The sequence below is a fragment of the Granulicella sp. S190 genome, assembly GCF_009766095.1.
Lineage (GTDB): Bacteria > Acidobacteriota > Terriglobia > Terriglobales > Acidobacteriaceae > Edaphobacter.
Window position 1 is genome coordinate 408,219 of record NZ_LMUD01000023.1, and the last position, 57,671, is coordinate 465,889.

Consider the following 57,671-nt stretch of genomic DNA (forward strand, 5'->3'; position numbering starts at 1 on the left):
CAAGCCGGTGCAGGGTGTGTTTGCGCATAAGGTGAGGGCGAACCAGACGATTGCGGTGGGCGATACGGTGGATACGGTGGTCGATGGTGCGGTGCGGGCGGCGACGACAAGGAATCATACGGGGACGCATCTGCTGCATGCGGCGTTGCGCGAGGTGTTGGGGAAACATGTGAAACAGGCGGGGTCGTTGAATGATGCGACGCGGCTGCGGTTTGATTTTTCGCACTTCACGGGTGTGGCCGAGGAGGAGTTGCGCGAGGTCGAGGAGATTGTGAATCGGCAGGTGATGGGGAATACGAAGGTGGAGACGCTGGTGGATGTGCCGATCGATGTGGCCGTGAATGAGCTGGGCGCGATGGCGCTGTTTGGCGAGAAGTATGGCGAGAAGGTAAGGGTGGTGAAGATCGGCGACTTTTCGACGGAGCTTTGCGGTGGGATTCATACGGGGGCTACGGGCGAGATTGGTGTGATCAAGGTGGTGGGCGAGGGGTCGGTGTCTTCGGGGGTGCGACGCGTGGAGGCGGTGAGTGGAACGGGGGCGCTGCATGAGTTCAGACGTGATTTTGATGTGGCTCGTGTGGTGGGGGCGATGGTGGGCTCTACTGTTGCCGAGGGTGTGACGCCTGCGGAGGCTCTGCGTGCTCGGATTGTGGCGCAAGAAGAGGAGATGAAGAAGCTGCGGCGCGAGTTGGATGCGGTGCGGATGAAGGCGGCGAGTTCGTCTTTATCCGACGCTGGCGCGTCTGCCGTGGAGGTGAAGGGTGTGAAGGTGCTTGCGCAGCGGGTGGATGGCGTGGAGAAGGCGCAGATGCGGGAGTTGGTGGATTCGCTGCGTATCAAGTTGGGGAGTGGTGTGGTTGTGTTGGGTGCGGCTGTGGATGGGAAGGTCTCGCTGATTGTGGGTGTGACGAAGGATCTGACGGGACGGGTGCAGGCTGGTAAGATCGTCGGGCTGCTGGCGGCTCAGGTTGGAGGTAAGGGCGGAGGGCGGCCTGATCTGGCGGAGGCTGGCGGGAGCGATGTGGGTTCGTTGGATGCTGCGTTGAAGGGCGCGGCTGAGGTGGTGGGCGGACTGCTGGGCTAGGCTTGCCGGGTGGACGGAATAGGGTTCGCGCCTTCGCGCGAATGCCCACATCTCAGAGTCGAGATATGGGGCACCCGGTTTTGAGCGATAGGGTTGGGCTAGAATTCTGCTGAGGTGCGAACCGTGGTTGGATGTCGTCGCATGGATGAAAACACGCAGCTCGTTTCGAGGAGGCGACTTTGGATGTGCATGCTCCGCATGAGCCGATACACGGGGTGAAGGATTTTCTGCTTCATCTGCTGACGATTACGGTGGGTCTTCTGATTGCGGTGGGGATTGAGGGATGCGTGGAGCTGCATCGGGAGCACAAGCTGGTGAGTGAGGCTCGCGCGACGATGCGAGAGGAGATCCAGAGCAACAGTGAGTCGATGAACGGGGCGGTTGCGAATCTGGAGAAGGAAGATAAGGCTATTGCAAACAACGTCGACGTTTTGACGAAGCTGTTGCGCAACCCCAAAGATAAGCAGGTGCAGGATTCTAACATTGCCGCTGATTTCTCGATTGTGGGGTTGAAGGATACGGCGTGGAAGACGGCGCAGACGACCGGAGCGCTGACCTATATGCCGTATGCGGAGGCGCAGCGATATGCATCGGTCTATCACGAGCAGCAGAGCTTTCTAGAGATGCAGGACAAGATTCTGGAGGATGAGGCTCAGTTTGTTGGGGTGATGCGGAAGACTGATTTCGGCCACGGGGATATTACGAAGGAGCAGGCGAGCGCTGCGCTGGAGAAGTTTGGGGTGTGGCAGGCGCACCTTTCGTACCTGGTTCTTTCCGCCAAGGTGACTGCGGAAGATGACAAGGCGTTCCTTGAAGGCAGGGCAGGGCCGCAACATATGCACTACGATCTGCATTGAACGGTGAGGGCGTGACTGGCTCGATGTCGCGCAGACCGAGAGCGACAGCGGCTACTTGGCTTCGTCCTGTTCGAGAAGGGCGCGGGCTTGCTCGAGGTTGAGGGTGTTGCCGTCTATGGTGAGCTCGTATCCGCCTGCGTTTTCGGGGACGGAGAAGACGTGGTCGACGGTGTGGCCGGCGTTGCGAAGGGCTTGGACGAAGAGGTCGATGTCTACCATGGGGAGAAGTCTATCGCAGCTTGTTCTGCTGAGGCCAGAGTGGGGTGAGTGAGAACGCCATCACTAGATATGGGGGGTACCGGGGGGAGTACCGGGGATCTTTTCACGGGCGCTGCGGGGTGGGGTCTCTTAAACTTAGGCAGCAGTCTATCGATTTTTCAAAGAGACTGTTTTCAAGAGACCATGGGCCTGAGAACGACAACACGTAATTGGTGCTGGTGCGGAAGTTGCGCGGCGGTGTTGAGCTGTGTGATGGTGCAGGGGCTGTCAGCGAAGACGGCACAGCGGCGGCACGTGGAGTTGAGCCCGTGGGAGCAGGCTGAGCGGGGCCGAGAGACGTTGGAGGCGATGCCGGAGGGGACGCGGACGCGGGCGGATTTTACGCGGGCGATGGATGGGTTTCGCGCGGTGTACCACGAGGCTCCGGGAGATGAACACGCTCCCGATAGCGTGAATGCGGTGGCAGAGCTATTGATGGAGCAGGGGCGTGGACTGCACGATGCGAGGAGTCTGAAGGCGGCAGTGGGGCAGTACGAGTTTTTGCGGACGCAGTATCCGGGGAGTTCGCTGCGGGTAGGTGCGCTGCTGGCGGAGGGACAGATCTATGAGAACGACCTGCATGATGCGGTGGCTGCGCGCGAGAGATATTCGCTGCTGGTGAAGCAGTATCCGCGAAGCGAGCTGGCGGAAGAGGCGAAGGCGGGGCTGGCTTCCCTGGATCAGGGCGCGGGACATCGGGATCAGGGGGCAGGGCTTAGGGATCAGGGTACTCTGAGTTCGATTGCGTCTGTTCCGGTTCCGGTGACTGCTGCGGTTCCAGCAACAAGGGATGATGGGGCGGCTGCGGCGAATGAGGGCGTTGGTGCGAGGGGCGCAGAGGCTCGCGGGCTTGATGCGGCTTCGGGCGGAGATGTCTCCGGGGTGGGGGCGCCGATGCAAAACGCGGTGCCCATGCATGTGGCGAGGACGACGGGACGGCGAGGGCAGATGGCGCAGGTGACGGGGATTCGTCACTGGTCGACGCCGAACTATACGCGGGTAGCGATCGACCTGGGGGACGATGTGACGTATGAGGCGGCGCGGGTGCCGAATCCTGACCGCATCTACTTCGATCTGCATGGGACGCGGCTGGCACAGGAGCTTGTGGGCAAGAGCTTTGCTGTGACCGACGATGGGTTTCTTAAGAAGATTCGCGCGGCGCAGTTCTCGAACGACATGACGCGCGTGGTGCTGGATGTGAATGATGTGACGGAGTACTCGGCGTTTCTGCTTCCGAATCCTTACCGATTGATTATTGATATCCATGGCGGGAGTAAAGCAGAACCGGGGGCAGCGGCGGTAGGTGCGCCGATGCAGCGGGCGGCTGCTCCAGCGCCTTCGGTTCCGAATACGACGGCAGTGAAGTCGGGCAGCTCGTTTGAGGTGGCGGCGGTGAGTGCGCAGCCGGGCAGGGTGGAGGCGACGACACAGCCTACCTCGCAGCCGATCTCGGCGGTGGTGGGGGACAGGGCTCAGGGTTCAGGGTCCAGGGTTCAGGGGACTGATGGTTCTTCGGGAACAGGTGTCTCGCCGGTTGTGCCGACCGGGACGGCTGATGTTGCTGTGCCTGTTCCAAGTACGAGGAAGCTGAGGCGCAAGGGCGCGAAGGATCCCGATGCGGTTCCGGCGCAGGCGGCGGTGCCGATGGCGGATGGCGAGACGTCGATGGTGCGGGCGCTGGGGTTGAAGATCGGGCGGATCGTGATCGACGCAGGGCATGGCGGGCATGATTCGGGGACGCTGGGCGTGGATGGGATTGAAGAGAAGGATGTAGTGCTGGATGTAGCGTTGCGACTGGGCAAGCTGCTGCATGACCGACTGGGGTCGGAGATTATTTATACGCGGTCGGATGATACGTTTATTCCGCTGGAGACTCGGACGGCGATTGCGAATAAGGCGCAGGCGGATCTGTTTCTTTCGATCCATGCGAACTCTTCGCCGGACGCGAGCGCGCGTGGAGTGGAGACGTACTACCTGAACTTTACTTCGTCGCCGGATGCATTGGAGACTGCGGCACGTGAGAACGCGGTGTCGGATCAGTCGATTCATCAGTTGAGCGACCTGGTGAAGAAGATTGCGCTGAAGGACAAGATTGCCGAGTCTCGTGAGTTTGCCGGGGATGTGGAGGAGAGCCTGTACGGTGGGCTGCAGAGGGGTAATGCGGGTTTGAAGGATCGCGGAGTGAAGAAGGCTCCGTTTGTGGTGCTGATCGGGGCGAATATGCCTTCGATCCTGGCGGAGATTTCGTTTGTCACGAATGCGAAAGATGCGCGACAGCTGCAGGAGCCGGAGTATCGGGAGCGGGTGGCGGAGAGCCTCTATAAAGGTGTGGCGAAGTATGCGGGTGGGCTGAACGGGTCGAAGGCGCCGACGGAGCGGGCTAGCGGGAATTAGTTGTCAGTTGTCAGTGCTCAGTGCTCAGTGCTCAGTGCTCAGTGCTCAGTGCTCAGTGCTCAGTGCTCAGTGCTCAGGTCGCGGTTTGGGTTCTCAGCGTTGGTTGCCGGTGCCGGTTGACGGAGGCAGATTTTTAACTCGAAGTCTGCGGCTGACGGCTAACCACACTTACGCTGCATTGACGGATAACTGGAACGGAGAACTCCCCGCGGTGGCTCTAGGCTTACGTTCGCGTGCTGGTGTAGTCTGACCAAAGTATGGGTCTTTCTTCTCGGTTGCGAACTTCTCGGTTGCGAATGGTGCCGGCGTCTGTGCTGGGTCTGGCAATGATGGGCGCGTGGGCGGGGATGCTGGAGGGACAGACGGCGAAGGTGATGCTGGCTGAGCCTCCGATACCGCTGCTGCCGGAGTTGCTGCGGGTAGGACCGGACCATGATGCTGGCAACGGCGCTCCGTCGTGGAGCGGGGCCGACGGGCCGGTGCTGGTGGAGGACGGGATTCGCCGGTATGAGCGGGGACAGCTTCAAGGGGCGGCTGCGAACGGAAGCGTGACGGTTTACCAGTTTGACGATGCGACGGGTGCGGCTTCGGCGGCGGACTATCTGCGAAAGAGCGCGCCAACTGTGGTGCGGAGCGGCGTGTCGGTGGTGGTTGCGAGTTTGAAGGGGAGCTCGGCTGCGACGGAGGCTGCGTTGCGAACGGTGCAGGTGGGTTTGCCTAAGGTGGGCGGGACGAAGGGGATGTCTCCTCTTCTGCCGACCTACTTGCCGACGAAGGGTCTGGAGAGAGGTTCGGAGCATTACGCGCTGGGGCCGGTGGGCTACAAGGCGATGGGAGGAGTGTTGCCGGCGGAGATTATCGGCTTCGATAAGGCTGCCGAAGTGGTGACGGCGAAGTATGTGGGTAAGGGTACGCTGACGATGCTGCTATATCCGACTCCGCAGATTGCCGGCGATCACGGACGGCAGATCGAGGCAGAGATGAACCAGGAGGGTTCTGGGGCAGGGACGGTGAAGCTGAGGCGCGAGGGGCCGCTGGTGCTGTTGACGACGGGCGCGTGGAGTGCGGGTGAGGCACAGGCGCTGGTTGAAGGAGTGCACCTGCGAAGCGAGGTGACGTGGAACAAGCCTGTGCCGCCGGAGTTTCATGCTGAGATCAAGAAGACGGTGAGCCTGCTGACGAGCATTGCGGTGTTCTGTGGCGTGGGGGCCTTGGCGGCGGTGATTCTGGCGTTGTTTCTGGGCGGCGGACGGGCGGCGATCCGGGTACTACAGGGTAAGCCTGCTGCAAGCGAGCCGGAGTTCTTACGGATCGATCTGAGTGGGAGGGCTGCGCAGATTCGAGCTGATGGTTCGGGGTCTGAACACGGCAGCTAGAGGGACGAAGCGGGTATCTGCACTGAGGATGGTGCAGGGAGCGGGCTAACCGGCTGATAGGAATGCCGTTTGGGAATAGCGGGGAGCCTTAAAAGCGAATATTTGGAGAAGATGCAGTGTCCTGTTAATGGGTTGGTAACCCCCATAAGCATTGATTCTATAAGTACTTACGAAAGACAAGTTTTGACCTTGACACGTGATATCGCCAAACTTAGTATTTCGCCAGAAAGTTCTGATGGCTTTGCCTCCGTTGGAGCTATTCTCCCTAAAGAAGAGGTCACCCTGTTGCCGGGTGGCCTCTTCGCATTTCCGGCTGCTTTTTTGAGGCACTTTTCTGCCGGGATATTTGGTTACTTAAGTGGGAGAGAGATGATGAGTCGCAATGGGTGTTGCCGCGTAGTTCTCTGCCGATAGAGATAAAAAAGGAAGGCTCTTTCCAGGAAGAGGCGTTCTATGTCTCAGAGTATGGCTCACGGTTTCGATACGATGCTTCAGGTGGGCTTCGCCCTTGCTGTTCTGGTGGTGCTGGTGTGGCCCAGAGACTCGGCGAGCGGAGTTGACGGGGAGGGAGAGCGGCGGAACTCCGATGACGTGCGGTGAGTTGATTGTTGCCCTGCGGAATCGAGAGTGTTCCTGTGAGTTTGATTGAACTTGAGGTGGAGCTGGCTCGGGTGCCGGGATGGCTGAGGGGAAGATTTGGCGGATAGCCGCAGAGCCGCTAGAATAGAGCAGCAGGCCGATGTAGCTCAGTTGGTAGAGCAACTGATTCGTAATCAGTAGGTCAGCGGTTCAACTCCGCTCATCGGCTCCATTCCCCTCCATCTTCAGAAACTTCCTGGCTGACTTCGAATTGGTCGTGAGCCCTCTTTTGTGGCGTCGACTTGGACGCCTGCTAGTGGCAGCCCGTATTCCACAGGCAAGAACCGGATGTCTCTCGAGGTGGTCTCCACCCTGGCGGATGTGGATCTGATTATGTCGTCTTGTCTAGCGCGGTAAATGCCAGCCATAGCATAACGAAAGAAGCGCTGTCGATTATCCAAGATAGGGACTGGACATACCGCGTGGTTTCTTTGGCCCGGGTCAATAACTCAGTGAGTCTGCATACCTTCAAGTCATCCGATCTTAGAGGGATGTAGACGCGCAAACAACCTGCACATGCCCTGGTGGGAGCATGCGCAATCAGACATGTGCCTGAAGGTCAGGTGTAAGCCGTACTTGCAGAGGAACGTACCCTTGAGATATGGTATCGGTACCAAAACGGTTGCCGAGAATTGTGCCCTAATGTTCTAACTTCCGGCGATTCAAACTTCAAACAGACCCCGGGAGCGAACTGCACCATGAACAAAACGATCTTTTTGGCTGCGATTGCTGCATGCATCGCGGTCAATGCGCATGCACAGCAAAATGACTTCTACCTGCACGACTCTGACAGAGTCGTTTTTTATGGTGACAGCATCACCGACCAGCGCAACTACACCATGATGATCGAGACCTACGTGTTGACACGGTATCCCAATCTGCACGTTACGTTCACGAACTCGGGATGGGGTGGAGATCGCGTTACAGGTGGTGGCGGAGGAGAGATCGATCTTCGACTAAAGCGGGATGTGACTGCTTATAGCCCGAGCGTCGTCACGCTTATGCTGGGCATGAACGACGGAGGATACAAGACAGCGACGGAGGCCACGGATAAGGCTTTTTTTGATGGCTTCCGGCATATACACGAGGTGCTCAAGCGGGACGATCCTCAGGCTCGCATTACGGCGATTGAACCATCGCCCTATGACAACGTGACGCGTACGCCAGCCTTCCCGGTCGCAGATGGTGCCGCCTATAACCAAGTGCTGGTCGCCTATGGAAAATGGATCAGCACATTTGCCAAAGAGAATGATTTGACCATCGCCGATGCTAACACCGACTTCGTCCACGTGATAGAACGAGCAAACCAAACCAATCCAACTTTGGCGAAAGAGATTCTTGCTGATCACATTCATCCGTCGTTCGGGGGCGCCCTCATGATTGGAGAGGCTGTGCTGAAGGCCTGGGGGGCACGGCCTGTTGTCGCATCTGTGTCGATCCACGCAGATGGGACGCGGGTGAAGCTTGATCATGCAGAGCACGCCGCAGTTACGGATCTCGTGAATACAGGTGGAAGCATCCGCTGGACTGAGACAGACGATGCCTTGCCGCTCCCCTTTGCGCAGTGGCAGGAGATGTGGGGAGCAGGGCCTGCGGTCGGGCTAGTTATTGGAAGCTCCGATATTACCGAGGCGCTGAACCGGGAGCCGGTGCGAGTCTCTGGACTAAAGGACGGCGTGTACTCTGTTCGTATCGATGGAACGAGCATTGGTACCTTCACTAACGATCAGTTGGCGCAGGGAGTTAATCTTGCGCTCCTAAAGACGCCCATGACCGAGCAGGCGATGAGTGTCTATAAACTCACTACCGAACATGGCGATCTCCATTATGATCGCTGGCGGCATGTTGAGGTCCCATTTGCGACTCTTCCGACCGCTCCTGCTGCAATGACCTCCCTTGACGCACTTGAGGCAAGTGTCGTCGAAAAACAGCGGGCGCTCACCATCCCCACGGCACACACCTTCGAGGTGGCCCCTTTGCAGTAACGAGGACTTCGTGGATGCTGGTCTACACTTGCGGTCGAAGGAGCGTTATGCATATTTTCGGCGTTGGTCTTCGACTGCTCGTTGCATTCCTCATTGCGAACTCGGCGCTTATGGCACAGCCGAAGGCTGCGACCGCACCCATGAATCCGGCATTGGAAGCAGCGAAGTGGAGCGCCTTCTGGATCGAATGCCCAGATGCCCCGCAGAAGGATCCCGGAATCTTCTACTTCCGGAGAGAGCTCATCCTCAGCACCGTACCCGCGCATTTCTGGGTACATGTCAGTGCGGATAACCGCTTTCAGCTCCACGTAAATGGAACGTATGCAGGCGAAGGACCTGCACGCGGCGACCTCTTCCACTGGCGGTTCGAGACTTTCGATCTTGCTCCTTTTCTACATTCCGGCAAGAATGTTTTGGCTGCCGTGGTTTGGAACTTTGGCAGCCGCGCGCCAGTAGCTCAAATAAGCAACCGCACCGGGTTCCTGCTTCAAGGCGATACCGAATCGGAGGCGATCGCCAATACCGGCACAACCTGGCGAGTCAGACAAGAGCCAGGCCGCAGCCTTGACGATGGCAGTGTAATGAGGGGCTATTTTGGCGCAGGCCCAGGCGAGAGGGTCGATGGCCGCAACTTCGATTGGAGCTGGGATCAGCCTGGAGATATCAACTCCTGGCAGATGCCGAAGACCATCGGCAGGGGCGCTACTCGCGAAGCACAGGATGGGGATAACAGCTGGGGCCTTGTCGCAGACTCGCTTCCAGCGATGGAGCACCGGAAGGTCGCTGCCGGTACGATGGTTCGCGCTGAAGGATTACCGACCTCTTCCACCTTCCCGATGCAGCCACTGGAGGTTCCTGCTAACGCGCATGTGACACTTCTGCTAGACAACAGCGTGCTGCAGACGGCGTATCCGGAGCTAACTGTAACCGGGGGGAAGGATGCCGTTATCCATGTCACTTATGCTGAAGCTCTCTATGACGCTGAGGGGCACAAGGGAAACCGCAATGAGATTGCTGGCCGCCACATCGAAGGCCTAAGCGATGAGTTTATTGCCGATGGCGGCAGTGCGCGCAGCTTTCAGCCGCTGTGGTGGCGCACATGGCGTTATCTGCAGATCGATGTGACCACCAAATCAACTCCTCTACGCCTGGACAAGCTTGTTGCCTGGTTTACTGCGTATCCATTCGACACCAAGGCGAGGATTGTTGGAGATATTCCCGACCTGACGAAGGTTTGGGAGACGGGATGGCGCACGGCGCGGCTATGCGCGCATGAGACCTATATGGACGCTCCTTATTGGGAGCAGTTGCAATACGTTGGCGATACACGAATCCAGGCGCTCATCTCCTATGCCATGACGGGGGACAGCCGTCTCGCGAGACAAGCGATCACAAACATCGATGCTTCGCGAACAATGGAGGGTATAACCCAGAGCCGCTATCCTTCAGGATCACCACAGTTCATCCCGACGTTTTCGTTGCTATGGATAGATATGTTGCATGATTACTGGCTTTATGTCGATGATCTATCACTAGTCCGCGAGACCTTACCGCATACCCGTACGGTGATCGACTGGTATGCCGCGCGACTTCGGTCTGATGGTTTGGTGGGAAAGGTTAAATGGTGGGAGTTTGCCGATTGGACGAGCGGTTATGAATACGGCGTTCCACCGCAGGACGTAGACGGCGGCTCGGCACTGATCACGTTGCAGTTTATTGAGGCTCTCAAAGATGCCGGTGAGCTTGAGTCGAAGTACGGAAGCCAAGAGCGTGCGGCACATTACAAACAGATGGCGGCAAAGGCTTCCGATGCGCTCAATCGTCTGAACTGGGATGAGCATTACGGAGCCTACGCCGACACCCCAGCGAAAAAAAGCTATAGCCAGCATGCGAATATTCTTGCGGTATGGCTCGATGTTGCGCCTCGTGCGCAACAGGCGCTTATTCTGCGAAGAGTGCTCGCGTCCAACGAAACAAGCGAAGCCACACTAGGTAGCAAACCAGTGCCTCGCATGTCGCAGGTCAGCTACTATTTCCGTTTCTATCTCACCCGCGCTCTCGAGCATGCAGGGATGGCTGATCTCTATCTTGATCAACTGACTCCGTGGCGTGACATGCTGAAGCTGGGATTGAGCACGTGGGCAGAGAATCCCGAACCTGCTCGTTCAGACTGCCATGCCTGGAGCGCGAGTCCCAACTATGATCTGCTTACCGTTGTTGCTGGTATCCGGCCAGCAGCTCCTGCATTCGCGCGTGTTCGCATAGAACCGCATCTCGGCAAGCTCACGAATCTCGATGCAACGATGCCTAGTGTACATGGGGATATTCACGCGACTTACAAACTCAGCGGAGATGGCTGGTTAGCTGCGGTGACTCTGCCTAAAGGCCTCACAGGAGAGTTTCTCTGGAAAGGGAAGCTTACTTCCTTGCATGACGGGGAGCAGACTCTCCACCTCGCTAGATAGCGGGAATTCTACTCAATCACTTCACTGCTGAGCCTGGAGGCGGAAGAGCGGTATCAAGGAACTTCCATATTTCACGAAAGGCGCGGAGGGTTTGTTCGTCCGAGTAGTTCCCGTGGTCCCCTCCTGGTATTGTGACCAATTCATTCTTTACCCAGCCTGATTTAGAGCGGTTTGCAGTTTGATGGCCTGGGAGTAGGGCACCACGGAATCGTGGTGGAAGATGCCGCTTGTAACAAGGAAGCAGAAATCCAAGCAAAGTTTTAGCAATGCGATCTCATTTGAGATTAATCAGTGCTTGTATGTTGGTGGCAGCATGACCGGATGAAGTGTTCGACTTCGAAAGCATTAGTTTATAAAGGAACAATGGCACGAGCGAAACGATCCACCTTAGTCGATGTTGCCCGTGAGGCCGGCGTAGGAACCACGACTGTGTCGCGTGTGATCAACGGCGGCCATTATGTCGAAGCTAAAACGCTAGCGCGGGTTCGTGCCGTGATGACCCGCCTCGGCTATCAGCCAAATCAGGCGGCACGCGCGTTGAAAGGGGAGAGAACTAACACCCTGGGATTGATCATTCCTTCTTTGAAAGATGTGTTCTTCGCAAGCGTCGCAGATATAGCTCAAAAGATGACGCGGAAGAACAACTATGTATTGATACTTTTAGTATCTGATGATGACGCCGATCAAGAGATTGCTGAGCTCGATGTCTTCCAGAGCCACCGAGTTGATGGGCTTTTGATCGTTCCGCCGAGGAAGCAGACGCGGGAGTTCCTTGCCAGCGTGAAGAAATTGTCTGTGCCCCTGGTGGCCATTGACCGACCGCTATTGGATCCTCGCGCCTCGAGTGTTGTGGCGAACAACTACGAGGCGGCGCGGGCGGCAACTCAGCATCTGATTGAGCACGGACGAAAAAATATACTCTGCGTCGGTGGAGACCCCGAGCTTTACACGATCAAGGAACGTCTCAGGGGATACGAAGAGGTGATGCGCGCCAATGGGTTAACGCCGCGAAGCATCATGCACATCAATAGTACGGAGAATGCAAAATCTAACCTACTCCCTCTTCTTTCAGAGCGAAAGGGAAGGATCGACGCAGTATTTGCCCTCTACAATATTGCGACAGTCTTCACCTATGAGACGGTTTTGAATATGGGCCGCCAAATTCCAGACGATGTCGCGCTATTGGGTTTCGACGACTTCGATCTCTCTTCGAAGCTCCGCCCCACCATATCGGTGGTACGTCAACCTGTCGATGAACTTGGAGCTGCAGCAATTCAACTCCTCTTCAACCGACTTGCAGGGGGCACCGATGCTACATTCCATCTCCAGATTGGCACCAGTCTCGTCTTGCGCGAATCTTGTGGGTGTCCTAAGGCGCCTCTCTAATCGAAACGCTCATTCCTCGCGCCACGCTAGTCGCGATCAATCGATCGTCATCTGAAGGGTGGAGAATCTTTTGACATGAGACTTCGTCATGGGGTAGTTTTGCACTGTCGCTGTATGGAACCGATACCATCGTTGTAATGGGAGAACCGTTTGAAATCCATGATCGAGAGAGCGCCGCAGCCGCAGCTTGCCCTTCTGGGGTTCAATACTATCCATCCTGAAAGCCTCGCCGCGTCTCCTATTAGCCTGATTTGTTATAGGTACGCTTCAAGCACACTCTTGTCGAAGTCACATCACTTCTCCACAAGGAGTGATTGGTGAAATTAGCAAAACACCATGTTGGTGCGCTGGTCGATCTCGATCCTGCATGTCTGAAGTTGATTGAGGAAAACGCAGGAGCCCTACCCCCTGAACGATTATCCATCGACGAAGCCAGAGCTGAGATGCGATTTGGGCAAGACACCTTATGGACGGACTACCCGGTCTTCTGCGAGCGAATAACACATGCAGGTTGCCAGATTGATCTGATCCGATCACACAGCGCGCCTGCCATCAGTCCTGTTGTGTTTTTTTTCCACGGAGGAGGCTGGGTTATGGGCGATCGGCAGACACATGCCTACCTGATTGCCGAGCTCGCCGTGCGCTCGAAACTTGTAATTGCTTCGGTTGCTTATCCCCTGGCTCCTGAGGTCCAATTCCCTCATAACCTTGAAGCTGCCTATGCCGCCGTAAAAAAGGTTCTTTCTGCCGCGGGGGATCTTCGTTTGCAACGATCTCGCTTCGCTTTTGTCGGCGATAGCGCCGGAGGCAATCTGGCGGCTGCGCTCACTTTGAAGGCGAAGCAAGAGAGTGACCCACAGCCGGCGTTGCAAGTTCTGCTCTATCCAGTCTTATCTGCGTCTATGGATACCGAAAGCTACGAGTCATTCGGAGACACACTCAATCTAACGAGATCAACGATGAGATGGTTCTGGAATCAGTACGTCCCAGAACCATCCCATCGTTCCCATCCATTAGCTTCGCTGTGCCTTGCATCAGACGTTGATCTTGTGGGCTTGGCGCCCGCTCTCATTCTTACCAGTGAGTTTGACATACTTAGGGACGAGGGCGAAGCGTACGCGAAGCGTCTTCGCCGAGTTGGTGTCCCAGTAACCGCTTTGCGAAGTCTGGGCATGTTGCATGGGTTTCTCGTGGTTGAGAACTTGGCCAAGACTAAAACAGGCGACATGGTTTTGCAGCTCGTTGCCAATGAATTGACAAGAGCCTTAGCTTAGATGCTCACTACTTGGAGTGAATCTGGGGTGGGGCCTGAGTTCGAGCAACTGCAGCATCTTCCTTCTAGGATCTTAGAAAAATGCGAATCGCTTCCTGGCTCTTTTCCGCACTGCTCATGCTGTCCTCCCTCTCTCGAGCATCTGTTTGTACTCCGCATTTTGCACCGGAACAAAATAAAGAACTAGGTTGGCAAGGTGGAGATGCGGCTTATTCCATTCCGTTGAATGACGGGCGTAGTGTCTGGATCTTCGGCGACACCCTCTATGGGGAGCAACGAGTGGTTCACGGTACTGAGCCGCGGATGGTTCATAACAGTCTCGGTATCTCGACCTGCGATGCGAACGGAGACTGGCATCTCCAGTACGTGATAAGGCACGATGCGGAGGGACATGCCCAAAGCTATTTCTCTCCAGCGAATCCTCGCCACTGGTATTGGGCGATGGATGGTTTCGTCGCACAAGGAGATCTGTGGGTCTTACTTCTTTGCGTTGAGCCTGCAACCTCTCCTGCTCCCGCTGCCATGAACTTCAAAACATGTGGATCGGATCTCGCTCAGCTGAGTCACCTCGACCGCGGTCCCCAATCCTGGGATGTCAAGATCCACAGTCTTGTTCCCGATGGAATAGGGGCTTATCCATCAGCTACAGCCGTCGTGCATGATAACTTCGCCTACTTGTTTGCAATCTATGAGTCTGGAAAGCGTCCTCTAGTAGCAGCACGAATTCCACTGACCGGCCTTGACCAGCCTGCCTCCAATCTTCAATATCTCGCGTCGGACGGCGTTTGGAAAAAAGGTTTCATGCCGAAAAATGCTCAAAAGATTATGGAGTTGGGGAGTACTGAGCTTTCGATTCGATATCACCCAGAGCTAAAGCAGTGGAGAGCCGTCATGTTTGAACCGAGCGGATTCTCCGACAAAATCCTTATGCGAACCGCCCCTGAACTCACAGGCCCTTGGACAGACGGACAGTTTATCTATAATGTACCCGAGATGTCCCCTGGGCCCACACGAGACAAGAACACGTTTTGCTATGCAGCAAAGGAACATCCGGAGTTTGAGCAAAAAGGACAACTCCTATTTACGTATGTGTGCAACACGATGGACGTCCCTTCGCTCGCCACCAACACAAAGATCTATCTCCCGCAGGTAGTCACAATGCCTATGCCGCGATAACGATTCTTCTTGGATGCTGTCAGCGGGTAACCGCTTGCTTCTTCAAGCGAGAGAAGCCTGGTGCATAGTGTCGCCGTCTACCAGGTACAGCTTAGTGTCTGCAATCCGAACTGTGGAATGCGAAGATGTACTCCGGGGCGTCCGCCTTCAACAGTACGAATCTCAAGGTTCCGTTTACTCGTTCCATCCAGCTCGATGACGTCAACGTGCTTAGGCCTTGTTCCGAAAGTTACAACATGGTCAGCTTCAACGCTCTCCGCGTTGAAGAGACGCACTACCAGCTGCTCTTTTTCGACCAACATTGCGGAGACCTCAACGCCGGGACTATCAATCTGCATTAGCGAAAAGGAATTTTCGGTTTCGTCAGTTTTTCCATCCATCAACGCAGTGACCGGCGGCTCGCAGAATCTGCTGTTTTCGCGGGATATACCTGCTCTTTCCCAGCCGCCTCGATGTGGAACGATCGCGTAACTAATCTTCTGCTCTCCCCTAAGAGGATGCTTTCCCCACCAAAATCCTCCTTCCCATGCCCAACCTAAAACGAGACCCAAAGGATGTTCAGGTCCTTGACTGTATGCGGTCGTATGGTCTGTCATCAACGCGATACCGTAGCGTTCTTCCGCGTCCACGACGTCAACCCAATTGACTATGATGTTGTGTTTTATCTCATCCCATCGTTGGAAAAAAGTATCTGCGTTCCGGCTGCGGCACACATCAAAGGCAGCGTTCTTGTAGAGTGCGTTACTCCTAAACGACACAGGGAAGAGCGCCTGGAGCTTCCACCTGCCGTCGTTCTGAGAACGTCTTTGCTCACTGCTTCTATTCTCGGGTTTGATGTCCCAAGGGTCGCCGATCCAGGTATCCTGCTCGAAGATGAAGCCAACCTGAAAGTCGATACGTTGTTGTCCCTCCGCTATCGAAATTGTGGTGCGGTAAGGAATGCCGCCCACTTGGCCGCTGACTTCCACCGTCGCTCGCACGGGGCCACTCTCAATGATTTTTACCTGTGCTGGTGAATCAGTGCTGCTTCTCCAGCCTTGTTGTGAGATGAAGTAGCCTCTGTATTCGTTGAACGTGCGATCGGATTTAGCGTCGCAGAACTCGTAATCAAGTTGTTTTGCCCAAAGATTGGTGATCGCGCCGCCTTTTTTCGGATCGATGCGAAGACGGTAAAGATCGCTCTCCATGACAGTCGTTCCGTCGATCTCGGTTGTCACCGAGACCTTTCCCTGCAAGTCCTTTGCGGCTTGCCTATACCTAGGAGTCAACCGATAGCTTGCGTAACCTATCGACGGCATCTTCGCGCGAAAGGAGACCACCGCATCATTGATTCCGTCTGTCGAACTAGATTTATCGCCTTTCTCGGGATAGATAGAGCGCGAGCGACTAAGTTCGCCCAGGACATCCTGGGAAAAATATCGTCTTGTAATGGATAACTGGCTGGGAATAATAGATCCCGAGGCATCTGTTACCTCGATGCCAGTAGTTCCGGGGTCAGTTGCCAGGGATACTCTGACAAGATCGTCACGTTCGAAGGGTAGCGTGTTGATCGTTCGCACCCACTGGGCGCCCAGCGGGCTTTGGATAGGGTCCGCCTTGCCATGGCCTAGAGCAGAGGCTGCTCCTTGAATAATCTGTTCTGCCGATTGCTCGGCGTTGAGAGTATCCGAGGCAACTTGAAAAGCCCATGCCTGACGTCCTTGCCGTGTCGTCGCCGTGATCCATGCATCATGAGCTTGGCTCAGGAGCAAATCGTCCCACGCTTCGCGAAGCTCCTGTTCTGGCCACTGCGACGCGCCATGCATAAAGCCAATAGAAGCTACCTTCTCGGCGAGGATCAATCGGTTCTCTGCTGAACGAACCTGTTGAGCAACAGCTTGTAAGGTGGGATTGCCCCATGGAAGTGTTACAAGGATGTCTTCAATCCCGAAGTGCCAATCCTTTGCCGGCTTATCGGCGATCTTGTGGATGTACTCTTGCCATGTTGCGAATCGTACAAAGGGCTCATTCACTCTAGGCTTTGCAGGCCAGCCCAGATCCTGAAAACACATTCCTGCCGGATGAGGTATTCCATTCTCGACGCATTTCGCGGCAAACTCTGCGGTTCCAACAATAGATTCGGTCTCAAAGACCTTTTGCAATCTCTCGACCGCATATCTCGGCACGGCGGTAATCGTACTTCCGTCAGATCCTACCCAATTGACTAGATCAGCGTCGAATCCCGCTGAATAGCCACCCCATGCCGTGCTGGCGTCTCTCAAGACCGCTCCATCGAATTTGAGAGAGCGAAGGATCTGTGGCAGACAAGAAGCCCAGCAAGGTTCTTGAACCGCATAAGTCGTGACCGATGCAGACGGATATTGTTGATGAATTACCTGTAGTCCTCGCTGCAGCTGGCGAATGTTGCTCTCCCCGCCGATTGCCCATCCATACGGTTGAGCAAAGGTTCCTGCAACCATCTCAATCCGTCGATTCACGGAACGGTCAGCCAGGTAGGTTCCTAACTCTTCGAACGCCTGCGGATCCTCTCTTTTCAACGCCTCCCAAGAAGAAGGTTCGATATCCAGACTTAGCTTCCAACCTGTGAATCTTCTCATTGCGCTCAGGATGTCTCGCCAACTCCCAGGCGGCATGTGACCTTTTATCCCTCCGTGGTAGCCATCCATGTAAAAGAGAGTTGGTGTGTCTCCGGCTCCTTTTAGGAGCGACGTTCCAGCTTGCAACTTCGCGGTTGTGAGGCTGAGTGCAATCGTCTGGACAAATCTTCTTCGAGTAACCATAAGTGAAATGACGTCCCCCCACTGCTCTGACAATCAATATGTTCTGAATGGTAACGCTTCCAATAAACACCGACGTTAGCCGGAAGGAGCTTTTGCTGTCAAGGAGCTCTACAGTCGACTCTTTTTGTATTCCTGATCACAAGCCTGCTAGCTGGTCCAACCAGCTACGAAGGCAATACCTTGAGTTCTAGGCCATTGATTGCCTATCAAGCTTCAATCGCGCCACAATCTTTGATTGACAAAAGCAGATCACAGTGGATAAAGTCTTGCCTTCATGGTATCGCTACCATAAACCGTAGTCTCTGGAGACCAACGATGCGACGCTTTTCCCTCATCTTCGTATTTTTCGCAGCCGTCGCATTGTGCTACGGACAAACCAACACAGGCACAATTCTTGGAACAGTAAAAGATTCCAACGGATACCTTGTTCCTGGTGCGAAGATCACCATTCAGAATCAAGGAACAGGCCTCATGCAAAACCTGACCTCCGATTTAGGAGGAAGCTTTATATCAACCCCTCTGCCGCTTGGAAACTACAAGGTGACGGTTGCCACCAGCGGCTTTGAGGCAGAGGTAAAAGAGGGACTGACCCTCCAGGTCTCCGATCGTCTGCAACTCCCTTTCGTGCTTCATCCCGGGGACGTGAAGCAGACCGTCGTCGTCTCCCAGCAGGCACCTCTCGTCGACGCGGCCTCGACAACCCTCGGAGGCATCGTAAGTAAACAGCAGGTCGCGGATCTTCCGATCAATGGAAGGAGCGTGACGGACCTGCTCGCCTTGGTTCCTGGCGTAGAACTTCGCGGGAACTCCAATCAACTTAGTGTTGGTGGACAGGGTACTGATACGAATGAGGGCGGCCTACACTTTCTGCTGGATGGCGGTGACGCCAGCCGAGTTGACTTCGACGATGTAGGAAATACTTACGGCTCAAGCGCCGGACGCGTATCGCGCGCGAGCGTGGACGCAGTAGAGGAATTCCGGGTTTACACAGACTCCTACTCCGCCGAATATGGAAAAACACAGGGCGGCGTCGTCAACCTCATCACAAAATCAGGAACGAATCAGCTCCACGGAAGCCTGTTTGAGTATTTTAGAAACGACATATTCGATGCGCGGGATTACTTCAATCAGGAACCCAACAAGAAGCCAGCCTATCGTCTCAATCAGTTCGGAGGAACTCTAGGCGGCCCGATCGTCCACGATAAAATCTTCTTCTTTGTAGACTACGAAGGAGTCCGGCAGAGGAGCGGAAGCATCTTGAATGCTGTCGTACCCACTGCAGAGGCACGCGCTGCCGCAGTTCCCGTCATACAACAAGCCCTCTCCCAACTACCGCTGCCTAATGGCCCGATCTCGTCCTCTGATCCGCGCTTCGGACAATACATCATAGGAATCTCAAATCCCCTCACGGAGAACACTGGTATCGGTAAAATCGATTGGCAGATAACACCCTCTGATCGACTGACCGGTCGCTATAACGTCAATCAAAATCAGACGGACACGTTTACCGGCGTTGCAATTGGCCAAGTGCAGAGCGCACCTGGATTTATGCAGCTCGGAATGCTTGGCTATACGCACACCTTTACTCCTCATGTCGTGAACGAGGCAAACTTTTACTTCAACCGATTCCACGTCGATCCACGGGCGTCAAACGTAGCTTCAGTGCTGGTTGAACCGATCATCAGCTTTGGTGAAGGGGCTGGTGTCGGACCAGGACTGTTTGATCTCCACGTCGCAAACAATTCATTTACCTGGCAGGACAATCTCACATGGGTACGCGGTCGCCAGCAGATAAAAATTGGTGGAGAGGCTGTTCGCAACCAGGACAATAAAGAACTCGGCTATCAAATGACGGTGAGCTTTCTTACTTTTTCGGCAGCCCAGCAAAACCAGGCCTTCTCTGATGGCACTCTTGGTTTTCCCCGTATCGGAATAAGAAACACCTATTACAGCGCCTTCCTCCAGGACAACATTCAAGTGAGCCCGAAGCTTACCCTCAATATGGGACTTCGATATCAGTACGACACTTCTCCCACTGAAGCGCACAACCGAATCGCAAACTTCAACTTCGAAACCGGCGCCCTCGACCCTGTTGGAGGCTCTGTGCTGGACGCACCGAATCTGAACTTTGCCCCTCGATTCGGTGTTGCTTATAGCATCGGCTCCTCCGGAAACACTGTTATACGGGGCGGCTTTGGCCTCTTCTTCTCCGATCTGAATGCAGGCAATCTAGCTCAAAATATTCCTAGTAATACAGGTCTAGGGTTTAGCGCATCGGTGAATAATCTTCAGGTTCCCGGTCTTGTCGGTTTGCCATTTCCGAATCTCGGCTCTTTCAGTCTTCCGACCACAAGCTTCTCGGCAATCGTAAAAAACTATCAGGAGCCATATTCAGAAAAATGGAACCTCAACTTTCAGCAGGCAATCGGGAAGAGCGCTATGGTTCAGTTCGGCTACATCGGAGCCCGTGGACTCCATCTCATCGAGGGGTATGACGCCAACAGACTCTTTCCCGGAGGAGCGAGCCGTCCGTATCCGCAGTACGGAAGCATCAATACCAACACTACCTCTGCAATCTCGAGCTATAACGCGTTCCAGGCGCAGTTCAAGAAGCGTTGGGACAATGGTCTCACCTTCAACGCCAACTACACGCTATCTCATTCCCTCGACGATGCACCGACTGTCTTCGGTTCCTATCAGGACGATCACAACCCGATCGCCGACTATGGCAATTCTGATTTCGATGTAAGACACAATATTGAACTCGATGCCAGTTATGCCATTCCTGCGGCGTCACGTGTCCCAAAGATCATTGGCGCGGGCTGGCAATACAACACTATTGCAACACTACGCAGCGGATTCCCCTATGACGTTACGTGCGGATGCGATCCGCTCAATGTTGGTCAAGCGAGCTCTCGCGCTGATCTTGTCGCAGGCGTACCCACCAAGCCATCGAGCTTTAGCATTCCTTTCAATCAACTGAACCTCGCTGCTTTTGCCACGCCAGTCGGTCACTTTGGCACGGAAGGCCGAAACATTTTTTACGGCCCTGACGCGGTCAACTTTGATATGTCCCTTTTCAAGACGTTCAAGGTTTTCGAGAAGCAGCAGGTGATCTTTCGAGCCGAGGCATTCAACATCTTCAATCACCCCCAGTTCAGCAACCCCAACGCGGGGCTCAACAATGTCCCGCAGTTCGGCCAAACCACGAATACGATCAGTACATTAGAAGGCTTCCACACCAGTCGGCAATTTCAATTCGCGCTGCGATATTCTTTCTAGTCGCTTCTGCTCGCCGTCGAAGATATCTCAGGTCATAAGGCCGGAGATATCTTCGACGGCATAGTTTTTCCGCGGAGTTATTTGTGGATACAAACCTGTCTCATCGCGTATTACACGGTTGTCTCTCCTCAGTGCTTTATTTCCCTGGTCCAAAGCAACCTAGGTAAATCAAGTCTGGACGTAATACGTTCGATCAATCAGCAATCGGCGCAAGCACCAGCGTTGCCCTCGACGATCCACTCGAAGGTACGGAAGATATTCCCCAACCAGCGTATCCCTTACTCTCTGCGGGCTGAGAAATCGATAGACTGCAAGAGGGTCGCAACGCCACATTGAAGATATTGACGAGGGAAAAGTATGGGTTCGAAGTTGAAAGCAGGAGTCACCTCGAGTAGCAGACGCAGCTTTCTCAAAGCGACGGGTTTAGCGGCGGTCGGTTCTGCGATTGCCGCTCCCATTGCATCAAGCGCTGCAGACGATGCTGCGGACCTCCGGGTTGAGCCCTCATCAGCCGCGAGCCAAACGCCGGTCGAGATGGTGAATCTACTGCAGGGAACCGAATCGACGCCCGTCTTCTCACGAGGCAACACGTTGCCGATCGCGGCGCTGCCGTTTGGCATGGGGCACTGGACACTCGAATCAAGAGCCGACCATCCATGGATGTTCCAGCCTAAGGATCACCGAGTCCAGGGCTTCCGGTGTACTCATCAGTTGAGTCCTTGGCTCTCAGACTACGGTTACGCCGTCTTCCTGCCATTTAGTGGAGAGGCTGATCCTGCGCCGGCTGCTCGAGCCTCCTCCTATCGTCCTGAAGATGCGAAACTATCCCCGCACTCCCTTGAACTCTATCTCCTCCGATACCGGATCAGAGCCGAGTTGGTTCCAACCGAACGCTGTGCAGTTATCACCGCCACGTACGAGGATCAGGAAGATCCTGGTTTTATGTTCGATATTCCCGGCACAAGCGGGATCGTTCAACCGGATGTTGCTGACCAGAGCATTGCGTTTCAATCGCTAGCTAACTCTGGAGGCGTGCCGGAAAACTTCGCGGCATTTTATGTCTTGCGCTTCGATAAAAGATGGAAGAGCTTCGAGTTGAAAGAGCAAAAAGGGCGTCGCGTCGGGGTTGTTCGCTTCGAGGCTACGGTGAAGGCGATCGAAGTGCGGATCGCGACCTCATTTATCTCTTTCCATCAAGCAAACCGGAATCTCGATCTTGAAATAGGCCACCGTTCCGTTGTCGAGCTTCGTGAGAGTGCAGCGAAGATCTGGAATCAACATCTCACTCGTGTTGAAATCGAGGGCGGATCCGAAGATCAGAGACGAATCTTCTACTCGTGCCTGTATCGAACTTTATTATTTCCACGAATCTGGCACGAGCCAGACGACAAAGGACAGTCCCAGCACTTTAGCCCATACACTGGCAAGCTGACCCCAGGCGTTATGTACGCCGATCATGGCTATTGGGACGTCTACCGAGCTTGGTATCCTCTCATGTCGATTCTCTTTCCTGAGCGTCTTGGAGAGATTCTCCAAGCCTGGGTTAACGTCTACAAAGAAGGCGGCTGGCTTCCGCAATTTCCATGTCCGGGCTATCGGGCCTGCATGACGGGTAGCCTCATCGACTCAGTATTTGGCGATGCGGCGGCCAAAGGCATCCGTGGCTTCGATCTTCAAAGCGCCTATGAAGGGCTAAGGAAACATGCAACCACCCCCGGTGATCCGGCGAAAGGTTACGGACGAGTCGGGCTGGAGGAATACCTCAAATTCAACTACGTTCCAGCCGATCATGTCGAGCAATCTGCGGTAGAGACAGCCGATGCTGCTTATGGGGATTTCTGCATCGCCCAGGTAGCCAAGGCATTAGGCAAGCAGGAGGACTATGCCTTCTTTATGAAGCGTTCAGAGAATTGGCGCAATTTGTTCGACAGCAAAACCGGCTTTCTTCGCGGCAAGAACGAAGATGGCTCATGGCTGGAGCCATTCGACAAGATTCGATGGGGCAGTCCTTATGTCGAAGGTTCGGCTTGGCAACATCGGTGGGACGTGCCACATAATCTTCCCGGTCTATTTGAAGCTATGGGCGGAAAGGATAAAGCCGTTGCTGCATTAGACAAGATGCTTGCTCTCCCGCCTGCCTTCCATGTTGGAGCGTACGGGCAGGAGATCCACGAAATGTCCGAGATGGCGGCGGTCAAATTCGGTCAGTACGCGCACAGCAATCAGCCTGTGCATCACGTGCTCTATATCTTCGCTGCCGCCGGACGTCCTGATAGAACGCAATACTGGGTAAGGCGAGTGATGCAGGAGCTCTACACAAAAGATACTTTTGCCGGGGACGAAGATACCGGATCGATGGCCGCCTGGTTTGTATTAAGTTCGCTGGGGTTTTATCCCTCTTGTCCCGGTAGAGCCGACTACACCTTCGGCAGCCCGCTCTTCGACAAAGCAACGATTCATCTTGACGGAGGCAAAACCCTGTTGATCGAGGCCAGACAAAATAGCCAGACCAATGTGTTCGTAAAGGGAGTGAAGTACAACGGCGAAGCTGTCACCGAAACCACGATGGATCATGCCAGGCTAGTCAGCGGCGGCAAGCTCGTCTTCGACATGTTCGCCGGATAAGGCAGAAGCCAGTCGACATTATTTGGGCCGGTGTCACCACTTAGCTGTACCAAGCAGCCGCGTGGTGTCGCAAGGTCGATGTCGGACGATGCCACAACATCCTCAGAACTCAAATGCACCTGATTTGACGCGGCTCTCCAGCGTTCCTATACTTCTCCACACTCGTAGCGGCGGTTCAAGGAGAAAGTCTATGTCAAAGCGTCTGCTGTTGTTCATACTCTTAATTGCCGCCGCCGTTCGTGGCGGATATGCACAGGAAGCATGGAAAGGTCATCATCAACCCACTCTCATTTCGCAGCAGAGTGGCACGACACAGCTGCTGATTGCTGTCAGTCCGGTGAACTCCCGCGTCGTCTGGGCAGCCGGAGCCGGCGGTACGTACGTGGTTACGACCGATGGCGGTTCGACCTGGAAGTCAGGAGTCGTACCGGGCGCCGAAGGTCTGCAATTCCGTGATGTGCAAGGCGTAAGTGAGCGGGTCGCATATCTCATGTCGATCGGGGACAACACCGGCGACTTTCGCATCTACAAGACGGAAGACGCGGGCGCGCATTGGACCGTTCAGTTTACGAATAAGACGACGAATGCCTTTTATGACTGCTTCGCGTTCTGGGGGCCGGATCGCGGCGTCGCGCACAGCGACTCAGTCAACGGAGTATTTCCCGACATTCGCACCGATGATGGCACGACCTGGCACTCGATCGCTCGCAGTATGCCACCTGCCCTGCCAGGCGAAGCTTCGTTTTCCTCCAGTGGGACATGCATCACTACAGAAGGGTGGCAAAACGCCTGGATTGCAACCGGCGGCTCAAGCATCGCCAGAATCCTGGCGACCCGGGATGGAGGCTACACGTGGAATGCGTATGACACTCCGTTCGTAAGCAATGCCAATGCGGGCGCTCTCTCGGTAGCGTTCCGCGATCCTTGGCACGGCATCGTGGGTGGCGGCGATTTGACCAACGACAGCGCCACGCAGGCGGCAACCTCGGACAATGGCGGCCAGCGCTGGACCCTTACGACCAAGCCTCCAATTCCAGGAGCAATCTTCTGTCTCGCTTACGTGCGTGGCGTAGAACACCGTGACGATTGGCGCCATCGCGACGACTTCGACCACGAACATGACCGGAGTGTGGTGATCACGACGGAGACTCAGCCGAACTTCAGCTCTGGGGCAGCTGCCTGGAGTCCGGATGAAGGTCATACCTGGATCAAACTGCCGGAGGTGAGCGGTTATTGGGCGGTCGCTTTTGCAAATCCAGAGGCCGGATGGTTTGTCGGCAACAATGGTCAGATCTTGAAGATCAGCTTCTAGAGGACGCTGCAGGATCTCGTTGTGCTTTTTCATGGCAAGCTTTCTGTTCATGCATCGCGTAGACCTAAGCGCTGCGGAAACTCGTCGGCTTCGTCCGGTGCGGTGTCGAGTGTGGACTGAGCCAGGAGATTAGCGTGTGCTCTTTGCAGAGTGAGATGCGTTCCGACCAAGAGAATTGTTGTGGCGAGGAGGTGCGTCGCAGAGCCTTCGATCCACGCTTCCTTCGCAACCAGGATTGAGACGAAGATTGGGAAGAGCACAAGGTAGCGGAGGACTGCCAGAGGAAGATCGTTTACTGAACTTTTGTGGAGTTGAGTAAACGGTATGGCGCGCACGGAGAACAGCAGGATGTCGGGAAGAAGAAGAGACAGGCCTATTGCTACAAGGAGTTGCCCTGTCGTTGTGCGGGGTATTTGCATGCTGGCTGGTGATAGCGAGTGAAGGAGAAGAACGGTGCCACTGCAAATGAGGAATGTGGTGAGAGAGATCCAGAGGTAGGCGCCTGCGAGGTGGCCGGATCGCGGACGCCCGATGAGGACGCGGAAGAGCCATGAGCCGCGGCGATCGACTGGAGCTGCGAGGACGGATCGAAGGCCGGCGACTGTGAAGAAGGCGACAATCGGAATTGCAGAGCGAATGCCGTCGGGCAGCAGGGCTATGTGGATGTGGCCGGGTTCGACCTGGAGGGTGACCATCTGGGCCAGGGCAAGCGCAACGCTGAGGCCACCGAAGATAGCGAGGCTGATGCGTTGACGCTGTCCGCGCAGGATGGTCTGGCTGATGAAGTGGAAGACGGCTCGCTGCGAGGGATGGCGCAGAAGGGTGGAATGAAGGAGGCGGCGGATGAGATTGGTTCCACTGCTCCTGGTACTTATTGCGGCGGAGCCCTCGATAAGCTGACGGACGCGGCGGCGATAGGCGAGAGGATAGGTCAGCAAGGTACACGCCAACATTATGACGAGTGCGTAGCAGCCGGTTCGCGCCAGGTCGTGGAAGATAGCGGGAGTTGACGCTCCGTCGAGGAGGTACTCGTAGATGCCGAGGAACCAGAAGGGCGGAAAGTAGCGGATGGCGGGGCTGCCCGAGGTCAACAGAGCTTCCAGCGATCCCGCCACGGTGGGGCAGAGCAGAAGAACCGCCAGCAAGACCATGATGGAGAGGCCCTGGAGCAGCGGGGTGATGCGGCGGAAGAGGCCTTCGCCGACGGTGTTCAGGAGAATGCCTTGAAGGGAGAGGAAGGTGGCTGCGGCAAAGATTCCGCTGATGGTGACGGCGACGAAGTGGGAGAAGAGATGACGGAGGAAGTTGTGCTGCTCGGCGGCGAGGGGAAGAAAGAGTGTGCCCAGGATGCTGGTGCCGACTTGAACGAGGAGAAGAAATACTGCGAGCGCAAGGACGCGCGCGAAGAAGAGTTTGCGGTTGGGGATGGGGAGAACCGAGAGAACGAAGATGTCCAGAGTGTCGGGGAAGAGCAGATCCCACTCGTACACCGTGGCCGCTCCCATGACGACGAAGGAGTAGATGACGTAGAAGGAGTGGTCTCCTGCCTGCGACCAGAAGGGACGATGCAGCGGGGCGGGTGGAAAGGCGTGATAGGCAGGAAAGAGAAAGAGCGAGACGATGAGGGTTGGCAGCGCGACGGCGGCTGCGATCTGCATGACGCGCTTAGTCTCATCGTCTGAGGCGAGAAGCTCGTTGTGGAAGAAACGATGGAGGATGTGGCGCACCAGAACTTCGAACCTGCTCTGCACTCGCGCGGGGGGTGCGGTATGCGCCTGCACGGCAAGTGATAGGACGGGATGCCGAGGTGGAGCTAAGAGGCCGTGACGCTCAGACATGGTGCACCGCCATGGTCTGGACCAGCTCCTGTGCGACGCTCTGCGTGTCCTGCTGCTTGACCAGTTGCGCGAAGACGCTCTCGAGGTTTGCCAGTGCGAGCGAGGTTTTGAGTTCGGAGGGTGGTGCATCAGCCAGGATCCTCCCCTTCGCAATGACGATGACACGATGGCAGACCAGTTCGACGACCTCGAGGACATGGGAGATGTAGAGGATGGCTTTGCCTTGAGCGGCGAGTTGTTGCAAGAGGTCTTTGAAGAGGCGGGCCGAGAGTACGTCCAGTCCGGAGAGCGGCTCGTCGAAGATCAGCAGCTTTGGGTCATGCAAAAGAGCCGCCGCGATGAGGATGCGCTGCTTCATGCCCTTGGAGTAGAGCGAGATGGGCGAGTGTCGCCAGGATTCGAGGCCGAGGAGCGCGAGCAGCCGGTTGGCTTTGAGATCGATGAGCGGCTCTTCCATCTCGCGCAGGCGGCCTACCAGTTGGAGATATTCGAGTCCGGAGAGATGAGTGTAGACGTGCGCCTCTTCAGGCACGTAGCCGAAGGAGGCTCGATAGTGGTCGAGGTTGAGGCGAATGCTTTTACCTTCAAAGAGAACCTGGCCGGTGTTGGGTTCGAGCAGGCCGGTAACGATTTTTACAGTGGTGGACTTGCCGGAGCCGTTGGGGCCAACGTAGCCGACGATCTCGCCGGCGCGGATAGTGAAGGCGACGTTGTCGATTGCGGGAAGGCCGCGATAGCTCTTGCAGAGTGCTTTGACTTCGAGCATGGAGGGTTCCTCTGCACCCTATGTAGCATTCATAATAGGGGCTAGTCAAGTAGCTTGCTACATAGGTATAGTTCTGCCATGGCAGCGGAGACGAAGCTCTCGCACACGGCGGCGATGATTCTGCAGGCGGTGAACGCTGGATATGTCTACGGCTTCAGCGTGATGGAGATGACCGGCCTGCCGAGCGGTACGGTGTATCCGGCGATGAGAAGGCTGGAGCGCGATGAGTTGATCCGGTCGAGCTGGGAGCAGCAGGCGATTGCAGATGCGGGGCAGCGGCCGCCGAGAAAATATTACAAGCTCACCAGGTCGGGCAAGCTGACGCTCGAGGCTTCGCGCAAGCGTTATCCACTGCTTGCGAAGTTGATTCCTTCGGAGCAGGAGGAGCAGGTATGACGCTGCGACCTTCGGCACTCTGCGAGTTGTTGTGTCTCGCACTCCTGCGTGGCGCATCGTTGCTGGTGCCAGCGCGGCAGCGAGAGGAGTGGTGGAGAGAGTGGCGAGCGGAGCTTTGGCACGTGCGCCGAACGTACACCGCAGAACAGAGCTTCTCGTGGATGGCGGAACGAGAGGTTGCGGCGTTTTGCCTCGGCGCTCTTCCGGATGCTCTCAGTTTTCGAGAGCAGTTCCAGCAGAGGCGCATCCCTTTGGCGACGACGATGGGGTCGGCAACGCAGTGCGTTCAGGTGCTCTTCGGACTGATCGCCATCAGCTATGGTGTTGCGATGCTGTTGCCGGAGGTTTCGGCGATCCTGCACTTCTCGGCTTATCGCGACACAAAAAACCTGATGCTTCTTCGTGACGCGCACTCCTCCGACGATTCGGTGGCAACGATCTCGGCGGAGCAGTACCAGGTTTGGAAGCGACGTCGACAGGAGTTGTTCAACGGATTTGCTTTCTACCAGGTTGCCGAGCAGTCTCTCTCGATAGAGAATAGCGTCGCGACTAAAGGCGCGGTTGCTTCTGCGAGCTCTAATCTCTTCGACCTGCTCGGTCTGCGTGTGCGCTACGCTCGTGAGGCTCCCGGCTCGCTTCCCCGGTTGATCCTCAGCGAGCAGATGTGGAAGCGGCGATTTGGCGGCGATCCTCACATCTTCGGACGGATGGTGCAGGTGGGGTCGGAGTCCGCGATGGTGAGTGGTGTGGTAGACCCTGGAGAGTGGAGGCTGCCAGGCAAGACCGATGCGTGGTTGTTGCTCCCACATGACCTTGGCTTCTCTGAGAGGGTGGGATTTGTGGTGGCACATCTTCAGTCGCCGCACGCGGACTGGGGAGAGGCATGGCACATGTCTGCGCCAACGCCTGCGGGCACGGCGAACGACTTCTTCTGCGAGTCTCTTACTGAGAGAACCAGAGGACCGGGAGATGTCTTTCTCTTTGCGGTTCTGCTGGCGTGCCTGGCGTTGCCGGCGACGACGTCGCTTCCCCTCGGGGAGTACAGGGCTAGCTCGCGACGGCTTTCCCGGTTCACCAGAGTCCGCCGCTGGAGTTTTCTTGGCTGCAAGCTGGTGCTACTGCTGCCGATCGTCTACTTCGTGTCGCTGGATCTTGCTCATCTGCGCAGCGGGATGGATCCGGTTACGTCGGAGTACATTCAGCTGCTGTCTGCGTTCTCAGTGTGTCTCTTTGGGCTGCGCTGGAGTCTGCGCGACCAGCGGCAACGGTGCCCGGTATGTCTGGGAAAGTTGACGAATCCGGCTCGGGTAGGTCAGCCGTCGAGAAGCTTTCTGGACTGGAACGGAACCGAGCTCATCTGCGTCAGCGGACATGGTTTGTTGCATGTTCCCGAGATGGCTACGAGCTGGTTCAGTGAGCAGAGGTGGCTATATCTCGATGCGTCGTGGGAGATCTTGTTTGCCGAACCCGGATTCGTCACGCCGGGCTACTTCTGACGACAAAATGGAACGGCTGCTGTCGCGCTGATCTAATTTCATTGGGCGGCGGTGAAGCGTTGGGTGTCGATGGAGCGTCTCCTGTTCAGACGATTTTTTGCCTGTGGGAGGGGAGAACCCATTTTGGTACAGGTTATCCACTGCTATTTGATGAGGTTAGGAGATTTAGGTCTTGATTGGCGTAGGTTTCGAAGGCATACTCCAGAGAGGGTTCAGACCAGTGAGCTCTGAGACGGTGCCAACAGAGACACCACGTGAACCGATATAGCCGTCAAGACGTAATCCGGATCCTCCACTTGCAGGCACGCCAGATCACGGCGTGGGAGCGAGCCGGGCTCATCTCCCCTCATGAAGAGTATTCGTTTGAAGCGCTGGGGCAGCTGCGGCGGCTGCGCGATCTGCAGGCCACGACGAAGATCTCCGCGAAAAATATTCGAGCCTCGGTGGAGGCGATGCAGCGTTTGGGGGGAGTGCGCAACCCCTTGCTGGAGGCGAGTTTTGTGCGCCGCGGGTCGCGGCTCAGCTTCAGGCATGGCGGGGCGCTGATGGATCCGGTCACACAGCAGCTCGCTTTTGATTTCGAGGTCGCTCCGGCGCGGCAGCTTCGCGTCGTGGGAGCAGGCGATGCTTCGTTGCGTCAGGCCGCCGAGGTGCAGGAGATGTTTCTGCGGGCAGTACAGCTAGAAGAGAACCCTGCGACGATCCAGGAGGCGGTTGAGGTCTACCAGGCGATTCTTGTGATACGGCCGCAGCATGCGCCTGCGCTTATCAATCTGGGGACGATTCACTACAATCTGCGCCGGTTTGAAGAGGCGGAAGAGCTCTATCGGCTGGCGACGCAGGCCGATCCAGAGTATGCGCTGGCGTTCTTCGATCTGGGCAATGTACTGGATGAGATGCAACGGCTCGCGGAGGCAACGACTGCGTATCAGAAGGCGGTGGCGCTGGTTCCACAGTATGCCGATGCGCACTACAATCTGGCGTTGGCGTATGAACGGCAAGGACAGCGACGGCGAGCGTTGCGACATTGGCTGGCGTATGTTCGGCTTGACCCGGTGGGACCGTGGGCGAATCATGCGAAAGAGCAGGCACGTAAGATTTTGAACACCGAGAAGCTCTCGATCGTCAGCCGGCGTGGGCGGTTGGTGAAGGTCGCCGGCTAGCGGCTCGTTCTCTTCTTTCAGACATTTCTTTAGACATTTTTTCTGCAGATACTCTGCCGCGTTCGCGGTGTGAATGGCTATTCAGTCGTGTGTCTCAAATGCTAGACTCACCTTTTCCTGAATACGGTTTGAGGTGAGTGGATGTCGCAGCAGGTTGGTCCGATGGCGTTGACGCAGTTGGGGGATGATGAGCAGCTGTTTCGCGATACGATACGGCGGTTTGCGGTGGAGCAGATTGGCCCGCTGGTGCGCGGGATGGATGAGTCGCAGCAGATGGATGCCGGGCTTATTCGCAAACTCTTCGAACTTGGGCTGATGGGGATTGAGATTCCCGAGGAATATGGCGGGGCCGGCGGCACGTTCTTCAACGCGATTCTCGCGGTCGAGGAGATCTCCGCGGTGGACCCGTCGGTCGGTGTGATGGTCGATGTGCAGAACACGCTGTGCGTCAACGCGCTGGTGCGCTGGGCCAACGAGGAGCAGAAGAAGAGATATCTGACGCGGCTTGCGACGGACACGATCGGCTCCTATGCGCTGAGTGAGGCCTCGTCCGGCTCGGATGCGTTCGCGCTGCAGATGCGTGCGGTGAAGCGCGGCGACGATTACGTTCTCAACGGGCAGAAGCTGTGGATCACAAATGCGAAGGAGGCAGGGCTGTTTATCGTTTTCGCCACAATTGATCCAGCTGCTGGCTACAAAGGGATTACTGCATTTCTGGTGGAGAAGGGCGCGCCTGGGTTTACGCTCGGCAAGAAGGAAGACAAGCTAGGCATCAGGGCTTCGAGCACGTGCGAACTGATCTTCAACGACTGCGTGGTGCCAGCCGCGCAGGTGCTGGGCGAGCCGGGTAAAGGATACAAGATCGCCATCGAGACTTTGAACGAAGGGCGAATCGGGATCGGGTCGCAGATGCTTGGCCTGGCGCAAGGAGCGTGGGGGTACGCTGCGAAGTGGGCGAAGGAGCGGAAGCAGTTTGGCAAGGCGCTGGTGGAGTTTCAAGCTATGCAGTTTCAGCTGGCCGAGATGGCGACGGAGATTGAAGCGGCGAGGTTGATGGTCTATAACGCTGCGAGGTTGAAGGATGCGAAGCAGGAGTTTTTGAAGGAGGCGGCGATGTGCAAATACTTCACGTCGCAGGTCGCCGAGCGCGTGGCGAGCCTTGCGGTGGAGGTGTACGGCGGGTCCGGCTTTGTGAAGGACTACCCGGTCGAGAAACTCTATCGCGACGCCAAGATCGGCAAGATCTACGAGGGAACGTCGTTTATGCAGTTGGGGACGATTGCAAAGTTGATGCTCGGGAAGATCTAGAGCCTTCGCGCAGCAGCGGTGCCATAGCCGAATGTCCTCCAAAGCTTTACACTGGAGGTAGAGCTTTGGTATGACCACTCCTATAAAATCTGAACCTCGCGCCCCGCTGCCTTTCCTGGGATTGGCCTGTGCGGTCGGCGTATCGACGATCTACTATAACCAGCCGCTTTTGTTGGAGATGAGCCGGACGTATGGGGTGACGCCGGGGCATGTCGGCTTCGTCGCGGTCGCAACCCAGGTTGGCTATGCGTTGGGGTTGCTGGCTTTCGTCCCGTTGGGCGATGTGCTGGAACGTCGTGCGCTGATGATGCGGATGTATGGCGCGGAGGCGGTGGCACTGCTGCTGGTCGCGCTGGCTCCTGGGCTTAGCTGGCTGATTGTGGCGAGTGTGCTGCTTGGGTTGTTTGCTTCGGTGACTCATGTGGCGTTGCCGATTGCGCCGGATCTGGTCTCGCATGAACAGCGTGGTCGTGCGATTGGCACTGTGATGACCGGTCTGTTGCTGGGTATTCTGCTGGCGCGCACCTTCGCGGGTTGGGTGAGCGGAATCCATGGATGGCGCTGGGTGTTCGTGGTTGCGGCGGTGATGAATGCTGCGTTCGTCCCGCTGATGGGGAAAGTGATGCCCAAGCTGCCGCCGAAGGAGCGTCTGCTCTATTCGGACGCGATGAAGTCGCTTTGGACGCTCTTCCGCACGCAGCCTTTGCTTCGAGAGTCCTCGATCATTGGGGCGCTGGCTTTTGCTTCGTTCAGTTGCTTCTGGACGACTCTGGCGTTCGTACTGCACAGTCACTATGGCCTGGGCGCGGGGGTTGCCGGCACTTTCGGGGTGGTGGGGGCGGCGGGCGCACTGGTAGCACCACTTGCTGGAAGGCTGTCGGATAAACATGGCTCCCGGTGGGTGGTTTCGGTTGGCATGGGCCTGCTGGCGGTCTCGTATGTCTTGCTGTGGGTGGAGGAGGCCGCGAGACTCTCGACGACCTTCCACATTCTTGCGCTGGTGGTTGGGGTGCTTGTGCTCGATGTGGGGGCGCAGATGACGCAGGTGGCGAACCAGACGCGAATCTTCGGGCTGGTACCTTCGGCGCGCAGCAGGCTCAATACGGTGTACATGACGGTGTACTTTACCGGGGCGGCGGTGGGGTCGGCCATGGCTACCGTGGCCTGGGTGCACTGGAGATGGAACGGCGTGTGCTGCCTGGCGATTGGTTTCATCGCACTGGCGGGGCTGCGGCATGTGACCGGAGACCGCAGTGCCGGAGGGAGACATCCTCATGTTGCGGAAGAAGATCTTTTGCTTGAGGCCTAATCGGCTGGAGGCGCGAGGTGGTGGTGAGCGAGGCAGGGATCGAACCTGCAACCGTCAGCTTAGAAGGCTGATGCTCTATCCAATTGAGCTACTCGCCCGCGCGCGTCTCTTTTGATTGTAGCGGGGATGGGGAGCCTTCTGGTTTCAAAAAATGAAGGCGGCTAACCCAGTGCAAGATCTTTGCTGCGCAAGAGGGCGACGACGGCGTCGAGCGCGGCGGCCCAGCTCTCTTCTGCTGCCTGGGCATCATGGCCGACAGCTTTTATGTAGAGGCTGATGGCAAATCCCTCCTGCGGTCCGGTGAGGTCGACGAGAGCTGGCCGGATGATGCAATCGAGCATGGCATAGGGATGGTCGAGCGGGGCGGCGTGGCGCGTGAGCCGGTGCATCATCTGCTCCATCTGATGGTAAGAGGCGAAGAGGGACCGCTCGCGCCAGAGCAGATCGATGTAGCTGCCAAAGCCTTCGGGTGCATCGTCTATGGTCACGTCAAGGTTCATGCGAAGGTGGTCGAGCTCTTCTGCGTCGAGCGACCACGCATCACATTTTGCGGTGAAGATCGGGGAGCGTGGAGCGTTGAGAGCGCGCAGTGCGTGCATCAGGGGAGGGTGTTGCTCTACCTCGGGGAGATGATCGAGATCGTATGGATTTTCCCGTAGATCGATGAAGCGGCGATTGCCGGCGGGATCGGATGGGTCAGACCAGGGAACGACAAGAACGGGATCGTCTGCGGAACATTCGGCGGACCAGTCAGAGAGCATTAGGAACTATCTTAGCGTCACCGGCAGAGGTTGAGCGCAGCAGTTATGCGTTGGCGAGCAGGAACCTTAGCAGGGTGTGCTCGGCCCAGTAGCCGTCGTAGCCGGTGTCGGCATCGGGCTGGGCGAGAAAGGCGCAGTGTCCGCCGTGGTGGGTGGTGATGAGACGGATGTTGGGGTTTGCTTCGAGCTTGCTGCAACTCTCGTCCGTGATGCGGACGAAGGGATCGTCGAGCGCGTGAAGGATGAGAGTGGGCACGGCGATACGATCGATCACGCGGGCAGCAGCGGCGCGGTAGTAGTAGTCGTCCGCACCGGTGAAGCCGGAGTAGACGGCGGTGATGCGATCATCCAACTCGCGCAGAGAACGGATTCCTCGGGCAAGTTTCAGATCGTAGAGGTGGGGAAAGAGCATGACTTTGCGGCGATAACGGCGAAGCAGAGCGTGAAGAAACTTCATCTCGTAGACGCGATTATGTGGGCGGTGCAGGGCGTCGGCGGAGGGGCCAAGGTCGAGTGCGGGGGAGACGCCAATGACAGAGTGCAGCTCATGCGGTGCCGCGGCGCCGAGCTCTCCGGCAAGCTTCAGAACCAGGTTGCCTCCCATCGAGTAGCCAATCAGTGAGATCGACTGCAGGTCGTGCCGGGCCACGAAGAAGTTCATCACCGCAAGCACATCGTTCGAGAGGCCGGAGTGATAAAGAGTCGGCGAGAGAGCCTCGGTGCCTCCGCAGTTACGCATGTTCATGCGAATGATATTGCAACCGGCGCGCCACAGCTTGTTCGAGTTGCCGACGACGTACTGCGAGTTCGATGAGCCCTCGAGGCCATGAACGATGATGGCTGTTGGCCGAGAGGAGCGGACCTCCTCTGGCTGCCAGTGGCAGTGGCAGAGGACTTGACTTGCGATCTGGGTATCGGTGGCAGGGGAGACCTCGACCAGTTGTGCTTCCGGCGCGGGCAGATCGTTGGATCTCGGGAGGTAGTTGCCCATGATCGTCTGCAGATGTCCGTTGATGAGGAAGCGCCGAGGTTGAAACTCTGCAGCGTGGCTTACGATGCTCTCTCTCTCCGCTGTTGGCGTCACTGTTTCTCCGCGAGAGCCTGAACGCGAGCGAGAAACTGGGTTGCGTTCAGTGCGCCCGTAGGTTCGTCTTCGTGCTTGAAGTAGACGTAGACATCGCGGTCGGCGGCAAGCGCTGCGAATCGTTTTGCAAAGGCGTCGATCTCGGTTGCCGAGTATCCAGAGTTTCGCCGCAGCCGATAGCAGATGTGGCTGGCTGAGGTCTGCACCTCTGGCGTCAAAAGATCGTCGCTCTCGGCGATGCAGAGAGCCGCATTATGCTCGCGTAACACCGCGTAGATGCTCTCCTGGAACCACGACTCGTGACGGAACTCAAATGCGACAGCCGGAGCGCCTTTTCCTTGAAGCGAAGAAAGAAAGAGAAAGGAACTGAGCAGCTCGGCATCAGCCTTCAGGTTGGGAGGAAGTTGAAAGAGCAGCAGGCCTAGTTTGCCTGCCTGGCGAACCGGTTCGAGAGTCGCAACAAACTGAGCGACCGGTTCGTCGCAGCCGCGCAATCGCTTGAGGTGAGTGATCCGCTGCGGCGCTTTGAAGCTGAAGCTAAATCCTGGTGGAGTCGCGGCCAGCCAATTCTCAAGTATCTTCGCCGTCGGGAGGGCGCGAAAGGTGTAGTTCACTTCGACTGAGGTGAGCTGAGAGGCGTAAAACTGAAGGAAGTTTTTTGCAGGGGTGCCAGCAGGATAGAAGTCCGGCTTCCAAGTCGGATAAGCCCAGCCCGAGGTTCCGGCGTAGAGGCGCGCCAAAGATCTGGGAGGAGCTACCGGGACGGGCGTGGAAGAGGCTTTAGGCATGCGGGGCAAGGTCGATCCGCAGTCTGCAAAGATTGGAAAATTTTGGGGCGGCTAGTGGGTTTCGAACCCACGACATCCGCTGCCACAGAGCGGCGTTCTGCCACTGAACTATAGCCGCCGTATACTGGAATTATAGCACTGGCAGGCTGCAGGGCAATCCCGCGGCGTGACAGGGAGGGGTCCGATGCCGTTTACCGCAAAGCCCGAGGTCCTGTCGCCCCGTTTGAACCGCGGCGGCCGAGCCTTCAATGATGAGAATCTTGACCTGCTCTCTCGTGTGCTGGACGATTTTATCCGGATTCCCGGCACGTCGATCCGGTTTGGCCTGGACGGCATCGTCGGCTTCATTCCCGGCATCGGCGACCTGGTCGGCGGGATCGCCTCCTGCATTATTATTGTCGCGGCCTGGGTGCGCGGCGTCTCTTACGCCACGGTAGCGCGGATGGTGGCCAACGTTGCGATTGAGGTGGTGGTGGGGTCGATCCCGGTTCTGGGCGATATGTTCGATATCGCCTGGCGCGCGAACCGGCGCAACTACGCTCTGCTGGTTGGCAGCGTAGAAGAACCCCGCAAACACACGCTGCAAAGCTGGCTCTTTCTTGGTGTCGTCTGCCTGGTCTTGGCCGGGTTGGTTCTGCTGCCGCTGTTGCTGCTCACCTGGGTCTTCGATGGGCTTTTTCATACGCTCTTCGGATCGGGCAGCCATGGGCTCTTTCACACGCTCTGATCGCCGTAGTCAGCGTGATGCGATAAACTAATCAGAGTCGGGGCGTAGCGCAGTCTGGTAGCGCATCTGGTTTGGGACCAGAGGGTCGGGGGTTCGAATCCCTCCGCCCCGACCATTATCCTGCCATCCGCCGGAGCATCCGCTCCAGGCTTTGAATCAATCTTTTATTGTCAGGAGCCGAACGGACTGCAACTCGCAGGTGTCCGGTCGCGAGTCCCTCGAAGTTTGCGCAGGAGCGAAGCACGATCTGGTCCTTGACGATCATCTCTTCCCAAAGCACAGCGACATCTATCTGCGCTGGAAATCGGAGCAGCAGAAAATTTGCCTCCGAAGGATAGGTGAAGAGGTTGAGCCGACAAAGCTCACGTTCGAGCCAGATGCGTTGGGCAGTATTCTCCATGCGAGTCTGTTGCGCGTAAGCTTCGTCCTGCAATGCGGCACAGACGGCATCTGCGGCAAAGCTCGTAATTGGCCACGGCGCCAGGATGCGATTCAGAGACTGAATCGAAGGAGTTCCACTGACCGCGTAGGCAACTCGCAGGCTGGGAGTCGCAAAAAATTTTGTAACCGAACGAAACACAATTAGATTGGGCTGCTCGACTGCGGTCCGGATCAGAGAATGTGTGGGAGTGTAGTCCGCGAAGGCTTCGTCGAGGAGGATCGTAACCCGGTTGTCCGCGGCCAGTTTGACCAGGCGCTTCATCTCTTCGGCTGGGCACAGCACCCCAGATGGGTTCTGAGGATTTGCCAGTAGGATTGCATCGCAACTGCCCTCTACTGCCGTTCTTATCAGTTCATCGGGCTCGTAGGCGAAATTGTTCTTCTGAGAGAGAGAGTAAGGCACCACCGCAGCTTCGGCGTTTTCAAGGGAACGCCGATACTCACTAAACGAAGGGATGGGAAGAAGACAGCGTGAGACTTTGAACGATCGGATCGCCGCCACCAGCAACGGCACAAAGCCATTTGCGGCAGCGATGTTTTCCGGTTGAATCTTCTCAGCCTCCGCCAGCGCACCCTTGAGGTCTGTCAGTTCAAGATCAGGATACGTAATCAGAGTGGCGGGATCTGCGATTGCTCGCTGAAGTGCTGTGAGCACAGAAGCTGGGGGGCCTGCCGGATTGATGTTCGCGCTGAAGTCAAGAAGCAGGCCGGGTTCGATTCCATACTTCGTTGCGATCTCGCGCAATTGGCCACCATGTGCGGGAAGGGAGGTCCGAGGTGGCGTGTTCATCGATGCCCTCGGCGAAGCAGCAACGTGGTCATGGCTCCGAAGAGGGAAACAATCGCGACGATTCGTATTGCCTGTCGTGCATTCTGCGCTGTGGGTTTTGAAAACCGTTCTCCGATGAGAGGCGTCAGCACGGCTTCTTCGCCGTAGAAGTTTTCTCCTCCGAGCCGAGCCTGTAGAGCTCCGGCCATCGCACTCTCAGGTTGTCCCGCGTTTGGACTCTTATGTTTCATGGCGTCATGGCGCCAGGTCTCGAAAGCATCCGCAGCACTCTCATCCTTCGCTGCGGCAGCAGCGACAATTCCCATGGCTGTCAGGCGAGAGGGAAGCAGATTGGCGACGTCATCCAGGCGCGCTGCCACTTTTCCGAAGTAGAAGTATCGCTCGTCCGCATGGCCGATCATAGAGTCAAGGGTGTTGATTGCCTTGTACGCCATTGCGAGTGGAACCCCTCCTATGGCCATGTAGAAGAGCGGCGCGATGACACCATCGGAGCAGCTCTCCGCGACAGTCTCGATCACGGCGCGACTGATCTCCTGCTCGTCCAGTGCTTGCGTGTTGCGGCCGACGATGCGCGCCAGACGCTGCCGTGCCAGCAGAAGGTCGCCTCGCTCCAGGGCGGCAACAACGGCAGAAGCTTCGTCGTGGAGGCTACGCGATGCGAGACAGGTCCATGCCAGCAGAGTCTCGGCGATGAATCCCAGCCGGCGGTCTCGCTTGTATATCCAAGCGAGAGTGGTTGCGGTGCCCAGATAAACCGCTGCAACCATGCCGAGGGTCAACGCGCCTCCGGCTGCAAGCTCGACTGCTGGAGTCTGCCCCGGCCTTCGGAGAAGGCGCTCTCCCTCTTCTATCCCCTTGCCGATCAAACGCACAGGATGTGGGAGCCACTCTGGATCTCCCGTGATCCAGTCAAAGAGGTAAGCTGCAGCAAAAACGCTTCGGCTGCTCATTGAGTTACGCCTTCATTTTGAGAGAGTGCCGAAGTGTCTTCTGATACTGGGACGGTGTAAGGCAAACCTGCCCAGTCGAAGATCGCTCTCATGTCGAGAGCTTTCTCCACCTCGCGTGCGAGGCGATTCAGTGAGTCTTCACGAAGCTGTTTCCACAGATTCAACTCACGGGGCGCGGAGAGTTTGTAGTACGCACGTGCTGCGCCGAGGAACTGATGACGAAAACTATCGTCGTCGAATATTCCGTGGAGGTAGGTGCCAAAGATAGTAGTATCCGCACTTATACAGCCGTCCTTGCCCGCGCTTGCAGATCTGTCTGCCGAAAGGATCGAGAAATGTTTCGCTCCAGCCTTATACTCCGTATGCCCAATGTGAATCTCATAGCCGTCAAGTTTAGCGTCTTTGAGCGGTTGACCGAACAGGACAGCCTCGGCCATCTCTCCCTGCGCGTTTCGCGTGACCTTCTCCATTTGCATGATGGTACGAATTGGCAACAGGCCAAGAGCGGCAACGGAGCCTTCGTGTTCCATTCCGGAAGGGTCCTCAATGGTTTCGCCAAGCATCTGCATGCCTCCGCAGATGCCTACGACAAGGCCCGTTGGCGCATAACGCAGTATGGCAACATCGAGGCCGGATCGCTTCATCCACAGGAGGTCATCTACCGTCTGTTTGCTGCCCGGCAGGATGACCACATCAGCCTGCGCGATCTCCTCTGCGGTGCGACAGAAGAGCAGAGACACCGATGGCTCAGCTCGCAACGAATCGAAGTCGGTGAAGTTTGAGAAAGAGGGCAGTCCGATAACGGCTATCCGCAAAGGGCGGTCTTCCGAATTACGCGTCTGCGCGATTGGCCATTGAGATTGTGTTGACGGCGGAAGACCCAGACTGTCTTCCTCTTCGAGCATGAGCGAAGGAAGCCATGGAACTACGCCAAGACACAGCCTCTGCACTCGATCTTCGATCATCTCCACGCCAGGTTTGAGCAGGCTTGCGTCACCCCGAAATTTATTGATCGCGAAACCTCGAACTCGTTTCCGCTCTTCGGGCTCCAGCAACTCGAGCGTTCCTAGCAGCGAAGCGAAGACCCCTCCGCGGTCAATATCGCCAACCAGGAGACACTTTGCATCGGCCATCTCTGCCATGCGCATATTTACGATGTCATGCTGTTTTAGATTGATCTCTGCGGGGGATCCTGCGCCTTCGAGAACGATCACCTCATATTGAGATGCGAGAATGTCGTAACTTTCCTGGACGACTGGTAGTAGCTCTTGTATGCGCCGTCGATGGTACTCCGCAGCCGTGACTCTCCCCCATATCTTTCCACGGACGACGACCTGCGAGGAGTGATCCCCTGACGGCTTGATCAGGATGGGATTCATATGAACTGACGCTGCGACTCCGGCAGCCTCCGCCTGTAACGCCTGAGCCCGTCCGATCTCCAGGCCTTCCACGGTAGCCGCAGAGTTTAACGACATATTCTGAGATTTGAACGGAGCAACGCGATAACCGTGCTGCGCGAAGATGCGGCATAGCGCCGCGGTCAGCAACGATTTGCCGACGTGCGAGCCGGTGCCCAGAACCATAATCGCCCGCGCTCTCATGATGCTGGTCTTCCTTCACCCCAACTGCTGTCGTACTGGTCGAAAGAGAGCACGCTCTTCAATGGCGTCCTCTTCTCCCAGCCCGCGCGCTCCAGGTCGGGCTCGGTTGAGAATGCGTTGACGTACCCAAGACATAGATAAGCTACGGGCGTAATGTTGACCGGAATCTTCAAGGCGTCGCGCAGTAACGACGGCTCAAGAATACTGACCCAGCCGACGCCGATTCCTTCAGTTCGTGCTGCGAGCCACAGATTTTGAATAGCACAGACAGCCGAGTAAACGGCAGTCTCGGGCATAGTGCGCCGTCCCAATTGATGCCCCTGGCTGCTCTGAGAGTCACAGACGATGCAAAGATTCTGCGGTGCTTCGAGTATGCCCTCAAGCTTCATGCCCGCATAGTTCTGCTGCTGCTCGCCCTCGTAGCCGGCGAGTGCCTGCTCATTGGCACGGAGGAAAATCTGATGGATCTTCTGCCGCACGGTGAGGTCGCGCACCACGATGAATCGCCACGGTTGCATTAGACCGACCGAAGGCGCGTTATGCGCCGCCTCCAGCAGACGATGCAATAGATTCTCTGGAATCGGCTCTGGGAGAAATCCTCGACGCACGTCTCTGCGCTCGCGAATGGCGCGGTAGACGGCCTGCCGCTCGCTTTCCTCGAAGCCCGCCGCCTTCGTCACTTCCATGCCCTTGACCACTTTGGTCCCGCAGCGTCGTCGCGGCGCAACCGTGCATCCACGCCTGCTCGCACCTCGATGAGTCTGCCGAAGAGCCAGATCACATCCGAGAGACGATTGAGGTAGGAGAGGATCTCGGGCTTGAACTCCACGCCGCTGTTTGCAAGTCGTACTGCGTTGCGCTCTGCTCGCCGACAGACGGTCCGGGCTACTTCGTATGCAGCCGATTCGGTGTGAGCGCCAGGCAGCGACCAATCGGAGAGAATGCCTTCGGTGGCCTCGATCTGATGCACCAGGTTCGTCAGCATTTCGACGTCTTCGGTCGTAATGCCGGGTGGCACCTTCTTGCTCTCAGGAGGCGTTGCTAGCGCCGACCCCACTCGGAAAAGTGTGCGCTGTATCGTCTCCGTCCAGTCGTGAATCTCTTTGTCGGAGCAGATGCTTCGGGCAAAGCCCAGAGTAGAGTTCAACTCATCGACCGTGCCATACGCTTCTACACGCAGGTCAGCCTTCGAGATGCGAATTCCACCGGCCAGCCCAGTCTCTCCACCGTCTCCACGTTTTGTTGCAATGCTCATCTTGTCTCTCCTTGTCTCTCTTCGATCTCATCCAGCGGTTCCAACGACTCTTCGACTCGAATGCGAAGAACCTTGCGAAGAGCTGTTCTCTCGTAACGCAGGGTCATGCTGTCTTCAAGAAAATCTGTTACCTTCGGCGGCCGATCGGAGAACAACTGTTGTTCGCTGAAGAACCAAGGCTCCGTTGCCCCCAACTCTTCGATGCTTCGTACATAGATCACCACAGCTGGCAGACGATGCACTCCGGCTTGCAATAGATGGTAGGCGCGATGGTAGCCGTCACGCAAAAACCACCGTCCGCGAAACTCCGCTACCTCGAAGAAGGGGCTGCCGCCATACAGCGAAAACGGCAAAAGATCGCGGTCCTTCGTCTTCGGATGAAACTTTAGCTGCAAGTCGGGATTGCTCGAGTGAAGACTCATGTCGAGACGATCTGACTCACTATGGTGATGCACTAGCTCATGCCTGGTGCTTCGCCGCGAGCCTACAGAGAGCGAGATAAGCCCGAGCCAGTCGTCTTGTTTTGGCAGCAGTGGCTTTTCCTGAACGGGACTGAAGATCAGTCTGCGCTGAAAGGCAATCAGGCAACGCAGGTCTACAACACCTAGCGTCCAGTTCAAGCGCTCATACTCTCGTTGCATGTCTTCGTCTGTTGCCGCGGCCGTGAGCAACTGTTGAATGTTCCGGGTTTCCTGTTCGAGCAGGGCGGAGTTGTTCGCATAGTGCTGTAGCTGAGAGAGTCTGGCACGTGCCTGTTCAACATTGCTATCCAATGCGGCGGAACTGAAACCAGTAGAAGCATCGCGGTAGGCGTAGTCATCCAAATCCCATGCAATCAGCTCGAGCACGTCGACCTTCTCTGCGGTCATACTTGCACCTCAGCTTGTAACATCGGCAGAGGCGAGACCACGGCATGTCGAACGATGGCGCAGTAAGGCTTTGACTGCCTCCATGCATCCTCTTCGCGACATCCGTTCAACGAGCAAAGAACAGTCCGCAACACTCCGGCGTGAGTTACGACCGCCATACGTTGTCCCTGGACTTTAGCGGATAACAACTCAACTTCACTCAAGACGCGCCGTTCGAAGTCTTGAAAAGTTTCTCCTCCAGGCGCTGGCAACCTAGGATATTCCTCTAGCCATCGCCTAGCGTAGGCTTTGTCTTTCTGCTCGATCTCAACCCAGGTGAGACCCTCCCATTCGCCGAAATAGATCTCACGCAGCGCAGGCCGAATCTGGCATTGGATCCCACACGATTTGGCGATTGCTTCTGCCGTCGTGTGTGCGCGACGCAGATCGCTGGTGTAGATAGTGCTGATATTATCTCCGCGAAACCGGTCAACCAGTTCGATTATTTGTTCAAGCCCGCGTGCATTCACCTCTGGATCAGAGTGGCCGCAGAATGTTCCTGCCATGTCTGTCTCCGCGTGGCGGAGGAAGAGGATCTCGCTCATGCGATCCACACTCCGCAGCAGTAGACCGCAATCTCGGTGAGTTGATTCGTCGCACCGAAGCAGTCTCCGGTTATGCCGCCTATCTTTCTGTAGTAGAACCAGCCACTCAGCACAACAACCAAAAGAGCGACCAGAAGAGGCACAACAGAAGATCTTCGCAGGACGAAGACGACAAACCCAACACTGAAGATCGAACCAAACAATAAGGAAGGAAGCGATACGAGCCGGGCTATGCGCGCTCCCTGTCCCCCGTGGTCACGCGCGGCGGGGAGGAAGTAGCTCAACGGCAGTGAGCTCCAGCGGCACAGCACGTGAGCCGAGAGGACGTATGCGGCGAAGTGCTGCACAGGCAGCGAACCTAACAGCAGATAACGAGCCAGCAACGACAGGACAAGAGCGGTAGCGCCGTAGCTGCCGATCCTGCTGTCGTGCAGAATTGCAAGGATCCGATCCTTCGTCCAGCCCCCGCCGAATCCGTCTGCAGTATCGGCGAGGCCATCTTCGTGGAGGCAGCCAGTAATCAGGACGAAGTAGGTCAGCACTGCGACTGCGATAAGCGGACGAGCTAAATGCGCCGTCAGGAGTTGTTGCAGCAATACCGCTCCAGCGCCGACGATCAATCCGACCAACGGAAAGAACTTCACAGCTCGCGAGAGGGAGTCTGCCTCGAATGAGATTGCAGGCATGGGGATTCGCGTGAGGAACTGAATAGCTACGATCAACTCCTCGCCGAGTCTCCGCATCTGTTTTGCCGCCGTCAATCTTTTGCCTCGCTCACGCCCGCAGATTTGAAAGTCGCCATCTGGTTATAGAGGCACAGGGCGGACTCGATAATCGGCATCGATAGAACAGCGCCTGTCCCTTCCCCGAGTCGCATGTTCAGCGTGAGAATAGGGCTCAATTCAATGTACTCGAGTAGAGCTTGATGCCCTGGCTCTTCAGATTGGTGTCCCGCGAAAAGATAGCCACGTACCTGAGGCGATATCGCAAACGCAATCGCCGCCGCCGCAGTCGAGATAAAACCATCGACGACCACAGCTATCCCGTTCCGTGCAGCGCCAAGAATGAAGCCGGTCATGGCAGCGATCTCCAAACCGCCGACGCAGCGCAACACGTCGAATGCATCGCAGGGAGCGCTGGCTGCGTTGCCGAAGTGCCTGCGTAAAACGGACTCGATGACTCGGCATTTGTGCTGAAGTGCTTCAGAGCTCAGGCCGGTTCCTTTTCCGGTAATACGATCTATGGGTTTTCCGGTGAGGAGAGCGGTGATCGCACTGGCCGCCGTGGTGTTGCCGATGCCCATCTCGCCGACAGCCGTCAAAGTGTGTCCCTTTGCCTTTGCATCGCCAGCAAGCTTCCATCCTGTATCGAGCGCCTCGATCAGCTCTTGTTCACTCATCGCCGGCTCGCGCAGCATATTGCGCGAGCCCCTGCGTACCTTGCGATGCAGCAAACCTTCGATGCCATCGAAGTCCGCGTCGACACCGACGTCAACGACGCTCATCTCGACACCATGAAGTTTCGCAAGCACGTTGATGGCGGCGCCATGAGCGAGAAAATTTAGCACCATCTGCCGGGTCACCTCACTGGGATAGGCGCTGACGCCCTCTGCGGTGATGCCATGATCTGCGGCAAAGACATAGACCGTCTTTTGCAGCGGCTCGGCAAAGGCCTCCTGACGAATGGAGACCATCTGGGCGGCCAAATCTTCGAGTCTGCCGAGGCTACCCAGCGGCTTGGTCAAGACATCCAGATGGGCGCGCGCTTTGGCGAGCCATCGTTCGCTTGGCGGACTGATGGACAACCCGTCTTTAAACGCTTTCAACTTGCTTGACGCTTCCACTTGCCCCTCCACCTTCAGACCTGCATGTGTTCGTGTGATGAAGGACGATAAAGAGATGACGAATCGCAGCCTCGATCTCGAGTTCAGGTTGCATCATGTCGTCACCGTCTGTAGAGTTCGCGCCCGTCGAACTGCAGTGAGAAAGGTCCTTGCAATTGCAGGGTTGGCCCGAAGATGCAGGTGAACGTAGCTGGCCAATACAGAGCCCTGGCCGAAGCCCTCGCGTTCTTCCTTCCCAGACATCGAGTATTGAACACGATAGTTCGTCGCCACCTCACCTCGAGTAACGATGCAGGAGTAGTGAAAGCTGTGCCCGCGAACCGCCGTTCCCTTTTGGCCCAAGAGGCAGTCCTCGGTGAACTCAACCGTGACGTAGCCAAACTGCACAAGCCTTCCAGTCATCTTCATGGAGAGCGGAAGAACTCCGGCCATAGGGTAGCTCACTCCATCGACTGTGCTGAGGCTCTCAGAGAGATAGATCATCCCGCCGCACTCCGCATACACCGGCCTGCCGGAAAGAGTAAAAGCACGAACGTCCTCCAGCATCTGGCGATTGCTGCTCAACCGTTCGGCATGCAGCTCCGGATATCCGCCACCTAAATACAGTGCATCGAGGCCATCAGGTAAACGCTTATCGTGTAGCGGGCTGAAGGGAACAATCTCAGCACCTTCTTGACGCAGCAGGTCCAGATTGTCCTCATAGTAGAACGAGAAGGCGTGATCGGACGGAACGCCGATTCGTACGCGCTCTACTGGTTGTGTTTGGTCGAAGCCAGCATCTCGAGTCCTCGTCATCTCCAGCCCGCACTGCAAATCCAGCATCCGGTCGAGGTCGAGATACTTCTCCGCAAGCGCAGCCAGCGTGTCGATTGCAGCCTCGTCGTCTTCGCCAGCCTCTGCCGCACCCTGCAGTCCGAGATGCCGTTCAGGAATCGCAATCGACGGATCACGCGGCATCCAGCCTAAAATTTTTGTCTTGCAAGAGGTCTCAATCGCGGCGCGCAACATCTCATAGTGTCGTTCGGTCGCAACGCGATTCAGAATCACACCCGCAAGCTGCAACTGAGGGTCGAAGAGTTCAAAGCCGAGAACTACAGCCGCTATGCTTCGTGCTGTCTTCGCAGCGTCTACGACGAGCACGGCCGGAAGCTTCAACAGCTTTGCAATCTCCGCCGTACTACCCGCTTCGGTGTTTCCGCACTTGCCGTCGAAGAGGCCCATCATGCCCTCTGCCACGACGACATCCGCACCACGCGCGGCATCCCGCAGAACCTCTCGGTTCGCCTCTTCGCTCAACATCCACGTATCGAGATTGCGTGCTTTGCGGCCGCACACACGGGTGTGGTGTCCAGTATCCAGAAAATCCGGCCCGGACTTGAATGGCTGAACTGCCAGTCCACGGCGTCGCAGTCCTGCCATGATCGCCAGCGCAATGGTTGTCTTGCCAACGCCGCTTGCAGTACCAGACACCAGCAGGCCTCTCACAGCGTCACCTCAAGATGCCCCTTCAATGCCAGAGGAAGCCCAGCCACCATCAGCACCACATCATCTGCGACTCTTGCGACGCTCTGGTTAATCTCCCCCAACAGATCGCGGTATCGACGTCCCAGCGGATACGCTGGAACCACTCCGCTGCCCACCTCGTTCGAGACCAGTACCACAGAGCAACTGGCCGCTTGCAACGCTGAGTACAGGGCATCGACTCGTCCTTCAATGGCGTTGCGATCCTCGCCTTCGGCCTCGAGAAGATTCGCCGCAAAAATCGTCAGGCAATCGACAACCATCACGTCGCATTCATGACCCTGCTGCGCAATCACCTTTACGAGCTCCAGCGGCTCTTCTATCGTGATCCAATCGGCAGGGCGTTCTCCGCGATGCTTGTCGATCTTGATCCGCATCTCTTCGTCCGATACCTTTGCCGTAGCCAGAAAGATCACGCGGCTCTCCCGCTCGGCAAGCTGTTGCGCGTAACGGCTCTTGCCGCTGCGAACGCCGCCAAGAACGAGTGTCACGGAACTCTGGCGCATCTCCTGCATCGTTAGCTCCTTGCCCGGCGTCTTTCGAAGCCATCGAGCAGAGCGGGAAATGAATTTAGGCAGCGCTCGTGCCGACTGTAGTTCCAGTCAGCGAGAATGCTCTCCAGCTCTCCCAGCGAAGCTGAATCAAGCCTGGTCGGCCTCTGGCAGGTCTCCTGACTTACGCCTCATCGAGTCTCGACTCACCTTCCCAGGGCTCATCCAGAGCATCCCAGTGGCTTACTAACAATCGTCGAAGCTCTCAGCGTTTACAGTTACGGGGTAGCGACGGATTCGCACCGTCTTCCCAACACCAGATGTAGAAAAGACTATCCCGCCCATTGCGCCGGGTCAAATCTTTACAGCTCTGCGACGCCGCGATGACAGTTAGCTCTGGGGCGCGATCTGCCGTGCCGCGGCTCGCGCATCCCGCACCAGGTCGGGAACCCCCACCCCGCGATATCCATTACCAAGCAGGTACAGACCGGAGAATTCGCGCACTCGGTCGTCGAGCCTCTTTATCCGATCCAGATGACCCACGGCATACTGCGGCAGGCTGCGCGGCCAGCGCCTCACCACGGTCACCTGCGGCGCCGGCAATGGCCCCAAAATTCTGGCCAGCTCCATCCTTGCTACTGCGGCTGTCTCGTCATTGCCGCAACGCATCATCCGTTCGGCTGCCTTGCCGCCGAAGAAAGCGCGCACCAGCCGTCCGCCCTGGGGTACCCGGTCGGCAAACTTCTGATCCACGAAAGTCCCCGCGAGCAGCAAGCTATCAGGACCCGGAGGAACCAGGAAGCCGAACCCCGGCGGCACGGCAAACTTCAAGGCGTCAGGAAATCCGAAGCCCACCACCACAGAGGAGCTAGCATCCATCTCCATCTCTTGAGCCATCTCGGCATCCAACGGCTGCAGGAGCGATCGAGCTACATCTACCGGCGCAGCCATCATCACGGCGTCAAAGCGCTCCACCCCCCGTGCGGTTCCCACTAACCAGCCCTCTTCGCCGTACGAGATGAATCTTACCTCCGCAGCCAGCCGAATCCACTCCTCCGGGATCGCCGCGATCATTCGATCTACCAGTGTTCCCATGCCGCTTCGCAACGTGGTGAACACAGCGTGCTTCTTCGAATCTGAACTGCGTGCCCGCAATGCGCTGATCAGGCTGCCATGCTCCCGCTCCATCGCCACAAAGGGAGCCATCACGGCGCGAACGCTCAACTTCGCCACATCGCCTCCGAAGACGCCGCTCAACAGTGGCGCCGCGATCTTCGTCAGAACTTCTTCCCCAAAGTGTCGCCGCGTAAACTCCGCAACACTCTCGTCTCCGTCAGGAGCAGTCGTCCGCAGCTCCTCCGCCCTATCTATCTCGTGGTGGTAGGCTTGCTTCGCCTCTGCACTGAACAGCTCCGAAGCATCCAGCGCATCAAGGTCGCCCGGCACCATCATTCTCATGCCGTCCGGCATCGCCTGCAGCTTTTTATCGACCAGCACATAAGTCTTGCGCGTAGCGTCATTGGAAGGCATCACCTCATCGCCCAGGCCAAGCTCTTCCGCCAACTCGCGCGCCCACGGCTTCTCCGTCACCCAGGCATCGGGCCCGCACTCCATCACAAACCCACCCTCATGCACCGTCTCGATGATTCCACCCAGCCGCGTCGAAGCTTCAAACAACACCACCTGCAGCGCTGCACCTTCGCGGGCCAGCCGCGCCAACTCGTACGCAGCCGCCAGCCCCGCTACCCCACCACCAACAATCGCAACGCGCTTCATCATCTCTCCGGAAGAACCATTCGCAAAGAAAAAGCGGAGGCCAGAGCCCCCGCTCGCTGCCCTCAAGACAGCCTATACCTACGCGGGAATCATAACCTCATCGACGGTAGCTTTATATTCTCCCGTGATGACATCAACCAGCGCCTCTACGAGCACTGCAGAGTCGTTCAGACTCTCGGCCCGCCACAGCTTCAGGCCCAGCTCTGTCGCCGTGTGGCGAAAGGCGATGTCGATGTCGTACAAAATCTCCACGTGGTCGCAGAGGAATCCAACCGGCTGCATCACCACGCCTATGTGTCCTTCGGCCTTGATCGCCTTCAGCGTATCCTCTACCGTCGGTCCTATCCAAGGGCCGCCACTGATGCCCTGGCTCTGAAATGCGAAGTACCAGTCCTTCTCATGAAAGCCGACTGCGGCCATTCGTTCTCCCACCATCTGTGCCGTGCGTTTGGCCTCCACCGGATAAGGGTCCGGGGTGTCCTGCACCGGTGTTCCCGGCCTTGCTCCTGCAACCGAAGCCTCGCCCGTCATGATCGTCCGGCATGGCACGCTGTGGGCAGTGAACAGAACCGGCACGCGCTGTCCGGCCTCTGCACAAGCCTCGGCCCATACCGGCCAGAGCTTCTCTGCAAACGCGTCAGCCAGCAGCGGACTCTCGGCCCATCCAGCGACAAACTCCACCTCAATGCCGGTTGCTGCTTCCAGCACCGCCTTGCGATAGAGCCCCACGCTGGTTCTGGAATTTTGCGGAGCCAGGCACACTGCCTTGATGTGCGTCACCCCGTCCGCTCGCATCTGCGCCACGACATCGGCTATATAAGGATGCCAGTTCCGCATCCCCACATACACCTTGCCCGTACCCAGCGCCTGCTCCAGCAGATAACCCTGGATCATCGTCCACTTCGTCAATGGAGGAGCTTCCTCGCCGGGGGTGTTCTTCAGTCCAATCTGTGCGTAACGATGCTGCAACTCGTCGACGACCTCCTGCGGCATCGCCCGGCCGCCAGTCACCTTGCCTAAGTACTCCGCCATCTCGCCGAGCATGTCAGGCGTTCCGTGCGCGAGCAGCAGAACGGCGCTTTTGCTCGTCTCCGCACTCATCGCGCGCTCAACTCCGCGACCCACTTCACCACCTGGATCACGTTTTCAACCGGCGTCCCAGGAACGATGCCATGGCCGAGATTGAAGATATGTCCCGGCCTTCCCTCCGCCGCATCGAGGATCTCGCGCACCTGCTCCTTCAGCACGTCTTCGTTGGCGAATAACGCGATAGGATCCAGGTTCCCCTGCACCGCGCAGCCTGTGCCTACAGACTTCCACCCCACCTCCAACGGTGTCCGCCAGTCCAGCCCGATCACATCCGCGCCTGTCTCGCTCATCGCCGGCAGCAGGGAAGCAGTCTCCACTCCGAAGTAGATCACCGGAACGCCCAGCGACTTGATGCGCTGCACCAGCTCCTTCGTCCAGCCGAAGCAGTACTGCCGATAGTCCCGAACGCTCAGTTTGCCTACCCAGCTGTCGAAGACCTGGATAACATCCGCACCGGCCTCCACCTGCTGCTGTGCATAAGCAACCAGAACGGTCACAATCTTTTCCATCAGCAGCGACCACGCAGGGCCGTTCGAGTACATCATCTTCTTGGTCTGGATGTAGTTGCGGTCCCCGCCACCCTGCTTGCCTCCCTCGATCATGTAGCCTGCGAGCGTCCACGGGGCGCCGCAAAATCCGATGATCCCGAGGGTGTCGCCATCTACCCGCGGAGCAGCAAAGTGCGCCGCAACCTTTTCAATCGCGCGAGCAACATACTGCAACTCCTCCACGCGGTCGGTCCTGAGCGCCTGCACATGCTCCAGCGAGCGCACCGGCGTATGCACCACAGGTCCCTCACCGGCGACAAACTCGAAGTCCAGCCCCATGGGGGTGAACGGCAGCAGCAGATCGGCGAAGATGATCGCAGCGTCTACCCCGAGCCGCTCGGCCGCAGTAATCGTTACCTCGGCGGCAATCTCCGGTGTCCGGCAGATCTCCAGCAGGGAATGATGCTTGCGCACAGCCATATACTCCGGCATGTAACGTCCCGCCTGCCGCAAAAACCAAACCGGCGTTCTGTCTACTGGCCGACGCAGGCAGGCACGTACAAAGCGGCTTCCGCCCGATGTTGACTCAACGGCCATTACCGCTGTGTTTTCTACAATTGCATCACTCAAAAGGCTTGTCCTCTATAGCTTTTAAGCCTAGCACCCGAAGTCGACGCCGCGCATGCGTGCGGGCACAGGATTGTTGGTGACGCATCCAAAATTCACACCAAAATTAGCGCCGGCTAACCACCGAAAAGTTGCCGCTCAGGCCTCCAGCCGGAACGTAAACTCTTCAATCACAGGGTTTGTCAGCACCTCTCGCGCAATCCGTTCTACCTCGGCCTGCGCGGTGTTCTGTTCCAATCCATCCTCCAGGGTCAGCAGGAAATACTTTCCCTGCCGCACATCGGCAACGCCGCGATATTCCATCCGCCGCAGTGCATCTGCAACTGTCTGCCCCTGGGCATCCAGCACCGTTCGTTTCAGCGTGACATAGACATGAGCCTTCATCTTGTCTGATTATAGACATGGTGTAGCTTTCGCCCTCCCTTGAGGTCACAGCCCTCCACCAGGCAAGCTCGGCCATTTGAAGCATCATGCCAGTCACGCCTAAATTTCTATTGGACAAGAGAAGAGACAACCAGCCTTTATGACGAACTATCTGGAACTCCCCGTAGGGCCCAACAGCCCCGAGGTCATCAACGCAGTCATCGAGATTCCGTACGAGGGTGTCAACAAGTACGAGTACGACAAAGAGCTCCACGTCTTCCGTCTCGACCGCAACCTCTACTCCCCCGTCCACTACCCGGGCGACTACGGCTTCATCCCCAGCACCCTTGGTGATGACGGCGATCCGCTCGACTGTCTCGTCCTCGTCGACACACCCAGCTTCTCCGGCTGTGTCATGCAGGTCCGCCCCATCGGCGTTCTCGAGATGCTCGACCAGGGCCTCGGCGACGAGAAGGTTCTCTGCGTCGGCCAGGACAACCCCCGCTACAAAGACGTCTGGAACTTCTCCGAGATCTACCCCCACATGCTCAAAGAGATCACGCACTTCTTCGCTATCTACAAGGACCTCGAAGGCAAGCGCGTGGAGGTCAGAGGCTGGCGCGACGCGTCCTTCGCTCGCAACAAGGTCCTCGAAGCTCAGCAGCGTTTCATCGATAACAAGACCAACCCCATCCCAAAGCCTGTACCAAAGAAATAGCGGGTCCACATCCGACCAACGGGAGCCTAAGGGCTCATTCTGCCGAGACGGTAAAAAGTCACGAAGTGACCGCTCGAACCGGGGTCCCCGCGAACAGGTCTTCGTTTGCGGGGTGGCCTAGCGCAGTGGGCCCGTCCGGCAGGACAAGCCTTTCAGCAACCATCCTCAACTCACTAAGCGGCCCCGCCGCACCATCCGCGCCGCCAAATAGACCACCGGCCCCGCCGCCGCCACAATCCCCGCAAAACCCAGCGCCGGCAGACCAGCCACTCGCTCGCCTCGTGCTGCCCACAGCGCAAACGCAATCAGCACTCCCGGCCCTACGCCCATCCCCACCGAGCCCCATACCCCGCCCGGCACTTTGAACGGTCTCGCCAGCTCCGGCTCCTTCACCCGTAGCACCACCAGAGTCACAAACTCCAGCATCAACGCCGCCCCATACAGCACCAGGTCAATCGAGATCAGACGCTCGAACGACAGCCGCAACGCCAGCGCCCACCCCACAGAACACACCACCACGCTCACCCAGGGCACGCCCCACGCATTCTTCCTGGTAAACGCCCCAGGCAGCAACCCCTCCTCCGCAAGCGCATACGGCACCCGCGTATAGCTCATCACCAGCGCGTTGAACATCCCCGCTCCGTTGATCGTCCCGCCCAGCACCACGCACAGTGCCAGCCACGGCCCCACCAGCTCCCTCGCCGCATCCGTCCACGCCCCGGTGGAAAACCTCTCCGCCGGAATCCCCACCAGCCCCACTGCCGCCAGCGGTAGTACATACGTCAGCGCCACTAGCCCCGTCGCGTACAGCATCGCCTTCGGATAGTTCCTCTGCGGTTCTTCTACCTCCTGCGCCACCGTCGAAGCGTTATCCCAGCCCATGTAGTTCCATAGCGTCACCGACACCGCCCCGGCAAAATCCATCCCCGCAGACGGACCCCCCAGCCAATGTGGCCCCGCCAGCGCATGGTGCCCACCAGCCAGCGCCTTCCACAACCCCACCGCCGTCAGCACCACAAACGGTGACAGCAGCAGGCAAAACAACCCCACCGAACCCTCCCCCACCGCCCGCGCCCCTCGCAGATTCCACACCATGCACACCACTACCACGGCCAGCGCCCACAGCGTGCCCCGATACCCCGCCGTCCAAGCCGGCTCAATCCTGCCCAGATAGAGGACAAAGATCGTCGGGTAGATCGCCATATCGAACACGCTCGCTGCTAGGCTCAGCCACGCCTCCTGAAACCCCCAGAACCGTCCGAGCGCCCGCCTCACCCAGCAGTAATACCCACCTTCCTCCGGAAGCGCCGACGCCAGCTCTCCCACCATCAGGCTCGTCGGCAGACTCCACACCACAGGAATCACCAGCAATAGCAGCAGCGCCCGCCCGTACCCCGCCATCCCAATGATGTCTTCCAGCCCATACGGCCCACCCGACACCATAAAGTAAGTCGCCGCAATCAGCGGCAGCAGCCGCATCTTCCCGGCTCTTCTCACCCCAGCCCGTCCCGGCCCCAAACCTCTCAGCGGCAATAAATTTTTTATGTCGTCATCCTGAACGTAGCGAAGGATCTGTATTTCATCCTTGCTCGTTTTATACCGCCATCCAGGCTTTGCGCGAAACGGAATGAGGAAACATACCGGCCTTAGCCTGTGTTCTTCAAGTAATCCTTTCGAAGGGATCTGCGGTTTCCTCTAGGCCGTCTCTCCACAAGGATCCGTCGCTGCTTGTTCTATTGGTTGTCATCCCGCAGGGATCTGCTTTGCTTGTTCTCTTGGTTGTCATTCCCGAAGGGGATCTGCGGTTGCATCGTCTCTATAGTTATCATCCCGCAGAAATCCGCTGTTGTTTTCCCAGTCAACCCAGCAGAACCACCCACCACCTTGTCTTCCTCCCCTAGCCTCAAGCTATAATTGCCAAAGCCGGGCATGAGACACCATCATGCTCACCGCAACACAGACGGAGAGTTGGCCGAGTGGCTGAAGGCGGCGGTTTGCTAAACCGTTATAGGGCGAAAGCTCTATCGGGGGTTCGAATCCCCCATTCTCCGCCACAAGCTGTTCTCAGGACTTCCATAGACATCTCAATCGAATCGCTAACCCCTGATAAATCAGGGGTTTTGTTCTTTCGGCTTCCACGGGTACAGTGGAAGCCGGTGTTGATTTTGGGTACATCGCCGCGTACGGTACGGCCTCCAAGTGGTTCTCGAAGCGAAGCGCTTTGAACGGAGGTGCAGCGAAGCCTCCTGCTTGGACTCCATCACGACGCGGATCTAATAAGCATTCAGTCAGCCTCGTTGTGTTCCTTGTGGATTCTTACGACAAGATAGACAACGATGGCAAGATTGAGGAGGAGAACGATGCCCTTGGCGATCGTGGGATGACGATAGATCTCAAAGATCTCCAGCGGAATGAGAGAGGCCGTAATGATAGAGGTGAACCACTCCCCCCAGGGCTTCATGAGCCACAGTCCCAGCCCCTCGGTTAGAAAAAGAGCGGCGTAGACGAAGCTGCCTATGCCGAGGTCTCTGAAATCCTTTGATGGAAGCTTCGCTATCTTGGCGAGAGCATGATCGACGTATCGGCCTCCAGGATTGATGCCAAATCTTGCAGCCAAGTGGGTCATCGCGTCAGCAGCGTTGTTGTCGTGAAGTAAGTGCAGGGCGCCAAGACCTACCGCAACCAGGGTGATGGCCTTCAGCAGCTTGAAGATGGCGATCAGGCGTAACAAACCTTTATCTCTTTTATTCATGAGGATGCGATTGCTTTGAGGATCGATGCCCTTACGAAGCGGGTTGATCGGGCTGCTTCTCGATGGTAGCCGAATCGGTGAATACAAGCCCATTACTTAGCACTAATAGCTCTGAACCGATGCAGCCTCGCACCGCCAAAGAAGATAGAAAACCGCTACTTCTTTCGGGTATAAATCCTGGAATGTATGCATCGCTTTGACCTGAGGCTCAAAGCGGTAAGGCCAAAAGAGTTCGTAGTCCATGTTGCGAATATTACGTCACTACAACAGCCCTTTTGTACTTCAGGGTCGCAACAGAGGTAGACATTTAAAGAGTACGCGGATTATCGGAGACCTAACTCCATACGCCCGATTGGCCGGAATAGTAACCGTAATCCGAGTTCCATTGGCAGTTGAGCTTACACACTCAAATTTAGCGCCGATCCTATCCGCACGCTCTTTCATTCCCACTAGTCCCCAGTGGCCCGGCCTTCCACCAGAACTGAGAAGTATCGGATCTATCCCTTTGCCGTCGTCTGCGCAGGAGACAGCGAACACTTTTTTCCCGTAGGTGATTTTTACCTCGACATGGGAAGGATCGGCATGCTGAAAGGCATTCGTGATGGCCTCGCGTCCAATGCAGAAGACTTCTTCGAGAATGATCGGATCGACGACACCTACGGGTCCCTCGGTTAGAACATCAAATCCGGCGTTGCTATAAAGCGTGAAGTGTCTACCAACGCCGTCGAGAGCTTCAGCAAGCGTTAGATCCTTGAGTCTATCGGATCGGAGGCTTCTGACCCTGTTCCTTCCTTCTAATAAAATCGTGTCTGCCGATTTGAGAGCATCCTCCAGCATGCTGCGGGCACGTCCCCCCTCCGGAACCTCCTGCGACGCAACATCAAAGCGAAGCATAAGTCCCTGTACTCCCTGTAGAAGGGTATCGTGCAGATCGCGTGCAATTAGTACCCGTTCGTCGGCGCGTTCCTCAGCCCTGATTCTCGCCGTTTCGGTTACACGCCGGATTCGCAACATGAGGATGAGCCAAACGGCGGCGACTGCAAGAGCGAAACACGCCAGGACGAACCACGCCGTCTGATAAAAAGCTGGCAAAACTTGAAAGCGAGTACTGGAGGGGTGACTCCAAACTCCTTCCCCATTGGAGGCGAGCACCTCAAAGGTGTAGTGGCCAGGACGTAGCTTTGTGTAAACAGCCTCAGTTCTGGATCCAACTTCTTGCCAGGTACTATCACTTCCTTCGAGCCGATAGCGATAGGTCACTCGCTCTGGGGCAGGTAGATTAATCCCAGCATATTTGATAACTAATGTGTTCACCCCTGGCCGGATCTGGCGGTAATCAGGAAGGGCGGCCCCGTCGGCAGCAACCGACGAAATGGTCAAGACAGGCGCAATTAAATTCTGAGCCAGTCGCTTTGGATCTACATAGAACGCGGTGCTTGAGTTCGCAAACCAGATCGTTCCCCGGGCACCGCGAACGGCCGATGGCAGAGCGTAGCTGAGAGGTGCTGGTCCAATGACAGTACCTTCGGTGATAAGTTGCGACTTCATTCGGTAGGTGGGAGAGTCGAGCGCTTTGAGGAATTCGGATTGCGGTATTCTCACCACGCCGTAAGCGACGTTCAGCCATAAATCGCCGTTGTCCGCTTCAACCAAGCCAGAGATTCCGCGCACATGAAGCTCGTCTTCCAGATGTAACTGTTCAAAGTTATTTCCGTGCTGCACTGCTATGCCATTCATGCCGCCGGCAAGAAATCCATGACTGATTTCCGCAAAAGCTGTGATGTCGCCGAGTGTCGGACATTGGAAGTTGTGCCCAGAATTATCTTCGAGCACGGCGATCGCGCCATTACCATAGCCAGCCCAGAGTCTTCCAGACCGGTCACGGTAGATGACGTTCCTTCCTTCCTTCTGAACGCTCGGAACGGTGACTTGGGACCATCTTCCACCCTGCCATCGCCATAGTTCTACGGCATTGCGAAAGGTAACAAAAATCGACCCATCACTTGCTTCGATGACTTGTTTAGCAGAGGAGGGCCGCATCCCTTCCGGAAGTGGGATATGAGTAGTCGTTTTACGATCAAACCGTCCGATGCCATGATCATCGGTGAACCAGATGACGTTACTCGGGCCGCAGTAGATGGAATTGATCTCATATGTCTTATCTATGCGGGTGGTTGTCTGTCCGTCGCGGATCGAAACCAGTGGAGCAAGAGGCACCGCGATCCATACCTCGCCATCTGAACAACTCGTGACCATCATGCGCCGGTCCGATACTGGAATGTTTTCGGGATGAATTAGCTTGGGCTGCTCGAATCGATCCAGGCCGCGCATTGTTCCTACCCAGATATCTCCTGAGGCATCTTTAAACATTGCGGTGGCGCTATCTGTACTAAGCCCCTGATCGCGCCCGAACCACTTGAACTGCTTGTCCTGATCCACTGCGATGGGAATCGGAGTCTTTGTAATCTCACGCGGGCTAACCTTCAAGAGACCATACACCGATGCTATCCAAAGCTGGCCCTCCGGATCGAAAAGAAGAGTATCCGATAGCACATGCAGTCGGATCGGGTACTGGGACCGATGACCCTCCACGTCGAGGCGTCTTACGGTTGGGATAGGTGCCCCCGCTCCTTCTTCGCCACCAACCCAAAGGCTGCCATCTGGCGACTCCGCGAACTGTATCAACTCCCCGCCAGCCTCGTTTGTCGCTTCAAACTTATCCTGGTCTGGCTCTCGTCGGTAAATCCATTTGTTAGTTCCCACCCATTGTGTTCCCGCTTTATCGAAGAACATCTTATAAACGCGCTCGGATGAGAACGGTTCGTTCGGTGACTCTCGTTGCCATCGCTCTCCGCGTAGTTGCCAAAGGTGTAGACCGGCTATGGCCCACATCGTTCCATCATGAGCTTGAAGCAGCTGGTAGGTTGTATCTGGTGGAAGGCCTTCTTGGACTCCGTAGAGTTTGATATGGCCATTCCTGATTGC

At 56.8% G+C, this 57,671-nt stretch carries 45 protein-coding genes, 5 tRNA genes and 1 riboswitch; of the genes, 23 read left to right on the forward strand and 27 right to left on the reverse strand.

Translation table 11 applies throughout. The features are described 5' to 3' along the window. Positions 1 to 1,084 (forward strand): DHHA1 domain-containing protein (locus tag GSQ94_RS15145; protein ID WP_254063894.1); only part of this gene is annotated, 1,084 nt, incomplete at its 5' end. Between the two features lie 179 nt (positions 1,085 to 1,263). Further along, on the forward strand, positions 1,264 to 1,941 hold the full coding sequence (locus GSQ94_RS15150; RefSeq protein ID WP_158944684.1) for a hypothetical protein: 678 nt from the start codon (positions 1,264 to 1,266) through the stop codon (positions 1,939 to 1,941). Positions 1,942 to 1,992: 51 nt separating this feature from the next. Here GSQ94_RS15150 and GSQ94_RS15155 read toward each other — a convergent pair whose 3' ends face one another. Next, entirely contained in the window at positions 1,993 to 2,160 is a 168-nt protein-coding gene (locus tag GSQ94_RS15155) for a hypothetical protein (protein WP_158944685.1), read from the reverse strand. 183 nt (positions 2,161 to 2,343) lie between these two features. On the opposite strand from GSQ94_RS15155, the gene GSQ94_RS15160 reads away from it, so the two are divergent. The 9 genes from GSQ94_RS15160 (at position 2,344) to GSQ94_RS15200 (ending at position 14,893) form a co-directional block, all read left to right on the forward strand. Further along, entirely contained in the window at positions 2,344 to 4,593 is a 2,250-nt protein-coding gene (locus GSQ94_RS15160) for an N-acetylmuramoyl-L-alanine amidase (protein WP_254063895.1), read from the forward strand. A gap of 311 nt (positions 4,594 to 4,904) precedes the next feature. After that, positions 4,905 to 5,969, forward strand: a complete 1,065-nt coding sequence (locus tag GSQ94_RS15165) for a DUF6599 family protein (RefSeq protein ID WP_158944686.1) — start codon at positions 4,905 to 4,907, stop codon at positions 5,967 to 5,969. A 453-nt stretch (positions 5,970 to 6,422) separates the two neighbouring features. Then, positions 6,423 to 6,569: a hypothetical protein gene (locus GSQ94_RS15170; protein ID WP_158944687.1), complete on the forward strand. Its 147-nt coding sequence runs from the start codon at positions 6,423 to 6,425 to the stop codon at positions 6,567 to 6,569. 135 nt (positions 6,570 to 6,704) lie between these two features. Further along, positions 6,705 to 6,780 (forward strand) — tRNA-Thr (locus tag GSQ94_RS15175). A 526-nt stretch (positions 6,781 to 7,306) separates the two neighbouring features. After that, the gene (locus GSQ94_RS15180) at positions 7,307 to 8,593 is read left to right on the forward strand and encodes an SGNH/GDSL hydrolase family protein (RefSeq protein WP_158944688.1); all 1,287 of its coding nucleotides are present in this window, start codon (positions 7,307 to 7,309) and stop codon (positions 8,591 to 8,593) included. Positions 8,594 to 8,640: 47 nt separating this feature from the next. Further along, entirely contained in the window at positions 8,641 to 11,058 is a 2,418-nt protein-coding gene (locus tag GSQ94_RS15185; protein ID WP_158944689.1) for an alpha-L-rhamnosidase C-terminal domain-containing protein, read from the forward strand. 321 nt (positions 11,059 to 11,379) lie between these two features. Beyond that, positions 11,380 to 12,444: a LacI family DNA-binding transcriptional regulator gene (locus GSQ94_RS15190; RefSeq protein WP_158944690.1), complete on the forward strand. Its 1,065-nt coding sequence runs from the start codon at positions 11,380 to 11,382 to the stop codon at positions 12,442 to 12,444. 317 nt (positions 12,445 to 12,761) lie between these two features. After that, on the forward strand, positions 12,762 to 13,718 hold the full coding sequence (locus tag GSQ94_RS15195) for an alpha/beta hydrolase (RefSeq protein ID WP_158944691.1): 957 nt from the start codon (positions 12,762 to 12,764) through the stop codon (positions 13,716 to 13,718). An 80-nt stretch (positions 13,719 to 13,798) separates the two neighbouring features. After that, positions 13,799 to 14,893 carry a DUF4185 domain-containing protein gene (locus tag GSQ94_RS15200; protein ID WP_158944692.1) on the forward strand — a complete coding sequence of 365 codons (1,095 nt, stop codon included), beginning with the start codon at positions 13,799 to 13,801 and terminating at the stop codon, positions 14,891 to 14,893. A 77-nt stretch (positions 14,894 to 14,970) separates the two neighbouring features. Here GSQ94_RS15200 and GSQ94_RS15205 read toward each other — a convergent pair whose 3' ends face one another. Further along, positions 14,971 to 17,490 carry a glycoside hydrolase family 38 C-terminal domain-containing protein gene (locus GSQ94_RS15205; protein ID WP_158944693.1) on the reverse strand — a complete coding sequence of 840 codons (2,520 nt, stop codon included), beginning with the start codon at positions 17,488 to 17,490 and terminating at the stop codon, positions 14,971 to 14,973. A 498-nt stretch (positions 17,491 to 17,988) separates the two neighbouring features. Here GSQ94_RS15205 and GSQ94_RS15210 point away from each other — a divergent pair, with 498 nt between their 5' ends. The 3 genes from GSQ94_RS15210 (at position 17,989) to GSQ94_RS15220 (ending at position 24,892) form a co-directional block, all read left to right on the forward strand. Further along, positions 17,989 to 20,955, forward strand: coding sequence for a TonB-dependent receptor (locus tag GSQ94_RS15210; RefSeq protein WP_158944694.1), 2,967 nt, complete (start codon positions 17,989 to 17,991; stop codon positions 20,953 to 20,955). Between the two features lie 357 nt (positions 20,956 to 21,312). Continuing rightward, positions 21,313 to 23,580 (forward strand): GH92 family glycosyl hydrolase, encoded by a 2,268-nt coding sequence (locus GSQ94_RS15215; protein WP_158944695.1) that lies wholly within the window; start codon positions 21,313 to 21,315, stop codon positions 23,578 to 23,580. A 190-nt stretch (positions 23,581 to 23,770) separates the two neighbouring features. Further along, a complete protein-coding gene (locus tag GSQ94_RS15220; RefSeq protein ID WP_158944696.1) occupies positions 23,771 to 24,892 on the forward strand; it encodes an oxidoreductase in 1,122 nt (373 codons plus the stop codon). A gap of 47 nt (positions 24,893 to 24,939) precedes the next feature. On the opposite strand, the gene GSQ94_RS15225 is transcribed toward GSQ94_RS15220, so the two are convergent. After that, complete coding sequence (locus tag GSQ94_RS15225; RefSeq protein ID WP_158944697.1) at positions 24,940 to 26,730, reverse strand: hypothetical protein; 1,791 nt, start codon at positions 26,728 to 26,730, stop codon at positions 24,940 to 24,942. Next, positions 26,723 to 27,496: an ABC transporter ATP-binding protein gene (locus tag GSQ94_RS15230; RefSeq protein ID WP_158944698.1), complete on the reverse strand. Its 774-nt coding sequence runs from the start codon at positions 27,494 to 27,496 to the stop codon at positions 26,723 to 26,725. The genes GSQ94_RS15225 and GSQ94_RS15230 overlap by 8 nt, the downstream gene beginning before the upstream one ends. Before the next feature lie 78 nt (positions 27,497 to 27,574). On the opposite strand from GSQ94_RS15230, the gene GSQ94_RS15235 reads away from it, so the two are divergent. The 5 genes from GSQ94_RS15235 to GSQ94_RS15255 all read left to right on the forward strand — a co-directional run bounded on the left by GSQ94_RS15235 (position 27,575) and on the right by GSQ94_RS15255 (position 33,168). After that, positions 27,575 to 27,892, forward strand: coding sequence for a PadR family transcriptional regulator (locus tag GSQ94_RS15235; RefSeq protein WP_158944699.1), 318 nt, complete (start codon positions 27,575 to 27,577; stop codon positions 27,890 to 27,892). Beyond that, positions 27,889 to 29,388, forward strand: coding sequence for a hypothetical protein (locus GSQ94_RS15240; protein ID WP_158944700.1), 1,500 nt, complete (start codon positions 27,889 to 27,891; stop codon positions 29,386 to 29,388). Before GSQ94_RS15235 ends, GSQ94_RS15240 begins: the two co-directional genes overlap by 4 nt. Positions 29,389 to 29,642: 254 nt before the next feature. Next, positions 29,643 to 30,551: a tetratricopeptide repeat protein gene (locus GSQ94_RS15245; protein WP_256369979.1), complete on the forward strand. Its 909-nt coding sequence runs from the start codon at positions 29,643 to 29,645 to the stop codon at positions 30,549 to 30,551. Positions 30,552 to 30,692: 141 nt separating this feature from the next. Then, complete coding sequence (locus GSQ94_RS15250; RefSeq protein WP_158944702.1) at positions 30,693 to 31,859, forward strand: acyl-CoA dehydrogenase; 1,167 nt, start codon at positions 30,693 to 30,695, stop codon at positions 31,857 to 31,859. Between the two features lie 70 nt (positions 31,860 to 31,929). Continuing rightward, positions 31,930 to 33,168, forward strand: a complete 1,239-nt coding sequence (locus GSQ94_RS15255; protein WP_158944703.1) for an MFS transporter — start codon at positions 31,930 to 31,932, stop codon at positions 33,166 to 33,168. Positions 33,169 to 33,189: 21 nt separating this feature from the next. Here the strand turns inward: GSQ94_RS15255 and GSQ94_RS15260 are convergent. The 5 genes from GSQ94_RS15260 to GSQ94_RS15280 form a co-directional block, all read right to left on the reverse strand. Then, positions 33,190 to 33,266, reverse strand: a tRNA-Arg gene (locus GSQ94_RS15260). Between the two features lie 63 nt (positions 33,267 to 33,329). Next, the gene (locus tag GSQ94_RS15265) at positions 33,330 to 33,929 is read right to left on the reverse strand and encodes a hypothetical protein (protein WP_158944704.1); all 600 of its coding nucleotides are present in this window, start codon (positions 33,927 to 33,929) and stop codon (positions 33,330 to 33,332) included. Between the two features lie 43 nt (positions 33,930 to 33,972). After that, positions 33,973 to 35,013, reverse strand: coding sequence for a YheT family hydrolase (locus GSQ94_RS15270; protein WP_254063896.1), 1,041 nt, complete (start codon positions 35,011 to 35,013; stop codon positions 33,973 to 33,975). Beyond that, positions 35,010 to 35,801 carry a DUF72 domain-containing protein gene (locus GSQ94_RS15275; protein WP_158944705.1) on the reverse strand — a complete coding sequence of 264 codons (792 nt, stop codon included), beginning with the start codon at positions 35,799 to 35,801 and terminating at the stop codon, positions 35,010 to 35,012. Before GSQ94_RS15275 ends, GSQ94_RS15270 begins: the two co-directional genes overlap by 4 nt. 43 nt (positions 35,802 to 35,844) lie before the next feature. Then, positions 35,845 to 35,919: transfer RNA gene (locus tag GSQ94_RS15280), tRNA-His, on the reverse strand. A 66-nt stretch (positions 35,920 to 35,985) separates the two neighbouring features. Here GSQ94_RS15280 and GSQ94_RS15285 point away from each other — a divergent pair. Both GSQ94_RS15285 and GSQ94_RS15290 read left to right on the forward strand, forming a co-directional pair. Further along, positions 35,986 to 36,528 carry a DUF4112 domain-containing protein gene (locus GSQ94_RS15285; RefSeq protein ID WP_158944706.1) on the forward strand — a complete coding sequence of 181 codons (543 nt, stop codon included), beginning with the start codon at positions 35,986 to 35,988 and terminating at the stop codon, positions 36,526 to 36,528. Between the two features lie 38 nt (positions 36,529 to 36,566). Next, positions 36,567 to 36,643: transfer RNA gene (locus GSQ94_RS15290), tRNA-Pro, on the forward strand. Here GSQ94_RS15290 and GSQ94_RS15295 read toward each other — a convergent pair. From GSQ94_RS15295 to purS, 15 genes are all read right to left on the reverse strand, one after another. Further along, positions 36,644 to 37,759: a histidinol-phosphate transaminase gene (locus GSQ94_RS15295; protein WP_158944707.1), complete on the reverse strand. Its 1,116-nt coding sequence runs from the start codon at positions 37,757 to 37,759 to the stop codon at positions 36,644 to 36,646. Continuing rightward, on the reverse strand, positions 37,756 to 38,709 hold the full coding sequence (gene cbiB, locus GSQ94_RS15300) for an adenosylcobinamide-phosphate synthase CbiB (RefSeq protein ID WP_158944708.1): 954 nt from the start codon (positions 38,707 to 38,709) through the stop codon (positions 37,756 to 37,758). The genes GSQ94_RS15295 and cbiB overlap by 4 nt, the downstream gene beginning before the upstream one ends. Beyond that, entirely contained in the window at positions 38,706 to 40,310 is a 1,605-nt protein-coding gene (locus GSQ94_RS15305) for a cobyric acid synthase (RefSeq protein WP_158944709.1), read from the reverse strand. The genes cbiB and GSQ94_RS15305 overlap by 4 nt, the downstream gene beginning before the upstream one ends. Further along, positions 40,307 to 40,996 carry a 5,6-dimethylbenzimidazole synthase gene (gene bluB / locus GSQ94_RS15310; protein ID WP_158944710.1) on the reverse strand — a complete coding sequence of 230 codons (690 nt, stop codon included), beginning with the start codon at positions 40,994 to 40,996 and terminating at the stop codon, positions 40,307 to 40,309. The genes GSQ94_RS15305 and bluB overlap by 4 nt, the downstream gene beginning before the upstream one ends. Further along, positions 40,987 to 41,565 (reverse strand): cob(I)yrinic acid a,c-diamide adenosyltransferase, encoded by a 579-nt coding sequence (locus GSQ94_RS15315; protein WP_158944711.1) that lies wholly within the window; start codon positions 41,563 to 41,565, stop codon positions 40,987 to 40,989. Before GSQ94_RS15315 ends, bluB begins: the two co-directional genes overlap by 10 nt. Next, the gene (locus tag GSQ94_RS15320; protein ID WP_158944712.1) at positions 41,562 to 42,434 is read right to left on the reverse strand and encodes a hypothetical protein; all 873 of its coding nucleotides are present in this window, start codon (positions 42,432 to 42,434) and stop codon (positions 41,562 to 41,564) included. Before GSQ94_RS15320 ends, GSQ94_RS15315 begins: the two co-directional genes overlap by 4 nt. After that, entirely contained in the window at positions 42,431 to 43,018 is a 588-nt protein-coding gene (locus GSQ94_RS15325; RefSeq protein WP_174240943.1) for a histidine phosphatase family protein, read from the reverse strand. The genes GSQ94_RS15320 and GSQ94_RS15325 overlap by 4 nt, the downstream gene beginning before the upstream one ends. Then, complete coding sequence (gene cobS, locus GSQ94_RS15330; protein WP_254063897.1) at positions 43,015 to 43,761, reverse strand: adenosylcobinamide-GDP ribazoletransferase; 747 nt, start codon at positions 43,759 to 43,761, stop codon at positions 43,015 to 43,017. The genes GSQ94_RS15325 and cobS overlap by 4 nt, the downstream gene beginning before the upstream one ends. Positions 43,762 to 43,775: 14 nt before the next feature. Continuing rightward, positions 43,776 to 44,861 (reverse strand): nicotinate-nucleotide--dimethylbenzimidazole phosphoribosyltransferase, encoded by a 1,086-nt coding sequence (gene cobT, locus GSQ94_RS15335; protein WP_254063898.1) that lies wholly within the window; start codon positions 44,859 to 44,861, stop codon positions 43,776 to 43,778. Between the two features lie 93 nt (positions 44,862 to 44,954). Next, positions 44,955 to 46,331 (reverse strand): cobyrinate a,c-diamide synthase, encoded by a 1,377-nt coding sequence (locus GSQ94_RS15340; protein WP_254063899.1) that lies wholly within the window; start codon positions 46,329 to 46,331, stop codon positions 44,955 to 44,957. Between the two features lie 11 nt (positions 46,332 to 46,342). Next, the gene (cobU, locus tag GSQ94_RS15345) at positions 46,343 to 46,897 is read right to left on the reverse strand and encodes a bifunctional adenosylcobinamide kinase/adenosylcobinamide-phosphate guanylyltransferase (RefSeq protein ID WP_158944716.1); all 555 of its coding nucleotides are present in this window, start codon (positions 46,895 to 46,897) and stop codon (positions 46,343 to 46,345) included. Positions 46,898 to 47,024: 127 nt separating this feature from the next. Further along, positions 47,025 to 47,209: riboswitch (cobalamin riboswitch) on the reverse strand. A 54-nt stretch (positions 47,210 to 47,263) separates the two neighbouring features. Next, positions 47,264 to 48,652, reverse strand: coding sequence for a protoporphyrinogen oxidase (gene hemG / locus GSQ94_RS15350; RefSeq protein WP_371417531.1), 1,389 nt, complete (start codon positions 48,650 to 48,652; stop codon positions 47,264 to 47,266). A gap of 75 nt (positions 48,653 to 48,727) precedes the next feature. Further along, positions 48,728 to 49,750, reverse strand: a complete 1,023-nt coding sequence (locus GSQ94_RS15355) for a ferrochelatase (protein ID WP_158944717.1) — start codon at positions 49,748 to 49,750, stop codon at positions 48,728 to 48,730. Continuing rightward, entirely contained in the window at positions 49,747 to 50,823 is a 1,077-nt protein-coding gene (gene hemE, locus GSQ94_RS15360) for a uroporphyrinogen decarboxylase (RefSeq protein ID WP_158944814.1), read from the reverse strand. The genes GSQ94_RS15355 and hemE overlap by 4 nt, the downstream gene beginning before the upstream one ends. A gap of 168 nt (positions 50,824 to 50,991) precedes the next feature. Continuing rightward, positions 50,992 to 51,237, reverse strand: a complete 246-nt coding sequence (gene purS / locus GSQ94_RS15365; RefSeq protein WP_158793319.1) for a phosphoribosylformylglycinamidine synthase subunit PurS — start codon at positions 51,235 to 51,237, stop codon at positions 50,992 to 50,994. 139 nt (positions 51,238 to 51,376) lie between these two features. Between purS and GSQ94_RS15370 the strand changes: the two genes are divergently transcribed. Continuing rightward, positions 51,377 to 51,934, forward strand: a complete 558-nt coding sequence (locus GSQ94_RS15370; RefSeq protein WP_158944718.1) for an inorganic diphosphatase — start codon at positions 51,377 to 51,379, stop codon at positions 51,932 to 51,934. Positions 51,935 to 52,099: 165 nt separating this feature from the next. On the opposite strand, the gene GSQ94_RS15375 is transcribed toward GSQ94_RS15370, so the two are convergent. Further along, positions 52,100 to 53,413, reverse strand: coding sequence for an APC family permease (locus tag GSQ94_RS15375; protein WP_158944719.1), 1,314 nt, complete (start codon positions 53,411 to 53,413; stop codon positions 52,100 to 52,102). Between the two features lie 483 nt (positions 53,414 to 53,896). Here GSQ94_RS15375 and GSQ94_RS15380 point away from each other — a divergent pair. After that, positions 53,897 to 53,988, forward strand: a tRNA-Ser gene (locus GSQ94_RS15380). A gap of 230 nt (positions 53,989 to 54,218) precedes the next feature. Here GSQ94_RS15380 and GSQ94_RS15385 read toward each other — a convergent pair. Together GSQ94_RS15385 and GSQ94_RS15390 are read right to left on the reverse strand one after the other, a co-directional pair. Further along, the gene (locus tag GSQ94_RS15385; RefSeq protein WP_158944720.1) at positions 54,219 to 54,686 is read right to left on the reverse strand and encodes a DUF2127 domain-containing protein; all 468 of its coding nucleotides are present in this window, start codon (positions 54,684 to 54,686) and stop codon (positions 54,219 to 54,221) included. A 282-nt stretch (positions 54,687 to 54,968) separates the two neighbouring features. Beyond that, positions 54,969 to 57,125 (reverse strand): sensor histidine kinase, encoded by a 2,157-nt coding sequence (locus GSQ94_RS15390; protein ID WP_158944721.1) that lies wholly within the window; start codon positions 57,123 to 57,125, stop codon positions 54,969 to 54,971. Between the last annotated feature and the right edge of the window lie 546 nt (positions 57,126 to 57,671).

What these genes read in the sequence shown, in the direction of transcription:
- GSQ94_RS15155 (WP_158944685.1), bottom strand. Translation starts at nt 2,160, where the DNA reads ATGGTAGACATCGACCTCTTCGTCCAAGCCCTTCGCAACGCCGGCCAC.
- GSQ94_RS15160 (WP_254063895.1), top strand. Translation starts at nt 2,344, where the DNA reads ATGGGCCTGAGAACGACAACACGTAATTGGTGCTGGTGCGGAAGTTGC.
- GSQ94_RS15170 (WP_158944687.1), top strand. Translation starts at nt 6,423, where the DNA reads ATGTCTCAGAGTATGGCTCACGGTTTCGATACGATGCTTCAGGTGGGC.
- GSQ94_RS15180 (WP_158944688.1), top strand. Translation starts at nt 7,307, where the DNA reads ATGAACAAAACGATCTTTTTGGCTGCGATTGCTGCATGCATCGCGGTC.
- GSQ94_RS15185 (WP_158944689.1), top strand. Translation starts at nt 8,641, where the DNA reads ATGCATATTTTCGGCGTTGGTCTTCGACTGCTCGTTGCATTCCTCATT.
- GSQ94_RS15190 (WP_158944690.1), top strand. Translation starts at nt 11,380, where the DNA reads ATGAAGTGTTCGACTTCGAAAGCATTAGTTTATAAAGGAACAATGGCA.
- GSQ94_RS15200 (WP_158944692.1), top strand. Translation starts at nt 13,799, where the DNA reads ATGCGAATCGCTTCCTGGCTCTTTTCCGCACTGCTCATGCTGTCCTCC.
- GSQ94_RS15205 (WP_158944693.1), bottom strand. Translation starts at nt 17,490, where the DNA reads ATGAGAAGATTCACAGGTTGGAAGCTAAGTCTGGATATCGAACCTTCT.
- GSQ94_RS15210 (WP_158944694.1), top strand. Translation starts at nt 17,989, where the DNA reads ATGCGACGCTTTTCCCTCATCTTCGTATTTTTCGCAGCCGTCGCATTG.
- GSQ94_RS15215 (WP_158944695.1), top strand. Translation starts at nt 21,313, where the DNA reads ATGGGTTCGAAGTTGAAAGCAGGAGTCACCTCGAGTAGCAGACGCAGC.
- GSQ94_RS15220 (WP_158944696.1), top strand. Translation starts at nt 23,771, where the DNA reads ATGTCAAAGCGTCTGCTGTTGTTCATACTCTTAATTGCCGCCGCCGTT.
- GSQ94_RS15225 (WP_158944697.1), bottom strand. Translation starts at nt 26,730, where the DNA reads ATGTCTGAGCGTCACGGCCTCTTAGCTCCACCTCGGCATCCCGTCCTA.
- GSQ94_RS15230 (WP_158944698.1), bottom strand. Translation starts at nt 27,496, where the DNA reads ATGCTCGAAGTCAAAGCACTCTGCAAGAGCTATCGCGGCCTTCCCGCA.
- GSQ94_RS15235 (WP_158944699.1), top strand. Translation starts at nt 27,575, where the DNA reads ATGGCAGCGGAGACGAAGCTCTCGCACACGGCGGCGATGATTCTGCAG.
- GSQ94_RS15240 (WP_158944700.1), top strand. Translation starts at nt 27,889, where the DNA reads ATGACGCTGCGACCTTCGGCACTCTGCGAGTTGTTGTGTCTCGCACTC.
- GSQ94_RS15250 (WP_158944702.1), top strand. Translation starts at nt 30,693, where the DNA reads ATGTCGCAGCAGGTTGGTCCGATGGCGTTGACGCAGTTGGGGGATGAT.
- GSQ94_RS15255 (WP_158944703.1), top strand. Translation starts at nt 31,930, where the DNA reads ATGACCACTCCTATAAAATCTGAACCTCGCGCCCCGCTGCCTTTCCTG.
- GSQ94_RS15265 (WP_158944704.1), bottom strand. Translation starts at nt 33,929, where the DNA reads ATGCTCTCTGACTGGTCCGCCGAATGTTCCGCAGACGATCCCGTTCTT.
- GSQ94_RS15275 (WP_158944705.1), bottom strand. Translation starts at nt 35,801, where the DNA reads ATGCCTAAAGCCTCTTCCACGCCCGTCCCGGTAGCTCCTCCCAGATCT.
- GSQ94_RS15285 (WP_158944706.1), top strand. Translation starts at nt 35,986, where the DNA reads ATGCCGTTTACCGCAAAGCCCGAGGTCCTGTCGCCCCGTTTGAACCGC.
- GSQ94_RS15295 (WP_158944707.1), bottom strand. Translation starts at nt 37,759, where the DNA reads ATGAACACGCCACCTCGGACCTCCCTTCCCGCACATGGTGGCCAATTG.
- cbiB (WP_158944708.1), bottom strand. Translation starts at nt 38,709, where the DNA reads ATGAGCAGCCGAAGCGTTTTTGCTGCAGCTTACCTCTTTGACTGGATC.
- GSQ94_RS15305 (WP_158944709.1), bottom strand. Translation starts at nt 40,310, where the DNA reads ATGAGAGCGCGGGCGATTATGGTTCTGGGCACCGGCTCGCACGTCGGC.
- bluB (WP_158944710.1), bottom strand. Translation starts at nt 40,996, where the DNA reads ATGGAAGTGACGAAGGCGGCGGGCTTCGAGGAAAGCGAGCGGCAGGCC.
- GSQ94_RS15315 (WP_158944711.1), bottom strand. Translation starts at nt 41,565, where the DNA reads ATGAGCATTGCAACAAAACGTGGAGACGGTGGAGAGACTGGGCTGGCC.
- GSQ94_RS15320 (WP_158944712.1), bottom strand. Translation starts at nt 42,434, where the DNA reads ATGACCGCAGAGAAGGTCGACGTGCTCGAGCTGATTGCATGGGATTTG.
- GSQ94_RS15325 (WP_174240943.1), bottom strand. Translation starts at nt 43,018, where the DNA reads ATGAGCGAGATCCTCTTCCTCCGCCACGCGGAGACAGACATGGCAGGA.
- cobS (WP_254063897.1), bottom strand. Translation starts at nt 43,761, where the DNA reads ATGCGGAGACTCGGCGAGGAGTTGATCGTAGCTATTCAGTTCCTCACG.
- cobU (WP_158944716.1), bottom strand. Translation starts at nt 46,897, where the DNA reads ATGCAGGAGATGCGCCAGAGTTCCGTGACACTCGTTCTTGGCGGCGTT.
- hemG (WP_371417531.1), bottom strand. Translation starts at nt 48,652, where the DNA reads ATGATGAAGCGCGTTGCGATTGTTGGTGGTGGGGTAGCGGGGCTGGCG.
- GSQ94_RS15355 (WP_158944717.1), bottom strand. Translation starts at nt 49,750, where the DNA reads ATGAGTGCGGAGACGAGCAAAAGCGCCGTTCTGCTGCTCGCGCACGGA.
- hemE (WP_158944814.1), bottom strand. Translation starts at nt 50,823, where the DNA reads ATGGCCGTTGAGTCAACATCGGGCGGAAGCCGCTTTGTACGTGCCTGC.
- purS (WP_158793319.1), bottom strand. Translation starts at nt 51,237, where the DNA reads ATGAAGGCTCATGTCTATGTCACGCTGAAACGAACGGTGCTGGATGCC.
- GSQ94_RS15370 (WP_158944718.1), top strand. Translation starts at nt 51,377, where the DNA reads ATGACGAACTATCTGGAACTCCCCGTAGGGCCCAACAGCCCCGAGGTC.
- GSQ94_RS15375 (WP_158944719.1), bottom strand. Translation starts at nt 53,413, where the DNA reads ATGCGGCTGCTGCCGCTGATTGCGGCGACTTACTTTATGGTGTCGGGT.
- GSQ94_RS15385 (WP_158944720.1), bottom strand. Translation starts at nt 54,686, where the DNA reads ATGAATAAAAGAGATAAAGGTTTGTTACGCCTGATCGCCATCTTCAAG.